The organism is Sutcliffiella sp. NC1 (genome assembly GCF_027594365.1).
In the GTDB taxonomy this organism is placed as follows: Bacteria; Bacillota; Bacilli; order Bacillales; family Bacillaceae_I; genus Sutcliffiella; species Sutcliffiella cohnii.
In genome coordinates this window covers 1,134,899-1,192,569 of the sequence record NZ_CP115153.1, presented here as the reverse complement: position 1 = coordinate 1,192,569, position 57,671 = coordinate 1,134,899, and the positions used below count along the sequence as shown (strand labels likewise).

At 35.5% G+C, this 57,671-nt stretch carries 61 protein-coding genes (2 of these 61 running past the window's edge); 16 read left to right on the top strand and 45 right to left on the bottom strand.

Annotation, left to right across the window (positions count from 1 at the left end):
- Positions 1–181: the end of a YitT family protein gene (locus tag O1A01_RS06015; RefSeq protein ID WP_270065782.1), read on the top strand. The gene continues 440 nt to the left of window position 1, outside the view; the window shows 181 of its 621 coding nt (coding positions 441–621); the start codon falls outside the window, past its left edge; it ends in the stop codon at positions 179–181.
- Positions 182–228: 47 nt separating this feature from the next.
- Here the strand turns inward: O1A01_RS06015 and fabG are convergent, their stop codons facing one another.
- The 14 genes from fabG to O1A01_RS05945 all read right to left on the bottom strand — a co-directional run bounded on the left by fabG (position 229) and on the right by O1A01_RS05945 (position 15,560).
- Complete coding sequence (fabG, locus tag O1A01_RS06010; RefSeq protein WP_066420225.1) at positions 229–969, bottom strand: 3-oxoacyl-ACP reductase FabG; 741 nt, start codon at positions 967–969, stop codon at positions 229–231.
- Entirely contained in the window at positions 966–1,874 is a 909-nt protein-coding gene (phaZ, locus tag O1A01_RS06005) for an intracellular short-chain-length polyhydroxyalkanoate depolymerase (protein ID WP_066420227.1), read from the bottom strand. Before phaZ ends, fabG begins: the two co-directional genes overlap by 4 nt.
- Positions 1,875–1,885: 11 nt before the next feature.
- Entirely contained in the window at positions 1,886–2,845 is a 960-nt protein-coding gene (locus O1A01_RS06000) for a 3-oxoacyl-ACP synthase (protein WP_066420235.1), read from the bottom strand.
- Between the two features lie 56 nt (positions 2,846–2,901).
- Complete coding sequence (locus O1A01_RS05995) at positions 2,902–3,078, bottom strand: hypothetical protein (protein WP_157076703.1); 177 nt, start codon at positions 3,076–3,078, stop codon at positions 2,902–2,904.
- Positions 3,079–3,096: 18 nt separating this feature from the next.
- The gene (locus O1A01_RS05990; protein ID WP_066420228.1) at positions 3,097–4,098 is read right to left on the bottom strand and encodes a branched-chain amino acid ABC transporter permease; all 1,002 of its coding nucleotides are present in this window, start codon (positions 4,096–4,098) and stop codon (positions 3,097–3,099) included.
- 4 nt (positions 4,099–4,102) lie between these two features.
- A complete protein-coding gene (locus O1A01_RS05985; protein WP_066420229.1) occupies positions 4,103–4,963 on the bottom strand; it encodes a branched-chain amino acid ABC transporter permease in 861 nt (286 codons plus the stop codon).
- Positions 4,964–4,978: 15 nt separating this feature from the next.
- Complete coding sequence (locus O1A01_RS05980; protein ID WP_270066381.1) at positions 4,979–5,686, bottom strand: ABC transporter ATP-binding protein; 708 nt, start codon at positions 5,684–5,686, stop codon at positions 4,979–4,981.
- Entirely contained in the window at positions 5,670–6,437 is a 768-nt protein-coding gene (locus O1A01_RS05975; protein WP_066420231.1) for an ABC transporter ATP-binding protein, read from the bottom strand. The genes O1A01_RS05980 and O1A01_RS05975 overlap by 17 nt, the downstream gene beginning before the upstream one ends.
- An 81-nt stretch (positions 6,438–6,518) precedes the next feature.
- Positions 6,519–7,715: a substrate-binding domain-containing protein gene (locus O1A01_RS05970; protein WP_066420234.1), complete on the bottom strand. Its 1,197-nt coding sequence runs from the start codon at positions 7,713–7,715 to the stop codon at positions 6,519–6,521.
- An 848-nt stretch (positions 7,716–8,563) separates the two neighbouring features.
- The gene (locus tag O1A01_RS05965) at positions 8,564–11,794 is read right to left on the bottom strand and encodes an AfsR/SARP family transcriptional regulator (protein WP_066421252.1); all 3,231 of its coding nucleotides are present in this window, start codon (positions 11,792–11,794) and stop codon (positions 8,564–8,566) included.
- Between the two features lie 106 nt (positions 11,795–11,900).
- Positions 11,901–13,073: a thiolase family protein gene (locus O1A01_RS05960; protein WP_270066380.1), complete on the bottom strand. Its 1,173-nt coding sequence runs from the start codon at positions 13,071–13,073 to the stop codon at positions 11,901–11,903.
- A 39-nt stretch (positions 13,074–13,112) separates the two neighbouring features.
- A complete protein-coding gene (lepB, locus tag O1A01_RS05955; RefSeq protein ID WP_270065781.1) occupies positions 13,113–13,658 on the bottom strand; it encodes a signal peptidase I in 546 nt (181 codons plus the stop codon).
- A gap of 78 nt (positions 13,659–13,736) precedes the next feature.
- A complete protein-coding gene (locus O1A01_RS05950) occupies positions 13,737–14,351 on the bottom strand; it encodes a TVP38/TMEM64 family protein (RefSeq protein ID WP_270065780.1) in 615 nt (204 codons plus the stop codon).
- A gap of 156 nt (positions 14,352–14,507) precedes the next feature.
- A complete protein-coding gene (locus O1A01_RS05945; protein ID WP_270065779.1) occupies positions 14,508–15,560 on the bottom strand; it encodes a hypothetical protein in 1,053 nt (350 codons plus the stop codon).
- 161 nt (positions 15,561–15,721) lie between these two features.
- Here O1A01_RS05945 and O1A01_RS05940 point away from each other — a divergent pair, with 161 nt between their 5' ends.
- Positions 15,722–16,114, top strand: coding sequence for a YhjD family protein (locus O1A01_RS05940; protein WP_066421260.1), 393 nt, complete (start codon positions 15,722–15,724; stop codon positions 16,112–16,114).
- Here the strand turns inward: O1A01_RS05940 and O1A01_RS25335 are convergent.
- The 3 genes from O1A01_RS25335 to O1A01_RS05930 form a co-directional block, all read right to left on the bottom strand.
- Complete coding sequence (locus O1A01_RS25335; RefSeq protein WP_443081798.1) at positions 16,089–16,265, bottom strand: hypothetical protein; 177 nt, start codon at positions 16,263–16,265, stop codon at positions 16,089–16,091. The two genes, O1A01_RS05940 and O1A01_RS25335, sit on opposite strands and share 26 nt — an antisense overlap.
- Before the next feature lie 95 nt (positions 16,266–16,360).
- Positions 16,361–16,807 carry a DUF421 domain-containing protein gene (locus tag O1A01_RS25330; protein ID WP_333482926.1) on the bottom strand — a complete coding sequence of 149 codons (447 nt, stop codon included), beginning with the start codon at positions 16,805–16,807 and terminating at the stop codon, positions 16,361–16,363.
- 82 nt (positions 16,808–16,889) lie between these two features.
- On the bottom strand, positions 16,890–17,414 hold the full coding sequence (locus tag O1A01_RS05930) for a competence protein ComK (RefSeq protein ID WP_066421263.1): 525 nt from the start codon (positions 17,412–17,414) through the stop codon (positions 16,890–16,892).
- A gap of 284 nt (positions 17,415–17,698) precedes the next feature.
- Here O1A01_RS05930 and O1A01_RS05925 point away from each other — a divergent pair, with 284 nt between their 5' ends.
- A complete protein-coding gene (locus tag O1A01_RS05925; protein WP_066421270.1) occupies positions 17,699–17,938 on the top strand; it encodes an IDEAL domain-containing protein in 240 nt (79 codons plus the stop codon).
- Positions 17,939–18,561: 623 nt separating this feature from the next.
- Here O1A01_RS05925 and O1A01_RS05920 read toward each other — a convergent pair.
- Positions 18,562–19,824, bottom strand: coding sequence for a M48 family metallopeptidase (locus O1A01_RS05920; RefSeq protein WP_270065778.1), 1,263 nt, complete (start codon positions 19,822–19,824; stop codon positions 18,562–18,564).
- A gap of 225 nt (positions 19,825–20,049) precedes the next feature.
- Here O1A01_RS05920 and O1A01_RS05915 point away from each other — a divergent pair, with 225 nt between their 5' ends.
- Positions 20,050–20,631: an SCO family protein gene (locus tag O1A01_RS05915; RefSeq protein ID WP_270065777.1), complete on the top strand. Its 582-nt coding sequence runs from the start codon at positions 20,050–20,052 to the stop codon at positions 20,629–20,631.
- 25 nt (positions 20,632–20,656) lie between these two features.
- Here the strand turns inward: O1A01_RS05915 and O1A01_RS05910 are convergent, their stop codons facing one another.
- Together O1A01_RS05910 and O1A01_RS05905 are read right to left on the bottom strand one after the other, a co-directional pair.
- Positions 20,657–20,968 carry an AzlD domain-containing protein gene (locus O1A01_RS05910; protein WP_066420556.1) on the bottom strand — a complete coding sequence of 104 codons (312 nt, stop codon included), beginning with the start codon at positions 20,966–20,968 and terminating at the stop codon, positions 20,657–20,659.
- Positions 20,961–21,683, bottom strand: a complete 723-nt coding sequence (locus O1A01_RS05905; protein ID WP_066420554.1) for an AzlC family ABC transporter permease — start codon at positions 21,681–21,683, stop codon at positions 20,961–20,963. Before O1A01_RS05905 ends, O1A01_RS05910 begins: the two co-directional genes overlap by 8 nt.
- Positions 21,684–21,904: 221 nt before the next feature.
- Here O1A01_RS05905 and O1A01_RS05900 point away from each other — a divergent pair, with 221 nt between their 5' ends.
- Positions 21,905–22,795, top strand: a complete 891-nt coding sequence (locus tag O1A01_RS05900; RefSeq protein WP_270065776.1) for a sensor domain-containing protein — start codon at positions 21,905–21,907, stop codon at positions 22,793–22,795.
- Complete coding sequence (locus tag O1A01_RS05895) at positions 22,759–23,595, top strand: putative bifunctional diguanylate cyclase/phosphodiesterase (protein ID WP_270065775.1); 837 nt, start codon at positions 22,759–22,761, stop codon at positions 23,593–23,595. Before O1A01_RS05900 ends, O1A01_RS05895 begins: the two co-directional genes overlap by 37 nt.
- Positions 23,596–23,637: 42 nt before the next feature.
- Here the strand turns inward: O1A01_RS05895 and O1A01_RS05890 are convergent, their stop codons facing one another.
- The 4 genes from O1A01_RS05890 to O1A01_RS05875 form a co-directional block, all read right to left on the bottom strand.
- Positions 23,638–24,417 carry an enoyl-CoA hydratase-related protein gene (locus O1A01_RS05890; protein WP_066420551.1) on the bottom strand — a complete coding sequence of 260 codons (780 nt, stop codon included), beginning with the start codon at positions 24,415–24,417 and terminating at the stop codon, positions 23,638–23,640.
- Positions 24,418–24,518: 101 nt separating this feature from the next.
- Entirely contained in the window at positions 24,519–26,072 is a 1,554-nt protein-coding gene (locus O1A01_RS05885; RefSeq protein ID WP_270065774.1) for a fatty acid--CoA ligase family protein, read from the bottom strand.
- A gap of 181 nt (positions 26,073–26,253) precedes the next feature.
- Entirely contained in the window at positions 26,254–27,240 is a 987-nt protein-coding gene (locus O1A01_RS05880) for a lipoate--protein ligase (RefSeq protein WP_066420549.1), read from the bottom strand.
- Position 27,241: 1 nt separating this feature from the next.
- Positions 27,242–27,985: an MBL fold metallo-hydrolase gene (locus O1A01_RS05875; protein ID WP_066420548.1), complete on the bottom strand. Its 744-nt coding sequence runs from the start codon at positions 27,983–27,985 to the stop codon at positions 27,242–27,244.
- A gap of 221 nt (positions 27,986–28,206) precedes the next feature.
- Between O1A01_RS05875 and yhfH the strand changes: the two genes are divergently transcribed.
- On the top strand, positions 28,207–28,341 hold the full coding sequence (yhfH, locus tag O1A01_RS05870; protein ID WP_084380692.1) for a protein YhfH: 135 nt from the start codon (positions 28,207–28,209) through the stop codon (positions 28,339–28,341).
- Between the two features lie 53 nt (positions 28,342–28,394).
- On the opposite strand, the gene O1A01_RS05865 is transcribed toward yhfH, so the two are convergent.
- From O1A01_RS05865 to O1A01_RS05840, 6 genes are all read right to left on the bottom strand, one after another.
- Complete coding sequence (locus O1A01_RS05865) at positions 28,395–29,405, bottom strand: LacI family DNA-binding transcriptional regulator (RefSeq protein WP_066420547.1); 1,011 nt, start codon at positions 29,403–29,405, stop codon at positions 28,395–28,397.
- A gap of 276 nt (positions 29,406–29,681) precedes the next feature.
- Entirely contained in the window at positions 29,682–30,461 is a 780-nt protein-coding gene (gene fabI / locus O1A01_RS05860; RefSeq protein WP_066420545.1) for an enoyl-ACP reductase FabI, read from the bottom strand.
- Between the two features lie 194 nt (positions 30,462–30,655).
- A complete protein-coding gene (gene hemY / locus O1A01_RS05855) occupies positions 30,656–32,056 on the bottom strand; it encodes a protoporphyrinogen oxidase (RefSeq protein WP_270065773.1) in 1,401 nt (466 codons plus the stop codon).
- A 116-nt stretch (positions 32,057–32,172) separates the two neighbouring features.
- The gene (gene hemH / locus O1A01_RS05850; protein ID WP_066420543.1) at positions 32,173–33,114 is read right to left on the bottom strand and encodes a ferrochelatase; all 942 of its coding nucleotides are present in this window, start codon (positions 33,112–33,114) and stop codon (positions 32,173–32,175) included.
- Positions 33,115–33,128: 14 nt separating this feature from the next.
- Positions 33,129–34,184, bottom strand: coding sequence for a uroporphyrinogen decarboxylase (gene hemE, locus O1A01_RS05845; protein ID WP_270065772.1), 1,056 nt, complete (start codon positions 34,182–34,184; stop codon positions 33,129–33,131).
- A gap of 307 nt (positions 34,185–34,491) precedes the next feature.
- On the bottom strand, positions 34,492–36,666 hold the full coding sequence (locus O1A01_RS05840; RefSeq protein WP_270066379.1) for a transglycosylase domain-containing protein: 2,175 nt from the start codon (positions 36,664–36,666) through the stop codon (positions 34,492–34,494).
- A gap of 129 nt (positions 36,667–36,795) precedes the next feature.
- Between O1A01_RS05840 and O1A01_RS05835 the strand changes: the two genes are divergently transcribed.
- Entirely contained in the window at positions 36,796–37,302 is a 507-nt protein-coding gene (locus O1A01_RS05835; protein WP_066420910.1) for an antibiotic biosynthesis monooxygenase family protein, read from the top strand.
- A gap of 198 nt (positions 37,303–37,500) precedes the next feature.
- Here the strand turns inward: O1A01_RS05835 and O1A01_RS05830 are convergent, their stop codons facing one another.
- From O1A01_RS05830 to O1A01_RS05815, 4 genes are all read right to left on the bottom strand, one after another.
- Entirely contained in the window at positions 37,501–38,145 is a 645-nt protein-coding gene (locus O1A01_RS05830) for a response regulator transcription factor (RefSeq protein ID WP_066420908.1), read from the bottom strand.
- Positions 38,142–39,215 carry a sensor histidine kinase gene (locus O1A01_RS05825; RefSeq protein WP_235858304.1) on the bottom strand — a complete coding sequence of 358 codons (1,074 nt, stop codon included), beginning with the start codon at positions 39,213–39,215 and terminating at the stop codon, positions 38,142–38,144. Before O1A01_RS05825 ends, O1A01_RS05830 begins: the two co-directional genes overlap by 4 nt.
- Positions 39,202–40,008: a cell wall-active antibiotics response protein LiaF gene (liaF, locus tag O1A01_RS05820; protein WP_066420906.1), complete on the bottom strand. Its 807-nt coding sequence runs from the start codon at positions 40,006–40,008 to the stop codon at positions 39,202–39,204. Before liaF ends, O1A01_RS05825 begins: the two co-directional genes overlap by 14 nt.
- A 127-nt stretch (positions 40,009–40,135) precedes the next feature.
- Complete coding sequence (locus O1A01_RS05815) at positions 40,136–40,798, bottom strand: phosphatase PAP2 family protein (RefSeq protein WP_270065771.1); 663 nt, start codon at positions 40,796–40,798, stop codon at positions 40,136–40,138.
- Between the two features lie 210 nt (positions 40,799–41,008).
- Here O1A01_RS05815 and O1A01_RS05810 point away from each other — a divergent pair, with 210 nt between their 5' ends.
- Positions 41,009–42,208, top strand: a complete 1,200-nt coding sequence (locus O1A01_RS05810) for a M20 metallopeptidase family protein (RefSeq protein ID WP_066420903.1) — start codon at positions 41,009–41,011, stop codon at positions 42,206–42,208.
- 125 nt (positions 42,209–42,333) lie between these two features.
- Here the strand turns inward: O1A01_RS05810 and O1A01_RS05805 are convergent, their stop codons facing one another.
- The 3 genes from O1A01_RS05805 to O1A01_RS05795 form a co-directional block, all read right to left on the bottom strand.
- Complete coding sequence (locus tag O1A01_RS05805; RefSeq protein ID WP_066420902.1) at positions 42,334–43,053, bottom strand: EcsC family protein; 720 nt, start codon at positions 43,051–43,053, stop codon at positions 42,334–42,336.
- A gap of 382 nt (positions 43,054–43,435) precedes the next feature.
- On the bottom strand, positions 43,436–44,650 hold the full coding sequence (locus O1A01_RS05800) for an ABC transporter permease (protein WP_066420900.1): 1,215 nt from the start codon (positions 44,648–44,650) through the stop codon (positions 43,436–43,438).
- On the bottom strand, positions 44,643–45,386 hold the full coding sequence (locus O1A01_RS05795; protein ID WP_066420899.1) for an ABC transporter ATP-binding protein: 744 nt from the start codon (positions 45,384–45,386) through the stop codon (positions 44,643–44,645). The genes O1A01_RS05800 and O1A01_RS05795 overlap by 8 nt, the downstream gene beginning before the upstream one ends.
- An 815-nt stretch (positions 45,387–46,201) precedes the next feature.
- On the opposite strand from O1A01_RS05795, the gene O1A01_RS05790 reads away from it, so the two are divergent.
- Positions 46,202–46,621, top strand: coding sequence for an HIT family protein (locus O1A01_RS05790; RefSeq protein WP_066420898.1), 420 nt, complete (start codon positions 46,202–46,204; stop codon positions 46,619–46,621).
- A gap of 506 nt (positions 46,622–47,127) precedes the next feature.
- Positions 47,128–47,652, top strand: a complete 525-nt coding sequence (locus tag O1A01_RS05785) for a tryptophan transporter (RefSeq protein WP_066421569.1) — start codon at positions 47,128–47,130, stop codon at positions 47,650–47,652.
- A 77-nt stretch (positions 47,653–47,729) separates the two neighbouring features.
- Here O1A01_RS05785 and O1A01_RS05780 read toward each other — a convergent pair whose 3' ends face one another.
- Positions 47,730–47,921, bottom strand: a complete 192-nt coding sequence (locus tag O1A01_RS05780) for a membrane protein YhzF (RefSeq protein WP_066421568.1) — start codon at positions 47,919–47,921, stop codon at positions 47,730–47,732.
- A gap of 224 nt (positions 47,922–48,145) precedes the next feature.
- Here O1A01_RS05780 and O1A01_RS05775 point away from each other — a divergent pair, with 224 nt between their 5' ends.
- Both O1A01_RS05775 and O1A01_RS05770 read left to right on the top strand, forming a co-directional pair.
- Positions 48,146–48,511, top strand: coding sequence for a YtxH domain-containing protein (locus tag O1A01_RS05775; protein WP_084380755.1), 366 nt, complete (start codon positions 48,146–48,148; stop codon positions 48,509–48,511).
- 75 nt (positions 48,512–48,586) lie between these two features.
- Positions 48,587–49,180 (top strand): HTH-type transcriptional regulator Hpr, encoded by a 594-nt coding sequence (locus tag O1A01_RS05770; RefSeq protein ID WP_066421563.1) that lies wholly within the window; start codon positions 48,587–48,589, stop codon positions 49,178–49,180.
- Here the strand turns inward: O1A01_RS05770 and O1A01_RS05765 are convergent.
- Positions 49,173–49,502 (bottom strand): DUF1878 family protein, encoded by a 330-nt coding sequence (locus tag O1A01_RS05765; protein ID WP_066421561.1) that lies wholly within the window; start codon positions 49,500–49,502, stop codon positions 49,173–49,175. The genes O1A01_RS05770 and O1A01_RS05765 overlap by 8 nt on opposite strands.
- A gap of 276 nt (positions 49,503–49,778) precedes the next feature.
- Between O1A01_RS05765 and O1A01_RS05760 the strand changes: the two genes are divergently transcribed.
- Positions 49,779–50,321: a DUF3267 domain-containing protein gene (locus O1A01_RS05760; protein WP_066421558.1), complete on the top strand. Its 543-nt coding sequence runs from the start codon at positions 49,779–49,781 to the stop codon at positions 50,319–50,321.
- Between the two features lie 98 nt (positions 50,322–50,419).
- Positions 50,420–50,605 carry a hypothetical protein gene (locus O1A01_RS05755; protein ID WP_066421555.1) on the top strand — a complete coding sequence of 62 codons (186 nt, stop codon included), beginning with the start codon at positions 50,420–50,422 and terminating at the stop codon, positions 50,603–50,605.
- A gap of 81 nt (positions 50,606–50,686) precedes the next feature.
- Here O1A01_RS05755 and O1A01_RS05750 read toward each other — a convergent pair whose 3' ends face one another.
- On the bottom strand, positions 50,687–50,773 hold the full coding sequence (locus tag O1A01_RS05750) for a YjcZ family sporulation protein (protein WP_066421548.1): 87 nt from the start codon (positions 50,771–50,773) through the stop codon (positions 50,687–50,689).
- Positions 50,774–50,807: 34 nt separating this feature from the next.
- Entirely contained in the window at positions 50,808–50,897 is a 90-nt protein-coding gene (locus O1A01_RS05745) for a YjcZ family sporulation protein (RefSeq protein ID WP_066421542.1), read from the bottom strand.
- A 288-nt stretch (positions 50,898–51,185) separates the two neighbouring features.
- On the opposite strand from O1A01_RS05745, the gene O1A01_RS05740 reads away from it, so the two are divergent.
- Positions 51,186–52,067: a peptidylprolyl isomerase gene (locus O1A01_RS05740; RefSeq protein WP_270065770.1), complete on the top strand. Its 882-nt coding sequence runs from the start codon at positions 51,186–51,188 to the stop codon at positions 52,065–52,067.
- A 43-nt stretch (positions 52,068–52,110) separates the two neighbouring features.
- Here O1A01_RS05740 and O1A01_RS05735 read toward each other — a convergent pair whose 3' ends face one another.
- The 4 genes from O1A01_RS05735 to O1A01_RS05720 form a co-directional block, all read right to left on the bottom strand.
- The gene (locus O1A01_RS05735; protein ID WP_066421536.1) at positions 52,111–53,406 is read right to left on the bottom strand and encodes a uracil/xanthine transporter; all 1,296 of its coding nucleotides are present in this window, start codon (positions 53,404–53,406) and stop codon (positions 52,111–52,113) included.
- A 149-nt stretch (positions 53,407–53,555) separates the two neighbouring features.
- Complete coding sequence (locus tag O1A01_RS05730; RefSeq protein WP_066421533.1) at positions 53,556–53,738, bottom strand: sporulation YhaL family protein; 183 nt, start codon at positions 53,736–53,738, stop codon at positions 53,556–53,558.
- A gap of 73 nt (positions 53,739–53,811) precedes the next feature.
- Positions 53,812–54,756: a 3'-5' exoribonuclease YhaM gene (gene yhaM, locus O1A01_RS05725; protein WP_066421530.1), complete on the bottom strand. Its 945-nt coding sequence runs from the start codon at positions 54,754–54,756 to the stop codon at positions 53,812–53,814.
- Positions 54,757–55,403: 647 nt separating this feature from the next.
- Positions 55,404–57,671: the 3' portion of an ATP-binding protein gene (locus O1A01_RS05720; protein WP_066419152.1), read on the bottom strand. 738 nt of this gene lie beyond the right edge of the window; only the last 2,268 of its 3,006 coding nucleotides appear in the window; the start codon falls outside the window, past its right edge — the gene reads right to left on this strand; its stop codon occupies positions 55,404–55,406.

Genomic DNA, 57,671 nt, shown 5'->3' with positions numbered 1-57,671 from the left:
TAAAACATTGTTCTGTATTAACACGTCCCTACTACTTCTTACATCATTCGTAGTAGATTGGCGAATCTTAATTTACGCTGTTTCCAGCCAGTTCATTAGCACAAAAATATTAGACATAGTTAACACCATTAACTTCGCAAATAAAACAGAGAAAGCAACAGAACAGAAACGAATTGCTTAGGTTACTACATACATAAAAACCCATTCCTTTTATGGAATGGGTTTTTTTCACATCATGATGCCACCATCAACATGAAGGACGGTACCGTTTACGTAGTCTGATTCGTCAGATGCTAAATATAAATAGGCATTTGCAATATCTGAAGGTTGACCAAGTCTTTGTAGTGGAATCACTTGAATTAAGCTTTGGATTACCTTATCAGGTACGGTTGCTACCATGTTTGTTTCGATAAAACCAGGTGCAACAGCATTCACATTAATTCCTTTTCTACCAAACTCCTTTGCCCACGTTTTCGTCATCCCGACAACAGCTGCCTTTGAAGCCGCATAGTTCGTTTGGCCAACATTACCGTAAACACCAGATACACTTGAAGTATTGATAATTTTTCCTTTTCCTTGTTCAATCATATGAGGAACGACAGCTTGTGTACAATGGAAAACACCGTTAACATTCACATCCATTACTTTTTGGAAGTCAGATGCATCCATTTTTAAGAGCATAGAATCTCTCGTTATGCCAGCATTGTTAATAAGAATGTCGATTTTCCCCCAGCGTTCTTTTACACTATTAACCATTGATTGTACCTCGCTTTGTTCTGCAACATTTACTTGATAATATGCTGCTTCAAAACCGCTTGCAATCAATTCATTTGCTCTCTTTTCTCCTAATTCTTTATCATAGTCAACAAGTGCTACCTTTGCACCTTCTCTTCCGAATATAGTGGCAGCTTCTAATCCTAATCCGTTTGCTGCACCGGTAATAATTGCTACTTTTCCTTCTAACCTCATTGTACTTTTTCCTCCGTCATAAACATTGTTACTTCTTTTATTAATTTTGGTAAGTCATCGATTAATGGAGAATGTCCACATTTTTCAAGTTTCACAAATGTTGCAGCATCTCCAAAGTCTTCCACTAACTCATTCGTCATCGTTTCCGTAACTACTAAATCGTTTTCTCCCCATAATATTAATGTCGGGATGTTTATTTTCGAAACTTCCCCTGTTCCTTCAACTAAACCGTTGTGCTGATGACTAATATTAAAAGTATTTAATGCATGATATATTTCAGCTAAATTGCGTTGTGTGATCATATCATCTAAGTATTCATCATATTTATTTTCGTCCGGTTGTTTTGTTGTATAAATGACGGAATTCCAAACTAACTTTAATAATTCTTTATTTTTCGTATCATAAGCTGTTTGCATAACAATCGTACGACCTGGGTCTACCTTTATTTCATCGTATGAAGTTAAACGTTTCCCGATATCTATTTGGCCATCTTCTCCTGTACCAAAAAACGGGTAACCTCTAGTAGAAGCAGAAGCTAGTAGTATTAACTGCTCACAATATTGAGGATAGTTAATAACAAATTGCATACTTACAGCTCCACCTAACGACCAACCCATAATGGTAAATCGTGATAGTTGTAGCTCATCTACAAATAGCTTTATATCTTCAGCTAGATCCTTAATAGAATAAATTTTTTCATGATAGGTAGATTCTCCAAAACCTCTCATATCTATTGCTACAAGGTGGTAATCGCTTTCCATATTTTCTAATAAGACGTCCCAATGTTTAGAAGACGTCATGTTTCCGTGAACTAATAATAACGTTCTTCCGCTTCCTACTCTTTCACGATACCCAATTGTCTCCCCATTAGGTAATTTAACAGACTTCATTACTACTTCATTCATTGTAATGCCTCCTATTCTCCCCAACGAATCGTTGTCGCTCCCCAAGCATATCCAATTCCAGCACTAACTAATACAACGACATCTCCTTCTCTTACTTTGCCTTTTTCTACAGCTAGTTGAAGTGATAGAATTTGATCGATTTGACCAATATGTCCATATTCATTTAAATAAATAGATTGTTCATTTGATAACCCTAATTCTTTTAATACGTAATCATGTGCTGACTTTTTCATATGCAAAATTCCTAAGTAGTTTACATCTTTTTCTGTTAAACTACTTTTTCTTAACGATTCTCTTATACAATATAAAAAATTTTGCATCGATTTTTGTTCAAGCCTCATTTTCATGCCTTCAGGGTCTAACACATCTAATTTATTTAAATTTTGCTGTAAAGCAGACTCTGTTATTGGATGTTTCGTTCCACCTGCAACTACTACTACATCTTCAGAAAAGGAACCGTCCGTCATAATATGGGATGCTAGCACTTGATTTTCCAAATATCCTTTTTGGAGTATAATTGCTCCACCACCCGCAGCTAAATTATTCATGAAGCGAGTTCTCGGATTTTCGTAGTCGATGTAATCAACATTTCGATATCCACCTGCGAGCAATACTGTTTTTACATTTTCATCCGCAACCATCATGTCCCGGGCAACTTTTAATCCCATAATCGTTGTACCGCAACGTAATGCCATATCAAAACAGTATGCATTTGTTGCACCTAATGCTTGTTGCATATAAATAGCAGCTGTCCATAATGGATATTCTTTATGTTCTTCTCCAATGTAAATGATCAAGTCTATTTCTTTAGCATCCATGTTTGCCTTTTCCAAAGCCTGTTCTGCCGCTAATATTCCCATTTTACACGTATGATCTTCTTCTGCTGGGATTGGTTTTTTTACGATTCCCATTTTTTCTTCGACTACTTTTATAGGTATTCCAGCTTTCTCTCCAATTTCCCTGCTTGTCATGAATTTTTTTGGAATATAAATTCCAGTACTTACAATACCAATTGATGTCAATTCTATCACCTGCTCAATATTGAATTCATATATTCATAAGCTTCTTCTAACGTTTTAAACGACGCCACTTCTTCTTTTTGAACATGGCTAACCATAATACGCCAAATATATTGATTATTTGCTGTGTCCATCACACGTGAGCATCGTAAAACGAAAGACGCTACTTCTGTGGAAGTATGCAAGATAGTTAAGCCTCCTTCTTATCCAGATATGTTTTTCTTCTCCTCTATTACTTTTTTATTTCTAACCGAACGCTTTTCCCGCCAATTCCGGAATGTACCGACAATCCCTTGAGGGAAGAACATTACAACGAGGATGTATAGGATACCGAAGAAAATTAACCATCTCTCAAAAATCCAATGTACTTTTGCTAGTCCTGTTAACCAATGATGTGCAAATTCAATTAAACCGGCACCGATGATAGCACCTACTAACGTACCGACACCACCGATAATCGTCATTAATAAAGCATCTAAAGAGACCTCAACTGCTAATACACTCGTATTAACGAACCGAAGGGTAAGTACGTATAAACTACCCGCTACACTGGCAAAAACACCGGCAACTACACTGGCAATAACTTTATAATGTAATACGTTATATCCTAATGATTCTACTCTAGGCTCGTTTTCTCTTATTGCTTGAAGTACTTTACCAAGCGGAGAATTGGTAAAGCGATTTAGTAGTAGAAAAACTAAAGCCATCGTTATGAGCGCGATAAAGTACAGTGTCATTCGGTCACGAAGCGGATCTGGAATAGAGAAAGTAAATCCGTCATTCCCATAAGTAACAGATCTCCACTTTTCAGCTAATACTAAAAACAGTCCTGAAAATGCTAGTGTTAGCATGGCATAAAAGTGACTTTTTAATCGAAGGGACAGTATTCCTAATAAATAACTCACTAGCCCTGATAGAACTGCCGCTAACACAATCGCTAAAAGCAGTACGGGAATGGTACTATCTATTTGTTTCATTAAAATTCCTGTGGAGTACGCACCGATACCGAAAAACATTGCGTGACCGAATGAAACGATACCTGTGTATCCAAGTAAAATGTCATAACTCATCGCAAAAATACCAAACAGAAAAATTTGCGTAAACATAATTAATAGAGTTCTAGAGTCTGTGACGAAAGGTATGCATAATAAAGCAACAAAAATTAAGCCGTATAACATATTTTTTCTATCCATTGTTTGTATCATTTCATCACCCCTTTGCTCCAAACAAGCCTTGTGGACGGAAGACTAACACGATGACCATTAATAACATATTTACCGCTAGAGACAGCGCTGGGACATAATAAGCCATGAACGATCCACAGACACCTACTAAGATGGCAGCAAATAGAGATCCTTTTATATTGCCCATTCCACCAATAACTACAACGATAAATGCTAGAATTCCAAATTCCATTCCCATTTCAGCATAAATAACACCTGAATATGGTCCTAGTAATATTCCTCCAAGTGCTGCCATAGCTGCACCTACCATAAATACATACATAAATACTTTTTTAATATTAATGCCTAGTGCTTGAACCATTTCTTTATTAATAACTCCCGCACGTACGATTAATCCTATTTTCGTATTTTTCAAAATGTAACGAATGAGGAAAAATACGATAAACCCAACTGCAATGATAAATAGGCGATATTTTATAATGATAATATCTCCAAATTCCCAACTACCAGCTAAATAAGAAGGCGTTCTAGCACTTAACTGGTTCGGTCCCCAAACGACTTTTAGCATCTCACTTAAAACGATTAATACTCCAAGTGTAATTAAAATTTGTTGAATATGGTTTCCATATACAGGTTGGATAATATATTTCTCTAATACTAACCCTAGTAAAAGTCCGGTTATTATTGCAGCTAATATTCCGACAACGAAGCTACCAGTTGTTACATACGTCCAAATCCCAGCATAAGCTCCCCACGCAAATAATGCACCGTGACCAAAGTTCACTACATCCATTAGTCCAAAAATTAACGTTAAGCCAGCTGCAAGTAGGAATATTAACATTCCTGTCGCTAGACCATTTACTGCTAAATTCACTAAAACTTCCATCGTTTCACCGCCTCTTTATGCAATTCCTAAATAACGTTTACGCAACACTTCGTCTTCTTTTAATTCTTCCATCTTCCCGTTATGAACGGTTTTTCCATCATCAATGATGTAAAAAGTATCTCCAATCGTACTAGCCATATAAAAGTTTTGTTCCACTAGAACAATCGTCGTTTCCTTCTTCATTTCTTCTATCGACTCCATTACCTTTTCCACTACAATTGGAGCGAGCCCTTTACTCGGTTCATCAATAAGTAATAATTTACTATTATTAACATAAGCTCTAGCAATCGAAAGCATCTGCTTTTGACCACCACTTAAATGTCCACCCGCTTTTTTCCAAAATGTTTTTAAATCCGGAAAGAGATTTAATATCCAATCTAGTCTTTTTAATGTTTCGTCATCTTGCTTTTGCATCGCAACTTTCATATTTTCTTCGACTGTTAACTCTCCGAATATACCTTGATCCTCGGGCACATATCCGATCCCTAGGTTGGCAATTTCAAACGGTGCTTTTCCTTGAATTTCTGCTTCTTGGAAAATAATTTTTCCTGATCTCGGTTGATTTAAGCCCATAATGCTTCGTAACGTTGTCGTTTTTCCTGCTCCGTTTCTTCCAAGTAAAACCGTCACTTCACCTTCCATAGCTTGCAAATGAATGTCGTGTAAAATGTGATATTGCTCGATATACGTTTGTAATTGTTCTACTTTAAGAAGCGCTTTCATCATATAAGCCTCCTAAATATGCCGTTTGTACTGTTTCGTTATTCATAATTTCTTCTGGTGTTCCGTCTGCTAACAATTTTCCATTAAATAAAACAGTAATAGATTCCGATAAATCAAGAATCATGTCCATCTTGTGTTCGATTAACACGATTGTTCGATTTCCTTGTTTTTTAATGTTTTTTATTACTTCTAAAATGGCTGGGACTTCCTCAATAGACATCCCTGCTGTCGGTTCGTCTAATAATAATATTTCGGTTTCTAACGCTAATAACATAGCAATTTCTAGTTTTCGTTTTTCACCGTGCGCTAAGTTTTTCGCAATCACATTTGCCTTTTCATCTAAAAATACCATCGATAACCATTCCAACGCTTTGTCTTGAAAAGATCGAAAAGATAGAAAATGAGAAAGCATATTGTAACGAACTCCAGCTTGAGACTGGACAGCAAGTCGAACATTTTCTAACACTGTTAAATTTGGGAACACATTTGTAATTTGGAATGATCTCCCTATCCCTTTTCTCGTACGCATCGTAGGAGATAGTTTTGTAATGTCTTCACCTTTAAAAAGTATGTTTCCTTCACTTGCTTGTAATTGGCCACTTAACAAATTGAAGAACGTTGTTTTTCCAGCTCCATTTGGTCCAATGATCGATTTAAACTCATTTTCTTTTACTGTAAAATTCACTTTATTTACTGCTATATGTCCACCAAAAGCGATCGTTAAATCACTCGTTTGTAATATTGGTTCCATCTTCCTCCTCCTTACATTTTCAGGATGAATAGCGAAGGAACTTTAGAGGAAAACATTCTCCAAAGTTCCTATTACTTTTTTCTACTTATTTCTAATAGGTGGAGCTGTTTCCTCTGGAGATAGTTCACGAATTAATACCGGAACTGGATAGTCTACTCCATCCACTTTTTCTAGACGAACCGCATATAAAGTTTGTAATGCTTGGTGATCATCAGGGCGGAATGTCATTTTTCCTTTCGGTGTATCAAAGCTCATACCTTCCATCGTTTCAATAAGTAAATCAGTATCTGTTTTCCCCTCTGTTTGCTTTAACGCTTCAACAATAGCTAACGCAGCAGTCATTCCTCCTGGAGTAAATAAATCTGGTACATCTCCATTAAATTTCTCTTTATGGTTTTCTACTAACCAATCGTTAATAGGGTTATCCGGTAACGTATGATAATAAACAGTGAATCCTTCCATTCCAACTAGTTGTTCCATTGTATATAGTGCCGGAATATCTGGTGCACCTGTTGAAATTTTAATACCTCTTTCTTGTACTCTCATATCAGCAATTTGATTCCATGGTGAGTTCGCACCAGCCCAGACAACAAATAAGTAATCAGGTTGTGCATCCAATATTTTTTGGATATTAGACGTAAAGTCTGTAGCTGTAGGATCTGCATATTCTTCTAATACAATTTCTGCTCCAAGTGCAACTGCAGCCTCTTTAAATGCAGAAACTCCGTCATGACCGAAAGAATAGTCAGGAGCAAACGTTGCAATTTTCACACCTTCACTAGCTATTGCTGCTGCACCTGCTACTGCATCTTGAGAAGAGTTACGTGCAGTACGGAAAACATACTTGTTCCAATCAGCACCCGTAACACTATCAGCCGCTGCTGGCTCTACAACCATTATTTTTTCGTATTCTTCAGCTAGAGGTAATACTGCTAACGTATCTCCAGAACTAGAAGATCCAACTAAGAAATCTACTTTATCATCCTCTAATAGTTTTGTAGCTTTTTGGATGGCTACTTCCGGTTTTGTTTCCGTATCCTCTACGATAAATTTAATTTTCTTACCCGCAACTTCCATTTTTCCATCTGTTGCATATTCAAGACCTAATTCAAAACCTTGAACAGTTTGTTTACCATAACTTTCAAGTCCACCAGTTAATGATGCTAAAACGCCGATCGTAATCGTATCGTCGTCCCCACCACTTGATGAACTACTACAAGCAGATAAAACTAGAACACTCATACAAACTAAAAGAAATGCTAATTTGACTCTCTTCATCCTCTTTTCCCCCTCAAAAAACTAGTTATTTAACTGTACCGCTATCATACATCCCACTAGTTACAAATGAGTTACATAGAAAAGCGCAGGGCGTTTGGGTAGCGGCGTACAAACTGGACCTTTCCTGCCGGAGATATAGGAAACACCGCGAACGTAAGTGAGCAGATGTTGACTTATCGTACAGAAGGAAAGGGAAGTTTGATAGCCGCTAACGCCCGGAGCTAGACAAAGAAAAGCGCAGGCGGCTCGTTCAGGTCCAATCAAACTGGAGCTTTTCCGCAGGAGATATAGGAAACACGACGAACGAGAGTGAGTCGATGTTGACTTATCGTACGGAGGAAAAGTGAAGTTTGAGCCGGACCTAGCCGCCGGAGCTAGACAAAGAAAAGCGCAGGCGGCTCGTTCAGGTCCAATCAAACTGGAGCTTTTCCGCAGGAGATATAGGAAACACTGCGAGCTATAGCTAATGTTAACTTTGTTGCTGACTTTTGACTGGGCGTTGCACCATTTTGGCTCGGTGTTGCACCAGTTTGGGCATCCCGTTGCACCAGTTTTTCGGTTTGTTGCACCATGTTGATTTTGTTGCTGACTTTTGACCGGTCGTTGCACCATTTCTTCCCGGTATTGTACCATTTCGGGCTTCCCATTGCACCATTTTTCCGGTCTGTTGCACCGTGTGTTTTCTTCATCGTACAGATAGAAAGTTTGCTAGGGTTAATGCGCCGGAGCTAGACAAAGAAAAGCGGAGGCGGCTCGCTCAGGTCCAATCAATCTAGAGCGCTGGTTCCGGAAAAAAATAAAAAGCCATAGAATCTTTTGATTTTCTACGGCCTTCTACATGAGTGTATTTAGTTCGCTTTCCCCATAATTACTTCGTACATCTTTAATGTGGACTGCATCGGTTCTATTCCTAATTCTTCTGCTAGTTTTTCTTTACATTTCGCAAAATATTTCATCGCTTGTGGTCGGTTATTATTTTGATAATAGCAATACATGATAAGGCGATATGCCTCTTCCCACGTTTCATCTTTTTCTAATATTCTTTCACACCATTCGATGGCTTGATTGTAATCATTTTTACTAACTAATAGTTGTGCTAGCTTTTCGGCCGCTCGTAAAAAGTAGACTAATAGACGCTCTCTTTCTGTTAAGCACCAATCGGCATATTTTTGATCAGGTAAGAAATCTCCTTGATACATGTGAATCGCCTGTTGTAAGTATTGTAGTGATTGCTCTTTGTCTCTTGCTTCTAAACCAAGTCGTGCCCACTCTTCAAATACGACACAATCTATCGTGTATCCGCTGTGTAGATTTAACCCGTAGGAACTTCCTGTACGTTGAATAAAAAACGGTTCTTCTCTCGGCTTACGGTTAGGCTCTAGTACTTTATTTAATGTGTTTAATGCCACTTTAAAATCTCTTGTGACCGTTTTTTCCTCTTGATCTGGCCAAAGATTTGCAAAAATTTCTTCTTTCGGTATCATCCGCTTTCTTTCTGTTACAAATAACTCTAATAGCTCTTTTGCTTTCGCTCGTTGCCAGTCTCGTTCTTCCACTTCCTTTTGACCAAGCCATACCCGAAACGATCCAAGTGTTTGTATCCGTACCGTATATCCAGGATGGTTTTTCATATGTGAAAAGCCAAGTTCATTCAACAAAGAAGTAACATATGCACTATGAATATCTCGCTTTTGAGCTTCTAATAAAATCGGTGTGAATTGCTGTAAATCTTTCGGCCCAAATAACGTTTTCTTAAATAAAATAAACTCGTAATCTCCTGTTTGAACGTTAGATAAAAATAAACTAACAGCTTCTTCAAAAGACTCCCATTCTTCCATTTCGTAATAGTAAATGGCATTCCATAACGCTACCACTGTTATGCTGTACTGATCTCCACACTGTGTTAATATTTTCTCTGCGCGCAATTTATAGGCAAGTGCTTTATCATATTTTTTATTGATTAAAGACGAAATAAATAAGCATAAATAAATTAGCCCGGACAACCAGCTATCTCTTACTTGTTCCGTCTCTTTTAATGCTTCTTCACCACAAATAATTGATTTTTCGTATGCACCTTGATAGCCATATAACACACATAAACCCATGTTCGGCTCTGCTTTTCCACGTGATACATTCAGTTCTTCCATAATCATTAAAGCCGTTTCGTAGCATTCTTTTGCTAACGAAGGTACATACATGTCCATTAGTTGAGCAGCATGACCTAACCGTATCCATCCACACGCTTCCACGAAAGGGGCTTGTAGTTTTATTCCTTGTTTAATTGCTTTATCAGCTAACCGTTTTGCTTCTTCTGGATTTCCCATAAACGACTCTACTAATGAAAGAAGTAGCTCTGTTTCACGGTGCGATTGTGGTAAGTGCCAAGCACCTTCCTCTTTTTGCTTGGATAGTAGTTTCTTTCTTGCAGCATTTAACTTTCCTGAACGGAGCATTATTCTAGCCTCGAGATTCCCTTGTATCGTCATGGAATCAAGCTGTTTTACTTTTTCGAACCATTTTTGTGCCTTTACCGCTTGACCAGAATTAATTAAGTTCTCCGCCATTAAATAGTATAATTGTTGCTCTTCTTGGGTGTTAATCTCGTCTGATCCCTTCATTAATTGAATTGCCTCAGCTAAAGCGCGTTCTGCTCTAATTGGTTGGATTGTGTCTAAATATATTTTTGTTATCCCGGCAAGAGAACGAATCATAACGAATGTGTCGTTTGCTTTGACCGCCATATTGTATGCTTCCCGATAGGACTGTTCTGCCTCCTCGTAGTAGCAACGGTAGCGATGAACCTCCCCTTCGTAAAACCACAATAAATATCTTTTATCTTTGATCCGTTTATCTATTTTCTTTAATTTTTCTAGTAAACTAGTTAGTTGGCCATATTCAATAAAACGGTTACCGTGCTGATGAATGATTGCCCCTACTTGTTCATAATCATTAATTTTTTCATAATGAGCAATTGCTTGGACGAACTCATCTTTCTGGACGTACCAACGAGCACATCGTTGTTGTAAATAATTATACTGACGAGCATCTTCCTTCAGTCTTCTTTCTAAAAACTCTTTAAAAAGCGCATGGTATCGATATTGCTCTTTCCCAATAGAGATGACAAAAACGCTCTTCTCGGATAAAGTTTTTAATAAATAATTGGAACCATTAATTCCTAAAACTTCATCACATAAGTCTCCAGTCATCACGTCAAAAATGGACGTTTGTTCTAAAAACTGCTGTACCATTGGGGTTTGTTTCATGAACACTTCATTCGCTAAATACTTAAATAAATCTTCTAGAGATTGAAGATGGTCAATTTGAAAAGAGTCTAATTCCATTTCTGTTTCAGAAAGACTTTGCGTTAATAGTCCTATTGCCATAACCCAACCTTCTGAAATTTTATAAATAAATTCGATTAACTCTTCCGAAAGGTCTAAACCAAAAATATCTTGTATTAATACTTCCACTTCTTCTTTTGAAAACACTAAATCGGTTTCATTCAGTTCGAGCATTTCATTTTTAACCTTCATTGGCGTAATAACTTCCCACGTCGGTTTCGTCCTAGTAATAAACACAATATGTAGGTTGTTTGGTATATGCTGAAGTAGCCAACTAAACCATGTTTCAATGTCTTGGTTAGATTGGACGTATTGAAAATCATCTATTACTAAAACGATTGATTCGTTTAGCTCTGACAACTCGTTAATAAAGAAAGAACTAATATTCCTAACTTCTTCTTCCCGTAAGTATCGATCCATCGTTTGTAAGTACGTTAACATTTTATCGCCGAATTCAGGTACTTTTTGTTTAATTGCATGTACAATATAACGGATAAACGGAATAACTTCATCATCATAAGTTGAGACAGTGTACCAGCAAGTTTCATATTCGAAAAAAGGGACAAATGATGAAATGACTGTACTCTTCCCATAACCAGGACCTGCGTGAACAATCGTTGCTTTATAATTAGTAATCGCTTTCATTTTTCTCGTTATTTTTGCCCTTCTTAACACTAGGTGATTTTGAAATATTGGTGGGGATATTTTCGTTAATAGAATTGGATCGAGCGAGGACATATTGGGACCTCCTATTTTTTCTGAATACTCTTTATATTATATTTTACCATAAAGTTGAGCTAGTTTTTAAAAAGAGGACAACTTTTTCACGTTGTCCTCTCCTCTCTTATACTTCTAATAAAAGCGCTGCTCCCATGCCTCCGCCAACGCATAAAGAAGCAATCCCTTTTTGAAGTCTACTTCTTCTTAACTCATGAATAAGACTCACTACTATTCTAGTACCTGTGCACCCTACTGGATGACCTAGGCTAATCCCACTTCCATTAACATTCACCTGGTGTCGATTTAATTGAAGCTCTTTCTCGACCGCTATGTACTGTGCCGCAAAAGCTTCATTAATTTCGAATAGGTCTACATCTTCTAGCTCCCACTCTATTTTCGATAATGCACTTTTAATCGCTGGAACTGGACCAATCCCCATCAACGTCGGTTCTACACCGGAAACATGAAAACTACGAATTGTAGCTAATGGTGTTATTCCTTTTTCCTTCGCAACTTCTTCTGCCATTAGGACTACAGCTGCTGCACCATCATTTAAACTAGATGCATTACCAGCCGTAACGGTACCATCATCTCGGAAGGCCGGTCGTAAACTACTTAATTTATCTATGTTTAATGAAGATTTAGGTCCTTCGTCTACAGAAATAACTTTCTCTCCCCTTCTTTCTTTTAATACAAGTGGAACGATTTCACTCTCAAATATTCCACTCTCTATTGCAGCACTAGCACGTTGATGACTTAATAACGCTAGTTCATCTTGTTCTTCTCTCGTAATCTCATATTTATCTGCTAATCTCTCTGCTGTTTCCCCCATCATAATATGATGTATCGGGTCTTCAAGCACTTCCCAAACAGAATCATATATTTGTGAATGTTGTAATCTGCTACCCCAACGTTGATTTTTTAATAAATATGGGCTAGAACTCATCGCTTCGACTCCTCCAGCAATAACAACGTCAGACATACCCGTTTGAATTTGCAAGGCTCCTGAAATAATAGCTTGTAGCCCTGATGCACATTGTCGTTGAATCGTATAACCTGTTACTTCTGGTGGTAAACCGGCTAGAAGTGCTGCTGTTCTTGCTGTATTAGGTTCATCTGTTCGTTGTATACATTGTCCTAATATCACTTCATTCACATCAGCATTACTTACATTACTATCTTTTAACACAGCTTGAATTACAGGTACTATTAAATCTGTTGGTTTTAAATTTTTGAAAGCGCCTCCAAAAGTTCCAATCGGACTGCGGCGTGCTGCCGCAATGACTACATTTCTCAACATATACCCCTCCGTTAAGCAGTATTTATAGGTTATAGACTACTCAATTCCTCCCAATGGCCAATAACGCATATTCACTTTCCCAACGATATCATCCATTTTCACAAAACCAAAGTGTCTACTGTCATAACTACCTAATCTATTATCCCCAATAACAAACAGATGACCTTTCGGTACTACTTCTTCCCCAGTTAAATCTTTTAATGTAAAGTTACCAGTGAGATTGTTACGAATCATATTATCTTTTTGTTCCTTTATAAAGTTTTCATTAATTGCTTTATCATTTATATATAATACATCGTTTAAATATTCTATTTTTTCCCCTGGTAAACCAATGACTCTTTTGACGTAAGGATCTGAGTTTTCTCCTTGCTTAAATACAACAATATCGAACCGCTTCGGCTCTTGTACATGATAAACAAACGTGTTGACTACTAATAAATTTCCTTCTTCTAATGTTGGCTTCATCGAATGTCCCTCGACTACATAATTCGAAAAGAAGCATATTCTTAATAAAATTAAGACGAAAAAAGATAAAAAGACTACTCTCCATTTGGTTATTTTGAAACGATTTTTGTTTTTCAACCGTCTTTCCTCCAAAATAGATTGTTTATTTATCCATATCGTAACATCTTCCCTAATAGTCTGACTACTTCTTTTTTCCTATTCGTCTCCAATTTTTATAGAATTTTGTAATTTTTTCTCTACAATTTTTCCTATGTACCATAATACAAACATTATAGTTAACATAATCGCAGTTTTTATCGGTTCTCTAATAAATGAAACGATATCGTACCCTATGTAGCTTATCGTAAAGATCATAACCATTTTCCCTGCAACGAGGGCTAGAAAGAATGTATGATATTTCATTTTTGATAACCCCGCAACTACGTTAATTAAAAATGATGGCGTGAAAGGAAAGCAGAAGAGTAAAAAAATAGGTCCAAAACCGTGTCTTTCAATCCAACTCATCGTACTTTTCACTTTTTCTTTTTCCAAAAACTTCTTTACCCAAGGTCGATTTCTTAATTTTTTTACAATTAAGAAGACGATACTTGCCCCTACAACTGTACCTGTCCAAGAAATAAGAAATCCGTACCACAGTCCAAATGCAGCAGCATTGGCCATTACAATTACAATTAACGGTAAAAAGGGTAAAAAGGCTTCTAACACTACTAGAAAAAAGCCTGGAAGCGGTCCAAACGATTTATATTCCTGCAATACATCTAATATATTTTCTAAGGTGAGCAATTCTTTTAATGTCTCTATTATTTCCATTATGTAACTCCTACTTTTTATAATAATCTCATTATTTATTTATTTTACACCTTTTTATAGACAGAATAAAACGGAAAAGACTAATTCGATATATAGAATTAGCCTTCTTACATTTTGGGTATCTACATTAGCTCGTATTTTTATAGAGTAATTTGTTTATGTCTGTAATTTTGTTCTTTCCTGTGTTTTAAAGTCAAGATGATACAGTTCTACTCGTTCTGTTTGTTTGCTTATACATGCGATAGCTTCATGTATGTCTGTAATCACTGTCATTCCGTAAATATGCTCCTGCTCTAAAACAATTGGATACATCGCTCCGTCCAATGAACCATAATAAATGCCATTACTGCCTTGATCCGTTACTAAAAAGTAAAAGCCTTCACTATCTTCTGTCCACAGTAAACCAGGGTTTACAGTAGCCCAGTGAAAATCTCCCTCTATTTCGTTACCGACTGAAATATCAAACTCACTCGTTAGACAAGTTAATTGTGTATACTGAAAATGATATATCCATACTCTAGATATTGGCACACCTTTATTATCCTTCTCGTACCCGACAAACCCTAATTTTTCTCCGTCTGGAGACCAAGTAGTCGAAGTAAAGAATCCATTACTATTCGTAAGTTTCCGTATTTCTTTCGTTTCTAATTCCAGTATGAATACGTCTACAACAGTTGTTGGTTGTGAAAATGCACAGGCAGAAAAAGCAATAAAACTTCCATCAGGTGACCAAACAACACTGTGATAGTTTCGGCATTCTCTTACTAGAGGTGTTAATTCATTTGTTTTGACATTTAGTAAAACAAGCTCTTCTGCCACTTTAGGATTAGTACCAATAGTAGAGAAAACTAGCATCTCTCCACAAGGAGACCAAACTGGATTTCTTACTCCACTTTCACAATGCGTTAATTGTTTCGCTTCTCCCCTATTAACATCTTTTACATATATTTGGGGCAATTTTGTTCGGTCTGATACGAAAACAAGCTTGTCCCCATCTGGCGACCAACGTGGTGATACTGTTTGATTCTCTCCATCCGTAAAAGGCATTATCCCATGAATTAAGTCTCCAATAAATATGTTAGAAACATAATCATTCTTTTCTTCCGATATCGTTGTTTGCACGTAGGCAAACTTTCTGTTTCTTTTATTCCACTGTGGATCCATCACTAATTTCTCTCCACTTTGAAATCCTCGTTTTTCTTTGCTCATACTTTGTACTCCTTTAGACATGGTAATAGACTTTTCCGAAACCCTTTATTTAAGCATACAAAGTTAATTAATATTATAAAAGCAAAAATAAATTGCATAAAGGGTTGTTTATCGTATAAAATAATATCGAACACACGTTCTTTCTCTAAGGAGGGTTTTATATGACGAGACTTTCATCAAAACAAATTAGTTTGTTTGAACAAGCTATTTATCTTCCATTAATTTTAATCGTGTTAGAAAAAGATTTAAAACATATTGAATCTAGTCCATTAAAATTAAAAGAACCTTATACGCTATTTTTAGAAGACGTCATGAAGAAAGTACAAATCCAATTACGCGACGTTAAACAGACGATGAAAAAGGAAAACTTACGTTTACAAAAATTAAAACAAGACGACTCTTTTACGCTTTACGCCTTTTTATTTGATGGGTACGAGGAACACCATAATTATTTTAACCCACGCATTCGTAATAAAGTAAATGAGTTATTAACCTATTTTTTTCTGCAAAAAGATAAAAATCAGCATGCTAATGATAAATTGGAACCGAATTAGACTGTTCCGTTTTTAATGATATATGCAATTCATTTTGACTATTTATACTAGCGTAAAATACATCATGAACGTTAGCTATTTTTTCTTGTAATAGTTTTTGGCGTAACCACGCTTCATTCAGCCCTTGGTATTCAAGGGCATCTACATACAAATTTCCTTCCAAAATAACAGGGATTTCAATTCCAGACTCCGGAACGTTCGTTAATACGTGTTCCGTACGAACATGCTCTTTTGGTGAGATGAGCTTTACCGATACTCACCATTAGATTCAATAAACGCTAATTGAACATCAGCAACATGAAATACATCTTTTTGGCGTAACATTTGCAGTACATTATCAATTGAATAATTGATCTTCTTCATGTTTTCTACTAAAAATTTCCCATTATGAACGACAAGTGTCGGTTCAAATGTTAACAGTCTTCCAATTGTACGATTTCTAATTTTCCAACGAACAATTATCTTTTGTAAAATAGCTATAGAAATAATGGCTCCAATAGTATGTACATGATTGATATTCGGATCTGCGATATCTGCACCAACGACCGAACCTAGAGTTAACACTACGAGAAAATCAAAAATTGGTAGCTCACCTATAGATCTTTTCCCCATATATATGCCTACAAGCAGCATAAGCGGCAAAATTGTAAAAATCCGAAAAACAACTTTTATTAAATCAGTAAAAAGTTCCAACGTATGAGACCTCCTTTCCTTATAGGGTTTTTCAAGGTGAAGGACTTCATTCGTTGGAACCGTAAAAACTTCCATTAATTCATTATTTTTTCTTTATACGTTGTGCTGAACTTGTATAGAAGAAGAATGGCCTCTCTGCAACATTAATCAATTGTTGCTTTTGTCTTAATTTAAATCGTAAATGAGAAGTTCTTAAAATTTGAGTTTTAAATGATTTTAATGACATTGGTATTTGTAGTGTTTTATTATTAGATAAATAGGCAATAGTATCGCCGTATTCATTAGCTTTTGAATCAATAATATGGTCAGGACAAATCCACATGCATTCCATCTTTCGTGGTGACATCGTCGGGAAAAAGAACAGTTCCTCCGCTAAGTTAATAACAATAGGTTGCTTGTGAGTAATTCCAGTTATAACTTTCGTCGATTCTTGACTGCCTTGTAAGCTTGTACCTGAATACCAACAGTTTTGATTGATAATATACTTCGGGTGCTGCTCCACTAAATACTCTCCGTCTGTTTCTATCACTCTCGAAATCCATACTTTATTTACTTTTTCCGGTACGATAGCGATAGTGTTTTGATTAATTAAATATTCTTTCTTCACACTAATCTTCCTTTCACTATTTTTTAAACAATACCAATAAAGTAAAATTTAATACAAACCAAGAAAATAATACCATATTACTACATCTTTTTGCACATTATTTTATAAAATTACAAATTATAATTATAGTTCGACAAAACAATCGATTGTGGATGCATCCATAACTGGTAAGGATTCTTGCTGACATTTGCACTCGGTTAAATATTTTCTAAAAATTTAAAATGTTATTGATTTTATTTAGCGAACTCCATATAATATAAAAAAGGCCTCGAGGTGAAAGACTCATGAAAAATGAAAAGTCTTATACGGAGTTAATGAAGTCGAAAGCCCAAGAGAAACGAGTGTCACGGGAAAGTTTTATGGTAAATATGTATGTTCAGATGGTAATTGACGAGGCAATTTTCTTATTTCAGAAGCAACGGTTTTTAGAAAAAATTGACGCTGCTATCGATGCGAATAACAAAGTATTATTTCAATCTTTAAGTGCTGAATATCAGGCGTTTGTTCATCAGTGGGAAAAATAGTAAAAAAAGAAGCCTAATTTGGCTTCTTTTTCATTTGATTAAACCTGATGTGGAGGGTGAACCGTGAGTGGAACGGAGCGGAAGACACTTGACTCCTCGAAAATGCTATCGCATTTTCTTCGTGCGATGTAATGCTGCCGAAGCCTTCCTTGTCCTGCGGGATGTAGAGGGAAGGTCGAGACCCCACAGGCGCAGCCGAGGAGGCTCGAATTCACGAAAAGCGGAAGCGCATCGATCTGGCCCGTACAAACTGGAGCAGTCCGGTAGGAGATAAAGGAAACGCTTTGGGAAACGTTAGTTGAGTTGATGTTGACTTATCGTACGGACGGACTGGGAAGTTTGATTGGGCCAATGCGCTGGAGCTAGACATCTCCCCGCGGCGACGCACAGGACGTGCTAGTGTCGACCGTGCGACAGGACGTCGCGGTACGGTCGGCCAAGCAAGTGTCTGCAGCGAAGTGAAACGGACTAACTTAAAGCCAATCTAGAAAGTGAAAACTATTATACTGTTCACGAATGAACCTACTTGTACAAAATTTCACTTGCATAGGTGTCGCCCCTGAAAATAGCATACATATAAGTTAGTTCATTCTATAATGTTCGACTAGAGAGCCAACAGATTGTTAGTTTGTTTCTTCCGTATAGTTCTGAATAAAATAGATACGATCTACCATTGGTGGATGTGTGTATCGAAAGATTTTTATTAACGTTGGTGGGTTAACCTCGCTCAGACCAGCTTTCGTTATTTCTTGAAAAGCACCAATTGCAGCATCTTGATTACCAGTTAGTTCAATCGCATAAACATCAGCTGTATGTTCCATATGCCTTGAAACATAATTCGTAACAGGGCTAGCTGCGAATAAAATAACAGAGATTAATAACAACAATATCGGCAAAGATGCGAATTCTTCCATTCTCTGTATACGCATCTGTCTTCCCCACTTTTTAAGCATAAGCTTTGTCAGCCTGTATACGAGATAAAATACACCAAGAGAAAAAACAATGTACCCCGTAACTCCCAGTGTAACGTGGTGCAATACGTAATGACCCAGTTCATGTGCCATAATAAATAATATTTCCTCTTCATGCAGCCGTTGTAACAGGGTATCCCACAACACTATTCTAGAATTACCACCTACACCAGTTACATAAGCATTGATGGAGTTCGTTTTTTCGGACATGTTTACTTCCCAAACTCGATCAGCACTAACATCCACTTCACTTGCAAGGGCTAAAATTTTCTCCTCAAGCTGTTTATCTTTCATTGGATAAAAATCGTTATATAAAGGGTCAATCAACACAGGTTGAATGTACATGAAGAAAAAGACGAACGGAATAAATAAAATCCACGTAATAATCCACCAATATTTTTGAAATCGGCTCATTAAAAAATAAACAACGATAATGACAATCCAAAGTAATACTAAACCTTCCCAAAAACTAATTAGCTGATCTTGAATCCAATCTGGTAAAGGTTGAATCGATATTTGGTATTGCCTAGCAAAATAATAACGGAAAAGCTTTAATGGCAAGATAGCTAGTGTTGTCCAAAATGAGAACCAAAAAATAAATATACCTGCTTGCAATATGCGAAATCTTGTAATTTTTTCAGCCCATTGTTGAAACGTTTTACTGAAGCCTAAAAATAAAATGGCTCCATAGACAAACCATTCGTAAGGATACGATAAAAAATAAAAGAAGTTACGTATTTTCGAATATTCGTTAGCTAACATTATCTCCTTTTCAGTCATAAATGTATGTGGATCTGCCCTCGTACCGATTAACTCTTGCGGAAGAGAACTATCTGCTATGTACCATAAATAAACGTATAGCATTATCGCATACACAATGAACGGAATGATTCCCCACTTCATCAACTTCTTCATTAGCATTTCTCCTATTGTCATAGTAGTAACCGTGGCATTCAAACAATGTTCATTCTTTTCTACATAAACCTATATAACTCCTTTTTTTCATCGCTTATGATAAAGGTGAAACTTTGTTACCGTCCGTTAACTACACTTAACATCCTTGATTCTATTGCAGGAAAGGAGAGATTGCGGTAGGTTACACCGATAGCTTACAAAATGTTAAAAAGAGGTGTTATGCATATGAAAAAATGGTATTGGGTTTGTGCTCTTATTCTTATTTTAAGTATTAGTAGTGGAATTTATTACTTTTCTGTTTATCGAGTCCTTGCGATGGAATTACCCGAAAATATTATGCTAGAAACACATGATGGAGAAATCGTTTCTTTAAATGAAACTGGTAAAGTAAGAATACTAGAGTTCATATATACAAAATGCCCTGATATTTGTCCTGCAACTACCATCCATATGAATAATTTGAAAGAAGATTTACGTGCCCTTGGGATCACTGCTGATGATGTTGAATTTTTAACGATAACAATTGATTCAAAGCGAGATACAAAAGAGGTGCTTGCTTCATATGTTGAGACATTTAATATTGATACAAATGACGGATGGAAAGTATTACGTGGGAATGAAGAAGATATTCGTAGCTTAACGAACGAGTTAGAGTTTTATTATCAAGATCCAGGAAACGGAATGTTTACTCATACCTCTACAACTTATTTGCTAAATCAACAAAATCAAGTAGTTGAAATGTTCGGAATGGGAAATAAAGGATTCAAACCAGAAAAAGTATTACAAAGCATTAAAAAATTACTATAAAAAAATTTGGAGCTAGTAGCAGTTCTTACCCTGCTACTAGTAATGCATATAAGCTAACGATAGCAATAGAAGAGAGCACAACAATTATAATATTAGCTCCAAAATATGCAACAATAAACGCAGCAAAAACTCCGACAATTCCGTACCAAATATCTGGATTGATAGTAAAAACTCCAGGAATAATAAGGGCGCCTAAAATGGCAAAAGGAACGTTTTTTAGCACACCTTGTAAAAAAGGTGGTAGCTCTTTTCCTTGGAACATAATAAAGGGCAATAATCGTGGGAGATACGTAACAACCGCCATTCCTATAATCATCATAACAATCATACTATTCACGACTTATTTCCCTCCTTTTTTGTTCCACCCATTCAATACCGACAGCGCTAATTAACGTTGCTACAATAATTGCCCAACCTTGTGCCATTTGAAGAACATGGACAAATAAAGCATTAAAAAGGGCAGCAGTAGCCGCTAGATAAATAACTTTACGACTTTTTTTCATTGATGGTACGAGTAACCCGACAAACATAGCATACAGCGCAATTGACATACTATCTTGTAAAGTAGTAGGTAAGCTTCCACCGACGATATGTCCAATTCCAGAAAAAACAACCCAGCTTGAATATGAAATAATTATGAGACCTAACATGTAACTAGTATGTAGTCTACCTTCATTTGTAGCTGCAACTGAAAAGGTTTCGTCCGTTATCCCAAAAGAATAAAGGGCTTTTTTCCACTTTTTATCGTTTTCTACTTTTTCATTTAACGTTGTACTCATTAAAAAGTGACGAATATTTACGATAAAAGTAGTCATGACAATTTCAAATACTCCCGTTCCAAGAGCAATCATATTGAGGGCCATGTATTGAGCAGCCCCTGCAAAAACAAAAATACTCATCATCAACGTTTCCATTAAGTTTAAATCGACCGATTTTGCAAGCAATCCAAATGTAAGAGCAACAGGCATATAGCCAATTGCAATCGTTACACCTGCTTGTAACCCTCTCCGAAAAGGTGTTGGATTGCTAACAAGCACCGATGAAGTTGCCATGCTTTTTCCCCTCCTCTAATAGTTTAATTGTTTATTAATATACTAATCATTCAACTGAAAGTAAATAGGAAACTTTAACGCAATGCTATTAAAAAGCACTAAAGCTAATCAGTTGTCACTCTTTTTTAACACACATACTATCAAAATATTAGAATTTATATAAACTATTGAAAAAAACATGGTAAAATATAGCTACTTTTAACTTACTTGGAGGCCTCCAAATGATAGAACAACAAGAATACGATAGAATCTTAAAATATATGAAAGATATTGAATTCGCCTTAGATGTTTCTTCTATTGTTGCAATTGCTGATCGAACTGGAAAAATAACTTATGCAAATGATAAATTTTGTGAAATATCACAGTATCCCCGTTCTGAATTAATAGGGAAGGATCATAATATCGTTAACTCTAATTACCATCCGAAAGAGTTTTTCAAAGAAATGTGGAAAACAATTGGCTCGGGTAAGGTGTGGAAAGGCGAAATTAAAAATAAAACAAAAAACGGTAACTATTATTGGGTTGATACGACTATTGTTCCTTTTTTAGACGAAAATGGAAAAGTATATCAATATGTATCGATTCGAAATGATATTACAAAGCAAAAAGAAATGAGTGAACGAATAGAATATGCTGCCTACCATGATTCCATAACTGGACTACCGAACAAACGATATTTAGATGAACAACTCGAAAAAGAAATTGAAAAACATTATACAGAAAAATCACACTTCGCACTAATGTTTTTAGACTTGGATAATTTTAAATTAGTCAACGATACATTAGGTCATCATGAAGGAGATTTATTTCTGAAAGAGCTTGCTAATCAACTCATTTCTGCAAATATACGAGACTCATTTATCGCAAGAAGGAGTGGCGATGAATTTATTATCATTGTTAGGAATGTAAAAGAACAAAAAGAAATAGTCCAAGTAGCGAAAAAAGTACTTTCCATTTTTAATACTGGATTTGCTAAAAATAAAACATATAAAAATATAACAGGTAGCATTGGAGTAAGCGTCTTCCCTTGTAACGCAAACAATTCTCAAAACTTATGCAAAAAGCAGATATTGCGATGTATCATGCAAAATCAAAAGGAAAGAATTGTTTAACATTCTATGAAAAAGATATGGATTTACAAACGAAAAAATTCTTCTCGATTAGCGAAAACATGAGACAAGATTTATATACGGACAAGTTCTCCCTTCATTATCAACCGCAATTTGACGCCCTTACAAAAGAACTCGTCGGTATTGAGGCACTTCTTCGATGGGAAGATAAAGATGGTAATAACATACCACCAAGCGTCTTTATCCCTATTGCCGAAGAATCCGATTTAATTGTTGATTTAGGTATATGGGTTTTAAGAAAGGCAACTTTTCAAAACGTAGAATGGCAACATAAAGGTTATCCGAAAGTCCCGATATCTGTGAATGTTTCCGTTAAGCAAATAAATAATCAAGATTTTATTGTGAAACTAAAGGAAATTTTGTATGAAAGTGGGCTCGAGCCAAAATATTTAAATCTTGAAATTACAGAAACATTTATGTACGAAAAAGAGAATGCAATGAATTTTATTAATGAGATTAAAAATTTAGGCATAAGTATCGCCATTGACGATTTTGGAACAGGTTACTCGTCCCTCCAATATTTAATTGACATGCCAATGGATGTTTTAAAGATTGACCGTGCGTTCGTTAAAGAAATTGAAAGTAATCCAACTAAGATGGGTTTATTGAAAGGTATTTTATCCATCGCCCAAACTTTAAATATTAAAACGGTTGCTGAAGGGGTAGAACTAGAAAAGCAATATGATTTATTAAAGGAAAATGGCTGTAATATTATACAAGGTTATTACTTTTCTAAACCGAAATCAAAAGATGAAATTGAAAGCCTTATATTTTCTAAATAGAAAAAACGGTAATGGGAAAGTCCCATTACCGTTTTTTCTCTATTATTTACCTTTAAATACTGGAGGTCGTTTTTCTTGAAACGCTTGTAATGCTTCCACTCGGTCCTCTGTTGGAATAATCACTTCGTATGCTTTTCGTTCTATTTGTAGACCTGTTTGCAAATCTACATTCATCCCTTGTTTAATCGCAAATTTAGCTTGTTGCACGGCGAGTGGGCCATTTCGGGTAAACTCTTCTGCTAAGGATTTAGCTTCTTCTAGCAATTCTGCTCGTTCATTTACTAATCTAGTAATTAATCCCCAGTTGCTTGCTTCTTCAGCTGTAAACCTTCTGGCCGTAAGTATTAATTCTAGTGCCTTTGATTCCCCAACAATTCGTGGTAATCTTTGCGTTCCACCAGCACCAGGAATAATTGCTAAACTTGTTTCCGTTAATCCCATTTTCGCATCCTTCACAGCTACTCGGAAGTCACAGGCTAATAACAATTCCATACCTCCGCCAAAAGCAAATCCATTAATGGCAGCAATAGTCGGTTGTGGAAGATTAGCAATCGAACTAAACACTTCTCCAATTTTATATACATTTCTTCTTACTTGCTGTTCTGATAATGTGCGCCTTTCCTTCAAATCAGCGCCAACACTATAAGCTTTCTCCCCTGCAGCTGTAATAATAACGACTCTAACTTCTGGATTAGATCGTAATGTTTCAGCTACTTCCCCTAAGTTTACTAACATATCATAGTTAAATGCATTCATCGCATCTGGCCTATTTAATGTAACAGTTGCTATATAATTTTCGATATGAACGTTAATATAAGACATGTTGATCGCCCCCTTCAATTGATAGCGCTTGCACTAACCTACTTATTTCTCCAAAGAAAGGCGATAATCCTTCTTTATTTTAATTTGTAGCTCTACCTTTGTTACACACCTAATTTTTCTTTTAATGCTCTTCTTAATATTTTTCCTGTCGTATTTTTAGGTAATTCCTCTAAAAATTCAATTGAACTCGGGACTTTATATTTCGCTAACGATTGCTGGCAATACCCGATAAGTTCTTGCTCTGTCACATCATTTTTTGAAACGACGAAGCACTTAACCGCTTCTCCAAAATTAGCATCAGGTACACCTACAACAGCCACTTCAACGACATCCGGATGATTATATAATACTTCTTCTACTTCACGAGGATAAACATTATATCCTCCTACGATAATCATGTCCTTTTTACGATCCACAATATAGAAATAGCCATCTTCGTCTGTTTTTGCCATATCACCTGTATACAGCCATCCATCACGAATTGCATGAGCTGTTTCTTCCGGCATATTGTAATACCCTTTCATCACATTCGGACCTCTTACAATTAGTTCTCCAACTTGTCCGTTCGGCACTTCCTCACCTAGCTCATTAACTACTTTATTTTCAACATTCACTATACTCGTTCCTATAGACCCTGCCTTTCTAGGTCGATCTAGCGGGTTGAAGCAAGTAACAGGTGATGCTTCAGACAAGCCATAGCCTTCGGAAATAATAACGTTAAACTTTTTCTCGAAATTTTTGAGAAGTGCTACTGGCATAGATGCTCCACCTGAAATACATAATCTTAAAGATTGGAAGTCTTCTACTTTGCCACCTTCGTACTGAAGTAGGAAATTGTACATAGTAGGAACACCCGCGAATACAGTTGCTTCGTGTTTTTTTACAACATCAAAAATCGATTGAGGACTAAACCTCGGAACAATAATAACTGTTGCACCATTCATTAAAGGTGCATTAAGTGCTACTGTTAAACAGAAGACGTGAAACATAGGTAAAGTTGCTACGACCCGATCACTTTCATTCATCTTCAAGAAATCAGCAACATCTTTCGCATTACGATAAAGATTACGATGAGTTAGCATTGCACCTTTCGGTTTACCAGTCGTACCGGAAGTATAAAGAATAACCGCAATGTCATCATCCTTTAATTCGGGGCCGCTATAGTCATATGTACCTTGCATTAGCACGGATGTAAACGCTTTTAATTTCGGAAAAACTGAAAATTGTTCTACTGGCAAATCTTTTGCCTTTTCTTTTCCATCAGGTGTTTCACAAACGATATAACTTTCTACTTTCGGTAGCCTTACATGTAGCTTCTCAAATAGAGGTACTAATAAGTCAAGCATAATAACTGCTTTTACGTCTCCATCATTTAAGATGTAACAAATTTCTTCAGGAGTATAAATTGGATTTACCGGAATAACAGTTGCACCTAAACGAGCTGCACCGTACATGCCAATAATATAGTATGGTGAATTGCCTAGTAAAAGAGCGATATGGTCCCCTTTTTTAATGCCCATGTTCTCTAAGCCAGACGCAAAGGCATTGATCGCTGCATTTAATTCTCCATACGATTTAGATTCCCCTTCAAACATATACGCAACCTTTGTCGGTTTATCCTGTGCCGTTTGTCTCAATTGTGAAGATATATTCATTTCGACTCCTCCCCTTCGTCTTAATTGAATGAATAATCATTCATTTTATTTCACTACTATTATAGGACAATAAGTGCTACTTTGTCATTATTTAAATTATTTAAAAAGGTGGATTTGTCTTAAATTTTCCAATATAGAGAAAAGGGAAAGAGGTTCCTAAATGATGAACCTCTTTAATAAATTAGTATATAAGATTTAACACTTCTTCCTTCGTTACATTTCCGAAATAATGTTTTACATCAATTGTTGAGAAAGCATCGTCTAATGCAGACTTTTCATATTTTACTCCAACTAGTTTCTCTTCTATTTCGGCTACGTCCCCAACTCCAAAGAAGTCACCGAAGATTTTACATTCTTGGATTAATCCTTTTTTCACTTCTAGACGAATATCGATTTGACCGATAGGGAAACGGTGAGAGTGTTGAACATTAAATGCTGGTGATTTCCCGTAATTCCAATCCCAGTTTTGATAACGTGCTTTGGAGATTTCGTTTATTTTTACCCAATCCTCTTCTGTTAGCTTATATTCCGGTATATCATCACTTTTAAAAATTGCCTTTAATAGTAGTTCTCTAAACTGTTCAATTGTTATATCATCAGTTAAAAACTCTTTAATATTTGCGACACGGCTACGAACAGACTTGATACCTTTAGATTCGATTTTATCCTTTTTAACTTTTAATGCCGAAACGATATTTTCCATTTCTGAATCAAATAATAACGTACCGTGGCTGAACATACGACCTTTCGTCGAAAATTGAGCATTACCAGAAATTTTTCTCCCTTCAGCTAGAAGATCATTTCTTCCACTTAATTCTGCGTTCACACCTAAACTTTGTAACGCCTCCACAACCGGGGCAGTGAATTTTCTAAAATTGTGAAAGCTTTCCCCGTCGTCCTTCGTTATAAAGCTAAAATTCAAGTTACCTAGGTCATGGTAAACAGCCCCACCACCAGATAATCGACGAACAACATGAATACCATTTCCTTCTACATACTCTGTATTAATTTCTTCTATCGTATTTTGGTTTTTACCAATAATGATGGAAGGCTCATTAATGTAAAAAAGTAAATATGTATTATCGATGTTTAAGTTTTTTAACGCGTATTCCTCAATTGCTAAGTTAATTCTAGGATCTGTAATCCCCTGATTATCAATAAATAACATGTTATATCTTTCCTTTCTGCCAAGTAAACCCAGTAGTTGCTAGTTTTACATTTCCTTTATAAATTGAAGTTGCTTCTTCTAGTAATTGGTCATGTTTACCGAAGTGTGGTAAATGCGTTAACAATAGTTGTTGCACATTTGCATTCTGTGCAATTTTTGCAACATCGTGACTATTCATATGACCACCACTTTTTCCATCTTGGTTAGCATACAAATTGCATTCTGCAATTAAAAAGTCAGCCCCTGTACTGAATGGGATAAAAGAATCTTGATAGCTGGAATCAGCCGTATAAACAATCGTACTATCCTCAGAAGAAATTTTCATTGCATAACAGGATACAGGGTGGCTTGTTTTTAAAAACTGAACGGAAAATGGTCCAATAGTTAATGTTTCTTCTGGATTGTACGCAATACCAGTTGTAACCTTTTGGTGAGTAAGTTTTGAAAAAGCTTGTTCGTCTTCCCTATGCCCATATATCGGTAAGGTTGGTAGTTCATTACCTAAAAATGTTTGAATTAAGCGAGCGTATTGTAATACACCAATATCAGCAATATGATCTTGATGATAGTGGGAAATTAGAACTGCATGAAGCTCATTTGGTTTTAAATAATTTTGTAATTGAGATAAGACTCCACTACCACAATCTACTAATAGATTGAATCCGTCTTTTTGAAGTAAATATCCTGATGTTGCACTATTAACTGCTGGATAACCACCCCAATAACCTAGTACAGTTAACTTCAATTTATGCACACTCCTAATGTTATATTTTACGCTTCTATTATCTTGAATGGGTTGCTATAACAAGCATATTTCTACAGTAATAGTTTATCATATCAATATTATTTATCCTATTTCCACGATTATTTTTAATATTCATTTTTAAATTGTTTTAAAACAGTTGTTGACAGTACAAGTTCTGTTATAGTACAATTACAACAAATATAAGGCAAAGGGTGACCTTCATGTTAATAAAAATGACAGAATTCTTAAAAAACTTACCTGCGAAGAAATGTGTAGAATGTCAGAAGGAAATTGAAGAACAGCATGAATGTTATGGTAATCAATGCAACAGTTGCTTAGAAAGTCAATTAAGGTAAGACTTATTAAACGCAAAAAGCCAACCTTTCTATGATGAAAGGTTGGCCTTTTTCTATATCGTAACCCCTTGTTTAACCGTTGAATCTCGTACGATTAACTGCAAATCAAATTCATAAACCTCTTGCTGGTTGTAACGTTTTGTACGCAACTTTTCCATTAGAATAGATACTGTTTTTTCAGCCATAAGATCGACTGGCTGATGAACTGTTGTAATGGTAGGATCAAGTAAATTAGATATTGCTTGATTATCGAAACCAACTACAGCTAAATCTTCTGGAATGTTATATCCAATACATTTTGCTTCAGAAATGATTCCTGCTGCAACTTCATCTCCCCCAGTAAAAATTGCAGTAGGTCTATCTTTCCATTTAACAATCTCATTTACAATTCTTCTCCCATCCTCAATTGTGAACGCATTGTTAAATGTAAAGTGCTCATTAAACTTAACTCCATGCTCAAGTAGTGCTTGTCTGAATCCTTCTTCTCTTCCTTTCGAAACATTACTTCTGTATCCCCCGGTACAGTAAGCAATACGATGATGACCTTGTTCTAATAAATGTTTTGTCGCTATGTATCCGCCATATTTTTGGTTTAATTTAACGGTCGGTACATTTGCACAATCGTCAAATTCGTTACATAAAACAATTGGCCCATAGTGTAAATATGGTTCAATTAGTTTCCAGTCGTTTTGAATGGAAGTTAGGATAATACCGTCTACTTGTCTTGTTTTTAGTAGATCTAAATATTCGAGCTCTTTTTGCTCCGAATATTTAGTTTGACAAACGATTACTTGATACCCATGCTTAGCTGCTTCCATTTCCATGAACTCAACTAGTTGACTAAAAAACGGATTCATTACTCTCGGTATTAATAATGCAATAATACTTGTTTTTTGATTACGTAAACTACGTGCAGAAGAATTCGGCACATATCGTAACTCACTCATTGCATCTAGTACCTGTTTTCTTTTCTTATCTGAAACATAGGGGTGATTATTAATGACACGTGAAACTGTTGTACGTGATAGTCCAGCAAGCTTTGCTACATCTTCAATCGTCGCCACGAATCCCCCACCTACCAAAAAAGTTAATATTTCAATAGAATAATTGAAATCGTTTTCATAAATATTAGTATAGTAGATTATGAAAAGGTTTTCAATATATTTTTTGAAAAATACTCCATTACAAAGTTATTTTAATTTAATATGGTAACGTTTTACTCTCGTGATTAATGAGTATTATATCCATTTTCATACATAAAAATATTATATTGTTATAAGGGAAATAAACATACAAAATAAAAAAGACACATAGCAGAAAGAACTATGTGTCCCATGGTATTAACCCATTATATTATATCCAGAATCAACGTAAATAACTTCTCCCGTTACACCACGAGAAAGGTTACTTAAAAACGCAACGGACATATCTCCAACTTCTTCTTGCGTCACATTACGCTTTAACGGAGCTGTCTCTTCAATTTTATGAAGTATTTTGTTAAATGATGGTACACCTTTTGCCGCAAGTGTACGAATAGCCCCTGCAGAAATTGCGTTAATACGAATGTTATCCTTACCTAGGTCGACTGTCAAATATTTTACAGACGCTTCTAATGATGCTTTTGCAATCGCCATCACATTGTAGCCTTCCACTACTCGTTCAGCTCCAAGATACGACATCGTAATAATAGAGCCTCCTTCTGTCATAAAAGGCTTTGCTTCTCTAGCAACTGCAATTAAAGAATAAGCACTAGTGTCTTGTGCGAAGGCATAGCCATCACGAGACGTATCAATAAATTGTCCTTTTAAGTCGTCTGCATTTGCAAAAGCAACGGAATGAACGACACCATGAATAGTTCCAACTTCTTGTCCAATAGTAGTAAATGCTTTTTTAATACTTTCGTCATTATTTACATCACATTCGACTACCATTTTAGCTTCATATCCATTATCCGCAAGCATTTTATTAATTCTGCCTAATGAACGTTCTTTACGATAGGTGAAAATAAGATTTGCTCCTACTTTATACAAGGATCTTGCTACTCCCCACGCAATGCTACGTTCATTTGCTACACCCATCACTACGATATTTTTACCTTTAAGTTTTAATAAATCTTCCATTTTATCCTCCTGAAAACTAGTTTCGTCAGTTTATAATATCTACTTTTAGTACCTGTTACTAATATTATATCATATGTGTGATGTTGATATCTATTGTTGAGGAATAAAATTATGAATTATAGCTAGAGTATTTCCGTTAATAAAAAAATAAGGCCAAAAAGCTAGCTCTACCAACTTTTTCGACCTTCTCTTTTTTACGTGGTTGCTAAATGGGAGAGAACTAATTTTACAGCCTCTTCTCCTTGGTCTATACAGTCTGGGACTCCTAGACCTTCATATGAGCTTCCTGCTAAAATTACACCAGGCATTACTTTACCTAATGAATCTTTTACCTCTTTGATTCGATCTTTATGACCGACATTGTATTGTGGCATCGCTTTTTTCCATCTCGTAATTAGCGCAAAGTCTGGTTCTTGAGTAATGTTCATTATTTTCTTTAAATCATCCATCACGACACGTTTTATAATCGTATCGCTTTGCTCGACTATTGCTTCTTCTCCAACACGACCTACGTAGCATCGAAGTAACACTTTCCCTTTTGGCGCTGTGTGTGGCCATTTTCTATGTGTCCATGTACATGCTGTTATGGAAAAGTCGCTATTACGTGAGACAACAAACCCCGTCCCTGACATTTTCTCTTGAATAGCTGATTCGTCAAAGCCGAGAGCTACTGTTGCAACTGAAGTGGACGGCATTTTTTCTAAATTGTGCATGGAGGGGAGCGATTCAAACATACTTGCTGTTACAGAGTGAGGAGTTGTAACTATTACACTATCACATTTTATTGCATCTCCATTACTCAACTTTAAACAATAGCCTTTTTCTGTTTTATCTATATTTAATACTTTAATAGTGCGTAGTATTTGTACATCATGTAATTTTTCCTCTAAAGTATCGATCATCTTTTGTAAGCCTGTAGTTAATGTCTGAAACATTCCTACTTTATTCTTTGGGGCTGGTGGCATTGTTTGCTTCATTCCTAATATAAGACTACGATGTTTTTGTTCTACCTTTTGAAATTGAGGAAAGGTCGCTTGTAAACTTAATTGGTCGATATCTCCAGCGTATATTCCAGATAGAAGGGGCTCTATTAAGTTTTCTACCACCTCTCCTCCAAAACGTCGGCGAAAAAAGCTCCCAACAGATTGATCACCTTTTTCTTTACTTGTTGGTAAGATTAGATCGCCAGCTGCCCTTACTTTTCCTAAAGGTGAAAATAAGCCTGTTGTGACAAACGGAGACATTTTTGTTGGTATTCCCATAACTGCTCCATCGGGAATTGGGTATAGTTTTCCTTTTAATAGAATAAAAGAAGTACCTGATGTATTCCTAACTTTTTTCTTTTCTAATCCTAATTCTTTTATAAGTCTTGAAGCACTTTCCTTCCTTGTAAGAAAAGAATCCGGACCTTTCTCAATAATATAACCATCTTTTGAAACGGTTTGAACCTTTCCACCTAAACGACTTGTAGATTCGACTAGAGTTATACTAATAGGTAGCTTGTTTGCTTCTATTTCTTTTTGTAAGTAATAAGCTGCGGAAAGACCCGTTATTCCCCCACCAACGATGACTACCTTCTTTTTTTCCTCACTCATCCTATATCGCCTTCTTCTCAAAATTAAAATTAACATTGAAAAAAGAAGAGCTAGTTTTTTATTCATCATAAAAACTAGCACCAACATTCCCTTTTCAATTAATTAGGAGTATTTAATTATCTTGTATGTTTCTTTAACAGTTCTAATACAGTTGTTCCCATAGCATCGATGAATAGTGGTTGCGTATTAGGCATTTCAGGACGATAATATTTTGCTCCTAATTCATCTGTCACTACTTTACATTCATAATCATTGTCATATAGTACTTCTAAATGGTCAGAAACAAAGCCTACAGGTGCATATACGAAAGAAGTATATCCTTTTTCCTTATACAATTCACGAGTAATATCCTGTACATCAGGACCTAACCAAGGTTCAGGAGTATTTCCTTCGCTCTGCCAAGCAATATAATAATTATTAATGCCTGCCTCTTTTGCGATTAAATCTGCAGTTTCTTGTAACTGATCTTGGTAAGGGTCACCCATTTTAAGTATTTTTTCAGGTAAGCTATGTGCTGAAACAATTAATACAGCTTTTTCTCTTTCAGCAGTATCCATGTTACTAAAAATTTCTTTAATCTTCTCAGACCAATATTGAATAAATTTAGGTTCCGTATACCAACTTTCAACCGAATGAATAATTGGGCCACCAAGCTTTTCCGCTTCTTCTTTTGCACGACCATTATACGATTTAATGCTAAAAGTAGAGAAATGAGGAGCTAAAACGATACTTACTGCTTCTTCTATTCCGTCCTCATGCATTTGTTTAACCGCGTCTTCAACAAATGGTTCAATATGCTTTAATCCTAAGTACATTTTAAATTCGATGTCATCTTGAACTTCATTTAAATGTGCACATAAACTATTTGCTTGTTCTTTCGTAATATGTGCTAACGGAGAAATGCCCCCAATAGCGTCATATCTATCCCTTAAGTCTTGTATCATTTCATCTGACGGTGTTCTCCCGTGACGAATATGAGTATAGTATGGAACTAGATCTTCTTCTTTATATGGGGTTCCGTATGCCATCACTAATAATCCCATTTTTTTCTTTGCCATTATTTGTACACCTCTTATTTTTGTTTAGCTACTACTGAACTAGAATAGTCATGAATAAAGGCTGTTAGTCTTTTCAATACTGCCGGATCTACTTCTGGGAATACTCCATGTCCAAGATTAAAAATATGTCCTGGTTGTTGCAATCCTTGGTCAATGATCTCTTTCGCACGCTCTTCAATAACTTCCCAAGGGGCCTTTAGTATCGTTGGGTCTAAGTTACCTTGAACAGCTTTCGTAATTCCTCTCTCTCTTGCTTCTTGGATTGGTAGACGCCAATCTAATCCAACAACATCAATTGGGAGGTCATGCCAATCATTTACTAAATGGCTAGCACCTACTCCATGCATAATTAATGGAACATTTTCTTCGCGAAGTTCACTAAAGATGCGATGCATAACTGGCTTTATAAAAGTTCGGTAATCTGCAACATTTAATGCTCCGATCCAAGAATCAAATACTTGAACGGCACTTGCCCCTGATTTAATTTGGGCTTTTAAATAACGAATAGTCATATCCGCTAGTTTGTCCATTAATGTAAACCATGCCTTTGGTTCTGAATACATGAATGCCTTCGTATTCGTATAGTTGCGAGAAGGGCCCCCTTCAATCATATAGGATGCTAACGTAAATGGAGCGCCTGCAAATCCAATTAAAGGAACATCTAATTGTTCTTCTGTTAAAAGTTTAATTGTATTTAGCACGTATGAAACGTCTTCTTCTGGTGTAATTTCACCTAATTTTTCTACGTCTGCAATGGAACGAATTGGATTATCAATAACAGGACCGATACCTGCTTTGATTTCAACATCTACACCAATCGCTGGAAGCGGACTCATAATATCTTTGTAAAGAATTGCTGCGTCTACATTATATTGATCAACTGGAAGTTTTGTAACGTATGCACAAAGCTCTGGTTGATGTGTAATTTCAAATAAGGAATATTTCTCTTTTATTGCTCTATATTCTGGCTGAGAACGCCCTGCCTGTCTCATGTACCAAACTGGTGTATAATCTGTTTTTTCTCCTCGACATGCTTTTAAAAATGTGTCATTTATATTACGCTTACTCACTTTATTAACCCCTTTCCTATTCAACCATCAATACGATTTACTTTCGATCAACTCGCCTTTTTACACTATACCGATAATTTTTGAGAATGTATAGCGAACTGACCGTTTGTTCAAAAATTTGACGAAAAGAACCAAAAGCGGAGGCGGCTCGTTTAGGCCCAATCAAACTGGAGTTTTTCCGCAGGAGATAAAGGAAACACAGCGAACGTTAGTGAGCTGATGTTGACTTATCGTACGGAGGAAAAGTGAAGTTTGAGCCGGGCCGTACAAACTGGAGCCACCTCCGCACTTTTTCCCTCTCACGGTCTTATCTAAAAGTAGGTGTAACTTCGTTTGATGGTTCTCCTTGTTCTTCTGTTTGTGGGTTGAATGGTACTATATAGTAAGAAGGTACATTAAATACATTAACATGATGTATTTCGAATGTATTTTCTCCTATTACTTCCCCCACTTTCGTATGTTCTCCATCTAATACTGAATAGATATGGTAATGAATTCTTTCATCCTGCCCTTTCTCCCAATTTAAGGTGACGGTAAAGAAGTGGAATGGATGGAATGAAAGTTTGCTATCTACCTCTTCAATAGATACTAGTCGTATCGGTTCCTCTAAATCTTTTACTCCTTGTGGCATTTTGAATTGAGTATTGTCCAGTTTTGCTTCTCTTAAAATATCTTTAAAAAGTCTAGTAGGATATGAGCTACCACCTGTTAAATATTGTTCCTCTGTTGTTCTGTCGTAGCCCATCCATATTGAACCGACGACTTCAGGAGTGTAACCAACAAACCAAGTATCCCGAATCGCTCCTTCTTTTACTGGTGAATTCGTTGTTCCTGTTTTTCCGGCCAGCTCTCCATTCCACGAACCAGCTCTCCCACTACCTTCCTCTACTGCTGCTATCAGCATGCGCGTCATATACCAAGCAGTTTGCGCAGAAAATACTTGTTTTTGCACTTTTTTCGCTTCTCCGATTGTTTCACCATTCTTGTTTTTTATTTGTTTTATAACATAGGGCTCCATTAGCATCCCACTATGATTAAACGACCGATATGCTTTCGTTAATTGAAGAGGTGTGACACCTTCTTCTAATCCTCCTAACGCGATAGATAAACCGTCATCCTTTATAGAAAGATCCATTTTCTCAAGATAACTTTTCCCAGTTTCCACTCCCATTTCATTTAATGTCCATACAGCAGGTGCATTTAACGAATCTTTTAAGGCGTCATACATCGTTACATTTCCAACATACTGATTGTGATGGTTTCTTGGCTCGTAACTACCGTATGTTAAAAGTTCATCTTTTAAAGTCGAATATGGTAGGAACTTCTCCTCTTCAATAGCAGGTCCATATACGACCAATGGTTTGAAAGTCGAACCAGGTTGTCGTTTTACATTAACTCGATTTAATCCACGTGATACGTAATTTCTACCACCAATCGTTGCTAACAAACCACCATCTTTACTATCCATTAATATAAAAGCACCTTCTACATCGTCTGTTGTTCCAGGAAAATAATCGTTATTTTGAAAGTGTTTATACGCAATTTGCTGCAATTGTTTATTAAGTGGGACTGTAATTTCATATCCACCACGAATTAATTCCTCACTTGAGAGACCATATTTCTCCTCCGCTTCCTCATATACCATATCAATATAAGTAAGATAAGGCTCTAGTTCAACTGGTTCCTTCACATCAACTACTAACGGTTTACGTTGTAATGTTACTGCCTCATCCGCATTAAGATAGCCATGCTCATGTAATAAGTTGATCACTACATTTCTTCTGTTTTTTGCTTCCGTAGGATTGTTAATTGGAGAATAACCATTCGGTGCTTTAGGAAGTGCAGCTAACATTGCACCTTGCTCTACCGATAAGTTAGAAACGGTTTCGTTAAAGTAAAAATTAGACGCCGCCTCAATACCGTATACCCCATGTCCAAAATAAATTTGATTCAAGTACATTTCTAAAATTTCTTCTTTTGTATAACGCTTTTCTAAATTAATGGCTATAACTGCTTCCTTCGTTTTCCGAAGCCAAGATTTTTCATTTGTTAAAAAAATATTTTTAGCAAGCTGTTGGGTAATAGTACTACCACCTTCAACTTTACTTCTCGCAATAATATCCCGATATATCGCTCGAGTAATTGCTTTTAAATCAATCCCACGATGCTCATAAAAACGGTGGTCCTCAACAGCTATAAACGCCTGTTGCACATGTTCGGGAATATCATCCATCTTTACTAGTTCTCTATTCTCTACAAAAAGCTTTGTAATAAATTCTCCGTTCTCATCTACTAAAGTTGTTGCCGAATTCATTACTAATTTTTTTTCATCAATAACATAATTGCCAGCATAAATGATTAGCATGTATCCTATTAATCCTATTATTAAGGATGAAATAATAACAAATGGTACAACAAGAACACTAAATAGATGGTCAGATAGCAGTTTTTTCAAGTTTGGAATGCCTTTATATTTTGTCATCCGTTCCACTGCAATCCCCCCTTAAAAAGTAAATTTGATAAGTTTTATGATAATAGACTTTCGACAAAATTTGAATTATTTTTATTTTGCTTCTAGCACCATTATAATAAACATAAAGGAGTGAGAAAGATGAATTTTTATATCACTTACGGTACTAGTAGTTATTTGGAATCGTTAAAATCATCCATTCACGAGGGAAGTTTGTTAGCACTTCAGAACGAAGACACTGCAATATTAATGCATGAAACAAATGGAAAATCATATTTTAAAGAAGGTAAAGATTACGAAATACTAGATTCTTCGGGGGCAATTGTTGATGGCAAATTCGCAGTGTTAAATAATATTCCCGTAACGGATGAAGGGAGACCCGTTTTTGAGTACCGTTTTAAAAACAGAGCACGCTTAATTGAACAGGAACCTGGATTTGTTGCAATTAGAGTATTACGTCCACTCCATTCAGAAACGTATATTATATTAACATTATGGGAAAACGAAAGCTCTTTTAAAAACTGGCAACAATCACAAGCCTATAATAAGGCACATGAAAAAAGAGAAAAAAGAGAAGATAAGCAGTCTATTTTTGCGAGACCTTCCTACGTTTCAACCTATTATCAAATGGAAATCGAAGAAGAATAAAAAAGAATCCCTTTTCGGTTTTATCCGTAAGGGATTTTATTGGTAGGAAAGTAAAGTGTTAGACAATTATTAACTTTGGACCTCATCGAGCTGCCTTCGCTTTTGATCGTCTAGCTCCGGCGCTTAGGCCCTATCAAACCTATCAAACTTCCCAGTCCGTCCGTACGGGCCTGATCGAAGCGCATTCGCTTTTGAGACTCATTCTTTCGACTTTAAAATACCGTTACGGTTTGCGTAAATGGCAGCTTGTGTTCGATCAGCAACATTCAATTTACTTAAAATATTGCTTACATGTGTTTTGACCGTTTTTACTCCGATAAACAATTCTTCACCAATTTCTTGGTTAGTCAAGCCTTCTCCTAAACATTTTAATACTTCTATCTCTCTTTCTGTTAGATTATCATGTGGTTGTTTTAAAGGGGTACGGAATTTATTCATCATTTTACTAGCTACTTTTGGCTCAATAACAGGTTCATTCGATACTGCTTTTTGAATTGCTTTAATGATATCATCTGCATTTGCTGTTTTTAATAAATAACTAAATGCACCTGCTTCAATTGCTGGAAACACTTGTTCATCATCATAAAAACTAGTGATAATTATTATTTTACAAGATGAATGGAACTTCATTATTTCTTTTGTTGCATCAATCCCAGTGCCATTTTCCATTAATAAATCCATGAGTATAACATCTGGTTTTTCTTTATGAGCTAATTCAATTGCTTCTTTGCCACTAGCACCTTCACCAACGATTTCAATGGAAGGCTCCGTATATAGATAGGCTAATAATCCTTTTCTTACCATATCATGGTCATCTACTACTGCAACTCGAATTTTCTTCATTGAGGTTCCTCCTCTCTGATTGGGATATGAATTTCAATATGTGTTCCTTCGCCTGGTTTACTCCGAATCGAAAATTGTCCCCCAAGCTCTTCACACCTTTCTCTCATTGTATCTAAGCCGTAAGAGGACAGTTTATTCATATTTAATTCAAATCCTTTTCCATTGTCACTAATAAATATGTATACATAATTATCTTTTTGATGCATCTGAAGCTTCACGACCGTGGCATCTGCATGACGTAAAATATTAGATAACGCTTCTTGAATAATTCGAAACAAATGATCTTCATAAACAGCAGTTATCGATGGTAATTCTTCCATACTAGATTCAAACGTAATCGGTGTTTTCGCTTGTAATTCTTCCATTAACTTTTTAATCCCGTCACATAAAGAGTCATTTTTTAAAGAAACTGGACGCAAATGTAGTAGTAACGCTCGCATTTCCGCTTGTGCTTGTGAAGCAATATTCCCGATTTCCCCTAGTTGTTTTTTTGCAATTTCTGGTTTCGTATCAAACATTCGAATAGCAGCGCTTGACATAATACTGAGGGCGAATAATTGCTGACTTACAGAGTCATGTAGTTCTCTTGCTAACCTTTGTCTTTCCTCTATTGTTGCAGCAGAATGGGCTTTTTGTGCAAAATCATTCTTTTCTTCTGCTAATTTCTGCAACGACTTAACTTGATTTTGGAATTTCTCCGCAATTTGATTTATTCCATCTGCTAATTGACCTAACTCATCCTGATTATCAATTTTAATTCGTTCAGAAAATTTCCCTCTTGATAGGATTGTTATAAAGGTAGATATATCGTCTAGCCTCTTTTTTACATAGTTACTATTTTTATATCCAATATAAATACTAGTAAAGAGTCCAATCGAAAAGCTTACGAGTGTAATATATAAAGTTATATCTACTTTAAGTGTTATCCCCTTTGGATAAACCAATAGTAAAACTTGTAATAGAATAAATAAAAGTAACGAAGTGATAAAGGCAACAATGACATGCGAACGTAATAACCAAAATCGAACACTATGAATCTTCTGGTACGCCCCTAGATTAAACTTTGTCAATTCGAACATCCCCTACTTTTACATCTAAAACGATATATACCTTTCTTGTTGCCATCTCATAATTAGATGATTCATATACCATTCTGCAATTTTTCCCTCTTGTCTCTTCTCCAAACAAGTTAATTTGTCCAGCTTTTACAACAGCGTCTATTTTTACTGGTAAATCTTCAGGGATCAGCATCTTTATATCTGCAACCATTCCTTTAATATGAATCGGTGTTTCTTTGTCAGGGATATACGCTTTCGTAAAGTCAAAGTAATAATCCCCCACAACATTTCGTAACTTTAACGGCTCTACAGACCAGTTTTGTTTATTCATTTTCATTTCACCAACAGTGAAAACTTTCTTAGAATCTCTGTTTCTTTCTTTATGACTTCCTATAACATCATCGTCATTAGAAAAAGATATACCATCTTCATCATCTGCATTATATGTCCAATCTATTTCCACATGAAAAGGACGTTTTTTTAAAAACATTTGGATACCTATATAAACAATTAATAATGGCCAAAGCTTCCAAATCATAGAAAATTGAAAAACAATAATGTTTAGTCGGTCTAAACAAAGTAAACTACCTAGAGCTAATAGAAAAAGGCTTAAAAACAATACTTCTGATCCTTTTGTTAGTTTATCTATTAATAATTTCAATCCAAGCAAAACGATAAACAGAGGATAAAATGCGACAAAAAACTCTTTTATTTCCAAGGAAATGACACCTAAATTAATGGAAAGTAGTACTATGCCAAGCAAAACTAACAGCGCTGCAATAAATTTTTGATTTAAAGTTTTCATATTTCACCTCTATGTGTCGTTGTCATATCTTTAAAACAATTGTATATGACAACGCACCACATTCCTACTACCTTACGATTGTACTTTTATCCGTCTCAAGACGGAATTATAGTACCGAAAGTTAATATTACTTCCTTTTTGTAAATTTCACTTGTAGCGAATGATAAATTGTAGTTGCAGCAAGTAAACTTAGAGTACCCGCCGCATATCCAGCAATAACATCGGAAGGATAATGATAGTTTAATATCAGTCTACTGAATCCTAATAAAAAGATAAAAAGAGCACCAATAGTGACAATTACAGAACTACTTATTTTACCTTTTGTATATTGAACAATTAAATAAGTAAGTAATCCGTAGAAAAAAAGTCCAACCATCGCATGTCCACTCGGAAAACTTAAACTTTCAGCTCCGGGACCTGTCATTGGTCTTTCTCTTCCAGTCGTATCTTTAATAAATTTATTTAATTCGTTTACTACAATAACCCCAACTGTTAAAACTGCCATACCTAAATAATCTTTCTTTTTCCACCAAATTAGGAGTAAACTAATAATCAATATCGGGATAACACCTTGTTTATCACCTAATATTGTGAAAAGCTCAAAAAAACCTCTCACACCTTCTGTTGCGATGATACTTACTATTCCTTGAATCCAAACGTCATAAAAAAATGTTTTTTCGCCAATGACGAAAAATAAGGACCAAACAAATACACCTATTAGGCCTATAATTGCGATTGGTTTCATCCATCTCCACTCAGAAGTACTCTTTACTTCTCTTTCAGTTTGCATAATTTCACCCCTCCTAATCTTCCATAGTCATTCACATTACGTTTCTATCATAAAATGAAATGAATTATTTTTTTAGTCATTTTTTCACGTTCTTTTTATTAATGATATATATTTAAGAAAAGTTTGACTATTATTTTTTCAACTTTTTATATAAACTAGTATTATCTCATATATTTCTAGACACGAAACAACATAAAGGAGAGGAATGGAATGCTAGAAAACTTATTATCACTACTTGATCGATATTATGATGAAATGGTAGAAATCAGACGACATTTACATCAACATCCTGAATTATCTTTTAAAGAATATAAAACTGCGAATTATATAGCAGCTTATTATGAAAAACTTGGTGTTACAGATGTTAGAACAGATGTAGGCGGAAATGGTGTTGTCGCAAAAGTTCATGGTGCTAAACCTGGTAAAACTGTTGCTTTGCGTGCAGACTTTGACGCGTTACCAATTCAAGACGAAAAAGAAGTCCCTTACAAATCAACCGTTGAAGGTGTGATGCATGCTTGTGGTCATGACGGTCATACAGCAACACTTCTCGTACTAGCAAAAGCTATACACGAATTACGAAATGAGCTATCGGGTACAGTTGTTTTTATTCATCAGCATGCTGAAGAATATGCACCTGGTGGAGCAATTGCTATGATTGAGGATGGTTGTTTAGATGGAGTAGACGTAATTTTCGGTACACATCTTTGGGCATCAGTTCCTGTAGGTACAATTGAATATCGTGTTGGACCAATTATGGCTGCGGCGGACCGATTTGAAATAAAAGTTCAAGGTTCTGGTGGGCATGGTGCTCAACCTCATCGAACGAAAGATGCTGTTGTTACAGCCTCTCAGTTAGTCTTGAATTTACAACAAATCGTAAGCCGTTACGTTAATCCCGTTGAACCTTCTGTTATTTCCGTAGGTAAATTCGTTGCAGAAAATGCATTTAATGTTATAGCTGATACAGCATCCCTCGAAGGTACTGTTCGAACGTTCAGCGAAGATGTACGTGATCAAATAGAGCGTGATATTGACAAGGCTGCCTATGCAACATGTGCATTGAATGATTCAACGTATACGTATAAGTTCCACCGAGGATACCCTGCTGTGATAAACCATAAAGAAGAAACAGAATATTTAGTTAGTGTTGCCTCAAATTTAGAGGAAGTGAAACATGTAGTTGAAACGGAGCCTCAAATGGGCGGAGAGGATTTTTCCTATTATTTACGACACGTAAAAGGGTCATTTTTCTTCACTGGGGCTAAACCAAAAGGAGTAGAGGAGGCGTATCCTCATCACCACCCTAAATTCGATATAAACGAAAAGGCAATGCTTGTCGCTGCCAAAACACTTGCAGCAGCTACTATAAATGTTCATGCAGAAGCTAAAACTGCTACAAATGTGTAATTGAAATATAAGTAACTAGCGTAATCCGCTCCATACTTATTTTCCTCCAGCATTAGCAAAAAACTCGCAAAGGTAAGGAAGGCCCGAAAAGTTAGAGCTATTCTCTAACTTTTCGGGTCAACAACCTAATTGCGAGTTTTATTCATTATTCTCATTCGATAACAGTTCATTGCCGTTTTACCTAATTGGTCTAATAAATTAAAGTTAGCATATGCCCCGACTACAGCTCCGAAACCCGGTACCATTTGAAATAATTTTACTAAATCAAGAAAATCTCGATATTCTTGTTGAAGAGTTCGCCAATCTAGTTCTTTTCTGTCTTCCACTTCATTCTCCCAATTTTCAATGATTGTTAATACTTCTTTACGATGTTCCTCACTTGAGAAAGCTAATTGAAAAATATAGAGGAGAAACAATCTTTCTTCGTACTTTTTTGGATCAAAGCCATATAGTGAGCATGCTTCAAATAAAAATTTAATCTTTATAGATAATAAGAGTGGAAAATCTGCTAAGCCTAACAGTATTCCACCAGCACCAGTTCCTGCTCCTTCAGCTGCTGCCGTTCGTTTAAATTTATCTAATTTTTCTAGTACAAGCTTTTCCTTTTCTTCTAGTGTAAGACTTTCTATATCGTCCCGCTTTTTTGTTGTTATATTACTTCCCGCTAGCGTTGCTTGGACCATCTTTTTAATACTTTCCGTTATGAAGTGATGGACTTTTTCTGGGATGAAACTATTTACTTTATTTTGAGTATTTTTGGATAGTCTTTTAAACATATTTGGTTTGCTGGATAGTTCTAATTTCCACTTTTCCATATCTCGCAATACTTTTTGTTCATAGTTCATTCTTAAACCTCCAAATACTTTGTACTATACATACGTAGATTTAGTAAAAAAGTTTCAAAAAAACACTCAAGCAGGCATCGGGCACGACTTGAGTGTTTCTCTTGTTTTATTGTTAGTCCGCTCCTCTTCGCTACGGACATAAGTCTCCCCCGGGCGTGGCTTGAGCCTCCTCCTCGCTTACGCTCGTGCGGGGTCTCAAGGCTCACGCTACTCCCGCTGGAGTCAAATGTCCTTCGCTCCGATCCACTCACGGTTCTAAAGTCTGTTAAACCAACTTATAGGGTAGGTCAAGACCGACATATCCTATTTTCATGCCCTATGGTACAATATTTCATTTTCATCGGTGTCTACCTAAGATGGGAATGTACTTTTGAGAATTTCGTTATATAGATTGTACTCTTTTTTTGGCTGAGTATTGAACGTAAAGGTACGAGAATGCAATTCCACCTATTAATACGATTATAAAATGGGTGAATGTTGCAGTAATAGCAACAATTAACGATAGGATAAAGGTTTGTACTATTAAAACGGATAAGAGCAAACTTAAAAATGATTTATACTGCTGCTCTTTACTTAATGGATATAAATTTAACCATAATTTATTGTAGTGATATCTCCACATTGGAACTAATTGAAATGCTGTCAAATATAAAACAAACAATGGCACTATATACGTTCCATATCCAACTGGTAGAAAATTGAGTAATACAACTCCTATTACAAGTAATCTTAAGAACAACCCAAAATAATCGCCTGACCTTAAAAATGTACGTGTATACAAATAAAGATAACTATTATCTTGTTTATAGCTAATAATGGATAAAATACTATCTAACCATTTACGTCTCTTTACCTTTTCTTTTAAGCCTGGAACATCTACAAACAGATTAGCTACACGATAAAAAAGTTGAGCTCGTTTCGTTTCTTCATTTATAAGATATTCCCATTTCCAAGTCATATTCTTAATTGTTTGCTGGAAATACACTAACATTAACAACATAATAATCATAACAGCAATGATGTACGCTAAATTGGCTCCGGTAAATAGTAAATAAATTAAAGTGAAATTAATAATAAGCCGAATGCCATGATCATAATAACGGACACGTTTATCTGTGTAAAATCCCATAATCCAACTCATCCACAAATTCCAACTTTTCACCCCGATAAGCATTATTAAAATGACTAATACAGGTTGACTAGCCGCACCTGTTACTTTTAAATATAGCGGGACAGAAACGCCGAAAACAATTAATAAGAAATAACTTTCTAATGCGATTGAAAAGAGAAACGATTTCTTAATGTAAGGTTTTAACTTTTCTTCTAATGGAAGTAAAAATACTATATCGGGCTCCTTTAAAAACGTACGGATGCCCCCTCTCGTTAAAAGTAACGCTAATATTATCCCCATTAAAACGGCATATGGAAAAGTTGTCGGTACTACTTGTAGCCAATTTTGATAAGTAAGGGCAAGTCCACTTAAAAGAAAAATCATGACAATGACTAAATGGTCATTAAACATATATTTTAAATAACTACGTGATTCCTTTAAATATTGAAGAAACCTTTTTTTCCAAAACTGTTCTGTATTAAACATTGCTATCTTCCTTTGTTAATTGGATATATAAATCATCAAGAGAAGCTGCCGGCATATTAAACTGCTCTCGTATTTCAGCTAAAGTACCTTTTGCTCTTATTTCGCCATTATGTAAAATTACAAAGGAATCACAATATTTTTCTGCTGTTGCTAAAATATGAGTTGACATTAAAATTCCTGCCCCACTATTTTTAGCTTTTTCCATTAATTCAAGTAAAGAATTAATAGCTAATGGATCTAATCCAACAAAAGGCTCATCGACAATATAAAGTCTCGGTTCAACTAAAAACGCAGACAAAATCATTACTTTTTGTTTCATTCCTTTTGAAAAATGAGCAGGAAACCATTTTAATCTTTTTTCCATTCTAAATTCCTTTAATAACGGATGTAACCTCTCTTCAAACGTTTGCTTCGATAGCCCGTAAGCCATCGCCGTTAATTCTAAATGTTCGTATAGTGTTAACTCATCATACAATATTGGTGTTTCCGGAATAAATGTAAACTGCGAACGAAATTTTGTTACATTATCCTTAATAGAATTACCATCAATCGTAATGGTTCCTTTTTTCGGCTCCATTGTACCAATAATATGTTTTATCGTAGTACTTTTGCCCGCCCCGTTTAAACCGATTAGCCCTACAAGCTCTTTTTCCTTTACGGAAAATGATATATCTTTTAAAACGGCTTGGTTCGTATAACCACCCGTTAACTCATTTATTTCTAACAAATTTGTCATGTTTTTTTTTTCACTCCTTCAGAACTATCCGTGGATATTACTTTTAGCCACGGACAAATCATACCTTATACAAGATTACTACACAAATGATTCAAATTCCTGCGAATTGTCTTTTATTTTTCATCAGACTACAAAAAAAGTAAACATGTAACAAATTTCAACTTTTTTCTCAAAATTTATAAACCGAATGAATAGTTTATCCTTTTTCGTACACAATAATGAAGGAAGAGGGGGCAGCATTAAGCCGGTAACTTAACTGAAAATGGGGTGCTTGTCAAAGACAGGACCGTATTTATCGGAAGCTTCTCTAGACCGTTGCAGGACTTAACCATCTAAGTAACACCTAATGAATGGAATGAGGTGTTTGTGGGCGATACTTTTCGTTTCCATTAAAACATTAACATCATCTATTTATAAATGAGGTGTTTGTCAAAGACAATTTAGTCTAGTTCCAAGTTACTTTCGTTGTGTTAACTAAAGTAATAAGGGGATGGTAACATTGAATAAAGGAAGTAATCACTAGCATTTTTAAGTCAAATGAGGTGTTTATCAAACACAAGTTGTTTGTTCTTTAAAATGAAGTAGATTGCTTCTCTAATTCGAAGAGAAGCAGAAGTTTTGGATAATCGCCCTCTCTTCTAGCAGAGGCAACGTATGTTGCTTCTGCTTTTTCACTTTTAAAATACGTAGAGGCAACTGCTACATAATAAATATGGTTGCGAAGGAAAGCTGGAATTATTGCAAATAAAACACTTTCATACAACTTTATGATTGAATATGGTAAAATACAACAAAACAATGTGAGGTGAAAAGTTATGTCTGATTGTATCTTTTGTAAAATTATTAATGGCGACATCCCTGCAGCTAAAGTGTATGAAGATGAACACGTACTGGCTTTTCTAGATATTAGTCAAGTAACGAAAGGACACACACTCGTAATACCTAAAGTACATAAAGAAAACATTTATGAATTAACACCAGAACTTGCAGGGAAAGTTTTAGAAGTCGTACCTAAAATCGCAAATTCAATAAAAGCACAATTTGATCCTGTTGGCTTAAATTTACTTAATAACAACGGCGAAGCAGCTGGTCAATCTGTTTTCCACTATCATATGCACATCATTCCCCGTTACGGTAAAGGGGACGGATTTGGCGCAGTTTGGAAATCTAACCAAAGTGACTATACACCTGAAAAACTACAAGAAATTGCAAGTAGTATTAAAAACGGTATTTAAACCATTAGTAAGAGGCTGGGACAAAACTAAAATAATCATGATGAAAAACGAACAATCGGCAAACTAGCGGAGGAAATATACGTAGACTCCAGCGGGAGGAAAGGCATAGGTGAGACCCCGCAGTGCTTTAGCACGAGGAGGCTCACCAGCACGAAAAGTGAAGGCGGCTCGATCTGGCCCGACAAGCATAAGACAGGCGCTGCAGATGGGCGCTCTTTGCCCAACGGAAGTGAATGTCTTATGTCTCGAGGGCCAAGCCGCCGTTACTAGACACGCCCGCGGAAAGCGAAGTATATTTCCGGAGCACTTTACCCGCAATTTTTTGTTCTTTTTTTCGTGGATACAATAGTTATGTCTCAACCTATTTTTTGAATTGTTAGAAAAATCCCCCCTTCCCTTTCCATCATTAAAGTAGTATAATGACAATATGTTATTCGCACTAGACAACGAGTGTACTAGTGGGATAGCAACAATAAATGAATAGAATAGTCGAGGAGAGATGAGAAATGAAAACAAAGACTCTAGTAGCATTAGCTTTATTAGCTGCCATTGGGACAGTTTTACATGCAGTAGTCCCTAACTTTATATTCGGTATGAAACCCGATCTATCACTAATTATGATGTTTATCGGAATTTTGCTTTTTCCTGAACGTAAAAACGTCTTACTAATAGGTGTTGTAACTGGTTTTATTTCCGCCCTAACAACAGGATTTCCTGGCGGACAAATTCCTAACATTATTGATAAGCCGTTAACAGCATTTGCATTTTATTTTCTATATTTAGCTTTAAAAAATTTCGATAAGCCATTAGTTCGCGCTGGTATTTTAACAGCAGTTGGGACAATTATTTCTGGTACTGTTTTTCTAACTAGTGCCTTACTAATTGTAGGTCTTCCTGGAGGAGCATCCTTTACATTCTTTTTCTTAACGGTTGTACTACCTGCATGTGCAATGAATACAGTGTTAATGGTTGTCATTTATCCAATTATTACTTCAATAGCCAAACGCTCAAACCTTTCTGTAGCGTTATAATACAAATATAAAAAACTAAGGTATTTTGCCTTAGTTTTTTGTTTTTACCCTTATATAAACTTTCCTCAATGTAATAATTAGAAAATCCAAAGGATAAGAATAGATAAAAGAAATAATATTCCTCCCGCTCCCCCTAATACGAGTGCTCTTTCTTGTAACACTTTTCTAGAAGGATAAACCCCCCCTCGTTTCGATGCTAGGAAGAAATTTACTCCCCCTAATAAAAAAATGATACTCAGTATAAAAAGAATCGTTTTAATAACCCCCATGCACTCGTCCTCCTTATACTTCATATGTATGCTTAAATGTCTATCTATATGTTGAGTATGTCCTTCTTTTTTCGGCCAGGATATATTTAACCGCTTTTTTTGTCATTTTTAGAAAAAATATTAAAAAAAATGAAGAATGGAAAAAGGATTATTGATTTATTTGTGGAATTATATAATAATCCTCTATAAATCCATTATATTTCAATAACAAAACTGAGGTGAAAATGATGAATGGCAAATCATTCATGTATGGTATAATTGTAGGAGGGGTGATAGGCTCCATCACAACATTACTTACAACTCCATCTTCCGGTAAGAAGATCCGAGATAACTTAACTGTTGCACAACAAAATGCAAAGGAATCTTACCAAGACATAGCGGGAGAAGGAAAGGTGTTAGCGAACGATTTTAAGAAAGCGATTACAGAAAGTTCAAATGTCATTACAAGTGTGGCCACGGACTTAAAAAAATCGGTTCAGCATTGGCAAAATGACGCTGCACATCATAGAAAGAATATTGAAGATAAGATGGAAAACATCCAAAAAGAACTGGAAGAACTTGAAAAAACAGTTAAACAAAATAATTTGTAAATTTTAACCTTTATTAATTATTATTTTATTGTCATAATAGGAACTAGTATATTAGTAAAAAGTAGGTGAGCAAAGATGAATACTAAAAATAAAGAGTACTCTTTAATTGAAGCTATGCTTTTTAGTCAACGCGTGGCTCAAGTTAGTAAAGCATTGTGGAAGTCAGTTGAAAAGGATTGGCAACAATGGATCAAGCCTTATGACTTAAATATTAATGAACATCATATTATATGGATTGCTTATCACTTAAAAGGTGCTAGTATATCTGAAATTGCTAAATTTGGAGTAATGCATGTTTCTACTGCATTTAATTTCTCAAAAAAACTGGAAGAGCGCGAACTCCTCCGATTCTCTAAAAAAGAAAATGATAAACGAAATACGTATATTGAATTAACATCTAAAGGCGAAGAAATGCTTTTAGATATGATGGAAAATTATAAGCCTTTTAATCATTCTACTTATAACGGTGCCTTACCATTAAAAGAATTGTATGGGAAATTCCCTGATTTCTTAGATATAATGTGTGTTGTGAAAAATGTTTACGGTGATGATTTCATGGACATTTTTGAACGATCATTTAACAATATCGAACAAGGATTTGAAGATGTTGATGGAAAAATTGTAAAGAAGAAAACAGAAGAAAAAGCGGAATTGTCTAACACTATATAAGATTTAATAGCTCCTTCGTTAAATCTCTATAAATATTCTGTTTATAAAGAGCGAATATAGTTTCCTCTTTAGGAAATTTTGCTGGTATTAAAGCATTCCATTTAGTGAGAAGCGGTGAAAATGTTACAAATCCATCCGCTTTTTGCTTTTCTAATTCTATGTTCAATTTTTCACATATTTCAAATAGTACTTCTACTTCCTCTTTACTAATCCCTCGTTTTATTACTAGTATGTCAAATGGATATAATTCTACATCAATATGCTTCATTAATAATTGCAGATGGTATTCAATTTTTGCCAATCTATCCTCTAATACTTCCATTTTTCTCGCTCCTAAATTTCCACATTCATAACACCTCTATTCTATCTGTTCTTCTTACATTTGCCAAATATTATTTAATGTTTATGTTTTTCAAGAAAAGAAAAAAGCTAGATTTATACTAGTCTAGTATTCTTTGAATTATCTCCATATCCATTTTTTCGAGAACAAATAAAACATGACAAAAAAAAGTGATTTTCGCTATTGATTTTTCCAATAAAACGTCGTAAAGTATTCTAATGATTTCTAGTTTTTATTTACTTTGGAAGGTGAATCTACATGAACTGTTGGAAGTCCATAAATATTAATAGACAATATGGAGTCCACCGCATCACAGGTGTTTCTTTAATTATTACATTACTAGCCTTTATTATGATCTTTTTATCTTTTAATCTAATATTCTCTCAGCAAGATGTTTCATCAAAATATTTTAGCTTGTTTTTGTTAGCGTTAATTTGCATACCAACTACACATAAATTATTTCATGCTTTACCAGTAGTACTATCGAAGAAAAAAGTATGCTTCTCATGGCGCTTACAATATTGCCTTCCGTTTTTAACGATTAAATCGGAACAACCTTTTTCAAAATTTCAATCATACGTTATATTTTTAATGCCTGTTATTGCGATAACAGCTATTCTTACAGTATTAACATTTATGTTACCAGCATATTTTCATTATATTTCTATTTTGCTCGCTTTTAACATTGGATTATCTGTTCCGGACTTTTTATATCTTAAACAAATAAACTCTGCACCAAGGGCTTGTCAAATTGAAGAAATTGAAAATGGTTACGATATATTAATAATGAACGAAGATTAGGTCTCTTCCATATTTTTTTGAAATGTCAAGCTATCTTTTCTTTTGTTTTTTTGTTATTGTTAAACTATAATAGCACGCCATTAAAGGAGGAGACCTGTATGGCTATCTTATTCATCCCGGTGGCTGTATTCATACTCTATTACATAAATAAACTGACGAACTCTTTATGTGAGCAAAAAGAAATTCCTGAAGAGCGACAAGAAGGTGTGTACCGGACTATTAACGTACTTATTACTATCTTATTAATCTCTTCTTATGTAGATATATTACTTTCGTCACAATAAGTTTATTAGGAGCATGAACACAATCAAATTTAATTTAATGAAAAAACAGAGATGAGAGCAAGCCTCTCATCTCTTTTTTTATTAATATAACCAAGCTGCACCTACGATTACTAACAAGATGAACAATACAACGATTAGCGCGAAACCGCCACCTGCATAACCTGACATTCCTTTTTCCTCCTTTATTTAATCTGACAAGTAATTAGTATAGCCATGCTGCACCTACAATTACTAACAAGATGAACAATACGACAATTAACGCAAATCCTCCACCTGCATATGGAGCACTCATTTTAGTAACACCTCCTTTTGAGAAGTTACAACCTGCATTTGCAACGTTCTTAACGAAGGCGTAGGCGATTTTAGCCGGCCTTACTTCATTACATGAAACCCTGGGAAGGATTACTGTAACAATGCCTTTTGTTTCATGTTTCTCTATATAAATATGTATTTGTCATATTTTTGATTGGACGTTTACCCATTTTTTTTAAATCCTTCATCATCTGTCCACAAGTTTTTTTTCTTATTCTCCATGTGATATAGTATGACTTGTAAATTTATTTAGTTGAGGTGTAGAAAATTGAGAAATTGGTACTTTTCCATACTTGCTGGATTATTATTAATTGGATTAGTTGCTTGTAACAATAATTCAATTAACGATAGCGAAGAAATTGCAGAAAAAACTGTTGTCGCTACTTCAACGGATGGTGACATTACAAAAGAAGAACTATATGAAGCAATGAAAATTAGGTTTGGTGAGGAAATTTTAAGAGAACTTGTATACGGTAAGGTGTTAAGCAACCAGATTGAAATAACCGATGAAGAAGTTCAGGAGCGTTTAGACGAATTAAAAGAGCAGTTAGGTCCCCAATATGAACTTGCCTTAAGAAATAGTGGATTTAAATCGGATGATCAATTTATCCCTACATTAACAGTTTCGATGCTTCAAGAAAAAATTGGGATGGAGGCAGTAACGGTTACAGATGAAGAAATAAAAGAATATTACGATCAGCTAAAACTTCCCATTCGAGCTAGTCACATTTTAGTGGAAGACGAACAGTTAGCACAAGAAATTAAAGCAAAATTAAACGAAGGAGAAGATTTTTCCGAACTAGCAAAAGAATATTCTACAGATGCTACCGCTGAAAACGGTGGTGATTTGGATTGGTTTGGACCAGGAAGAATGTTAACAGAGTTTGAAGATGCTGCGTACAATCTTGAAATTGGAGAAATTAGCGATATTGTAGAAACAATGTACGGTTACCATATTATTTTGCTTACTGATAAAGAAGAAAAGCAGCCATTCGATGAAGTTTATGAACAAATAAAAAACGAAGTACGACAAAATAAAGTGATGGCAGATCCTACAATCGTGGAGACTGCAGTACAAGAAGCACTAAAGGACGCCAATGTAAAAGTATTAGATGGACAATTAAAAAACACATTCACAACAGAAGATTAAAATTAATTTAGAGAAGAGGTTGTCCATTAGGACAACCTCTTCTTCATACTTCTCGTTGCCCTATTTTCTCCCAGTTAATACATGATTCCATTAAAATGGATAATACAACTCCCATAATTAAACCATTTGATAAAAAAGGTTGTAAAAGAATAGGTACACTACTTAATATTTCTGGAGATATGTTTAGTAAACATACACCTAATAGTACAGGTCCAGCTACTCGAAAAACAGTAAAAGAATTAAGTACAGTCCCATTTAAACTATTGTAAGCAGTTCCGAATAATTGTAAATAAGCAACAAATAAAACTGCGTTCCCAATTGTTACTGGCATCGTTGATAAAAAGTCACCGAACGGTGGAATTAAACCAATTAGCACTAACATTCCTCCACCAATAAAGAACGGATCTTTATGAAAAATTCTCGTACTTTGTAAAAAACCAATGGAAGATGTAAACGGTGTATATGGCACAAGACCAAAAACAGGTGACACGAATGCAAATAAGCCCGTTAGAAAAAACGATTTCCGATATTGACTATTATCTGCTTCTTCCTTAAATAAACTAGCGGCTGCTCTAATTGATGCGATTGTATTACTTAAATTTAGTACTCCAGCAAAAAATGCTACTGCCACAATCCCATACTGCAAATTAGGCTGTCCGAGCGGAAACAGCGAAATAGCAAAACCTGTTGATACAGGCTGTTCAATAAATTGAGGAAACAATAAGACATATAGTACCCATCCAACTACAATACCAATTAAAATCGAAAAATTACCGATAACTGCATTTCCTTTTATTTTTAATAAACTTACTAAAATAACGATACTAACAGAAAGTAAGCTCACTGGTACATTTAAAGACCCATCATCGGATACTTTAAGCATCCCTTGGAAAAAAATAAAGATGAGCTGAAACGTTAATAAAAATAAATATACAGAAGTAACCATAGGTGAAAATATTTTTTGAACATATTCAATTAAATTGAACACCGCAATAAAAACCGTAACAACACCTGCTAACAATATTCCTGTCGCGATCCCTCCACCAATTTGTTCGAAGCTCATACCTAGTGCTGAGGCAGAGATACCTAAGTTAAGCATAACACCCCAAAGCAAACCAGAATGACCTTCCATCAGGGGATACCTATGACCAATCCACCCTTGTAGAATACATGCTACACCAGTTAAAATAAGTGAACTACGTAGCATCATAGCAATTGTTTCGGTAGGAAGTTGGAAAATCGAGCCAAGTGAAATTGGTACAACTACCGTATTAGCAAAAATAAAAAAAAGCCATTGTACCGATGAAAAAATGGTCAATGAGTTAAAAATTCTATGCATTACATACACTTCTCTTTCTTAATACGAGTGAACATTTGATAATATTCTCTTTTTACTCATTGTAACAAACTTACTGAAAACAACAATAAAAAATTTTATTTGCCATAGAAAAAAGCTAAGGTTTTATCCTTAGCTTGCTTTCACGTCATTTAACTTCCATTTGAATATACATGAGTCCGTTTTTCTTTCTCTTTCTCTAGACGCTCCATGTATAATTTGCCCTCTTGCTCAATAATCACATCTTCTTTTTCTCTTTCATCCTTTGCAGTACGTACTGTCATATAACCGCTAAAACAAATTCCTACAATCAGTAAAAAAATAAACCAACTCATCTTTTTCCTCCCTTTCGTTAGCCAAGCTATACTTACTAGCATGTATATGAAAGAAATTCAAAACTATTACTATCTATTTATGAAAAGTAGGTTTATAGAAGGAGCGATTGTCCATTGCGAAAATTCGTTCTGTATACTCTCCTGGCTTTGTTCGCGCTAAAGCACGGTCTAGCATATTCATTTTCGCATCAATATTATCAATATAATGAAGAATTTCTGCTTCTTTAATAATTGGTTGTTTCGGACTTCCCCATTCTAATTTTCCGTGATGGGACAGGACTAAATGTTGAAGTACTATTAGCTCCTCTCCATCAATTCCTAATTCTTCTGCTGCTTTTTCGATTTCATTTACCATAATAGAAATATGACCTATTAAATTACCTTTTATCGTATATGTAGTAGAAATTGGACCAGATAGCTCCATTACTTTCCCTAAGTCATGTAAAATTACGCCAGCATATAATAAGTCTTTATCTAACGACGGATAAAGTGTAGCGATTGATTTCGCTAGTTCAAGCATGGAGACGACATGGTAAGCTAAACCGGAAACAAACTCATGATGATTTTTTGTCGCTGCTGGATATGTTAAAAATGGTTCTTGATATTTTTTCATTAAGTGACGTGTTATACGTTGAATATTAGGGTTATTCATTTCAAAAATTGCTTCTGTAATTTTATCCATCATCGTTTCTTCTGAGAGGGGAGCTGTTTCTAATAGATCACTTATTGTTACAGGGTCATGTGCTTCTTTTTCACGAATTTTTCTAATTTTTAATTGGTTTTTTCCACGATAATGATGGATATCTCCGAGCACTCTTACTATGCTTTGGGCTATATAGCGTTCTTCATCCCCTTGTGATACATCCCAAAGTTTTGCCTCGATATCGCCTGATTTATCTTGTAGGATTAAAGTTAAAAATGGTTTTCCGTTGCTTGCAATTCCTTTTGTGGCTGATTTTACTAATAGGTATAAATCGATTTGTTCTCCAACTTCAAAATGTAAAACACCTTTTTTCATAAAGGATGCTCCTCTCCTTTGGGATATTTGGTTCTTATTATATCTACCTTAAAAATAGGCATGTTTGGAAATTTAGCATTCCATTATAGACAACATTGATTGTAGGAATACGTTATAAGTTAGTCCGTTACACTTCGCTACAGACACTTGCTTTCCGCGGGGAGATGTCTAGCTTCGACGGCTAGGTCCGGCTCAAACTTCCCTTTTCCTCCGTACGATAAGTCAACATCAGCTCACTTTCGTTCGCTGTGTTTCCTTTATCTCCTGCGGAAAAAGTCCAGTTTGATTGGACCTGAGCGAGCCGTCTACGCTTTTCGCGGAGTCGAGCCTCCTCGGCTTCGCCTGTGGGGTCTCGACCTTCCCTCTACCTCCCGCTGGAGTCAAGTGTCTTCCGCTACGTTCCACTCACGGTTATAAATCTAGAAAGGTAAAAAATTGTAGCTTTTCAAAGTCGAACCACCCATTTTCATGCGCCATGGTGCAAAATTTCACTTGCATCTACCATGAAAATTGAATCGTGGTTTGATGGTCCCTTGCACTCCGATTCTTACCTTTATAAAAACTGCAACCTTCGCCTATTTCCAAGCGCTTTTGTATACGTTTTCGTGCGTTTTATTTCTTCCATAGCATATCATTTGCATGTATTTTCAGCAAATTGGACTAAGGTTGTTAAAGGAAAAAACATTATCTTCTTTATCGGTAGCCATTAGCTCTTTTATATTTTCGTGGCAAGTGAAAAATAAAATTTGATGTCCTTCATTTGAGATTTCCTTTAACAGGTTTATCGCTTGTTTTGTTCGTGCTATGTCAAAGTTCACGAACGTGTCATCTAAAATAAATGGAAATGCGTGTTCTTTGCTCCAAATGGATGCAACAGCAAATCGAAGAGATAAATATAATTGTTCAATCGTTGCTTGGCTTAGCTCCTTAGGATAGTATCTTACCCCATCTTTATGTTCTACCATTAATGTTTGCTCCTCTTTCGGATCTAATATATTTACATAGTTTCCATCAGTAAGCATGTTAAAATAACGAGTAGCGACGTTTAATACATTGGGAAGCTTTACATCCCGATAATAAAGCAATGTTTTTTCTAAAAGTTGATGTGCTGTTTGAATGAAGGCCCATCTTTTAGCTTGATTAGTAAGTTTGGCTTTCGCAATCTCATATTGTTGTAACACTTCAGAATACGTCGAACCATTTTCTAACACTTTTATACTTTCTTCTAGTTGAGATTGTTTTTTATATAACTCTCTTTCGTTAGTTCTTAGCTGTTCTAGCAATTGCGAAATTTCTTTTTTACGCTCGACCCAATCTGATTCTTTATACCAATCTTCTTCATTAAAATGATAGTTTACAAAATATTGGTGAAGCTGCCCTTGTAAGTCTAGAAGTTTTTTCTCGTAGTCGGTTCCTAGTTGATAATTTTTTTCTTTTATACGAAAAGCCTCTTCATCGTTCACCTCTGCGAATGTATACAGTTGCTGTTTTTTTTCAAGCAACGAACGCTGTTCCATTTCTAGAAGCTCCCATTCGTTCTCTAGCTCCATCTTACTTTCTAACAGTTGTGTTTCCTTTACTATATTTTCTTCCAATTCTTTTTGTTTCGTTGCCAAAAGATAAAAGATATCGGAATCCGTTTCAACTTTAACGTTTAAACTTTTTTCAAGTGCCTTTCTATTATCGTTCCACCTATACAGTTCGACCTCTAGCGCTTTTTTTCTTTCTCGTAATTGTTCAAACTTTTCTACAGTTGATTTTAGTAAAGATGCTTTATCGAACGCTTCTTCCATATACACGACAGGAAAGGATTTAAAATAGCACTTTTCGAGCCAAATTTGCCATTCCTGTTGAACAACGTATTGTTGCTCCTCCCATTGTTCATACTGCTCAATGATACGATCATAATTTTTTTCATTTTGTTGGAATTGCAATTTCTCTTTCATTAATATTTGAAGAATGTGTTCATCCTCTAATAGCTTCTTTTCCATATGAGTAACTTCTTCACGATTAAATTTAACTTCGTCTACTTGTGCTTTTAAGCTTACGACACTTTCTCGTAGCTTCTCTCTTTCTTCCAACAAAACCGAAGCAGAATCACCTTTAAACTGCCAAAAGAATAAAAAGACTGCAACCAAAAGACTAATTCCGGTAACAACATATTGTTGTTGTATGAAAGTCCAAACAGCTAGCAACATTAACAAACTTATGACTGAATATTTCATTGCCGTTTGTTTTTTCTTATTTTCTTCATTTCTATTTTTTTGCATCTTTATTTGTGTATCAATATTTCCAATCATTTTTTCATGTAGTTCTATTTCTTGCTCCAGCTTACTGTTTTGACTATTCATTATTCTTTCTTTATACCGATTTCTTTCCTCTTCGGTCAGCATTTTACCTTTTAATTCTTTAATAGTTTGTTCGGATTGTTCCACATCTTCTTTTACTTTTATAAATTGTTCATCTAGCCTTGTTTTTTGTTCCTCCATTCTTAACTGCTTTTGGACTAAATCCCTCATAAAGGCTTTATTAGGAAGGCTTGCATCCCATGAAATTATTTCTGTATGTTTCCTTTCCTCCCAGTTCAAATCCATTTTAAGGCGGCTAATTGTTTGTGTTAGTTCTTCTAAAGAAATCTGTACTTTTTCATATTCATTTTTAGCTTGTTCATATTCCCCTTTACCAGCAAGAAATGTTTCTATTTCTCTTTTATGCGTTTTAACCTTATCGTCAATCTTTAGCGTTCGAATATTCCCTTCTATTTCTTCTAACCTTTTATTTAATTTATCTTTTTTTGTATGCAATGAGGCTAATTGTATATTTAACTGTTCTAGACGCACCCTACCATCAGCAGGGAATGGCTTATATGGTGGTAAGGAGGAAATAATTGTTTTTAGTTTATTTTTCTCAAGGAG

Excerpts from the sequence above, each read along its gene's own strand:
- fabG (WP_066420225.1), bottom strand. The coding sequence starts at position 969 with ATGAGGTTAGAAGGAAAAGTAGCAATTATTACCGGTGCAGCAAACGGA.
- phaZ (WP_066420227.1), bottom strand. The coding sequence starts at position 1,874 with ATGAATGAAGTAGTAATGAAGTCTGTTAAATTACCTAATGGGGAGACA.
- O1A01_RS06000 (WP_066420235.1), bottom strand. The coding sequence starts at position 2,845 with ATGACAAGCAGGGAAATTGGAGAGAAAGCTGGAATACCTATAAAAGTA.
- O1A01_RS05990 (WP_066420228.1), bottom strand. The coding sequence starts at position 4,098 with ATGATACAAACAATGGATAGAAAAAATATGTTATACGGCTTAATTTTT.
- O1A01_RS05985 (WP_066420229.1), bottom strand. The coding sequence starts at position 4,963 with ATGGAAGTTTTAGTGAATTTAGCAGTAAATGGTCTAGCGACAGGAATG.
- O1A01_RS05980 (WP_270066381.1), bottom strand. The coding sequence starts at position 5,686 with ATGAAAGCGCTTCTTAAAGTAGAACAATTACAAACGTATATCGAGCAA.
- O1A01_RS05975 (WP_066420231.1), bottom strand. The coding sequence starts at position 6,437 with ATGGAACCAATATTACAAACGAGTGATTTAACGATCGCTTTTGGTGGA.
- O1A01_RS05970 (WP_066420234.1), bottom strand. The coding sequence starts at position 7,715 with ATGAAGAGAGTCAAATTAGCATTTCTTTTAGTTTGTATGAGTGTTCTA.
- O1A01_RS05965 (WP_066421252.1), bottom strand. The coding sequence starts at position 11,794 with ATGTCCTCGCTCGATCCAATTCTATTAACGAAAATATCCCCACCAATA.
- O1A01_RS05950 (WP_270065780.1), bottom strand. The coding sequence starts at position 14,351 with ATGGAAATAATAGAGACATTAAAAGAATTGCTCACCTTAGAAAATATA.
- O1A01_RS05945 (WP_270065779.1), bottom strand. The coding sequence starts at position 15,560 with ATGAGCAAAGAAAAACGAGGATTTCAAAGTGGAGAGAAATTAGTGATG.
- O1A01_RS05940 (WP_066421260.1), top strand. The coding sequence starts at position 15,722 with ATGACGAGACTTTCATCAAAACAAATTAGTTTGTTTGAACAAGCTATT.
- O1A01_RS05925 (WP_066421270.1), top strand. The coding sequence starts at position 17,699 with ATGAAAAATGAAAAGTCTTATACGGAGTTAATGAAGTCGAAAGCCCAA.
- O1A01_RS05920 (WP_270065778.1), bottom strand. The coding sequence starts at position 19,824 with ATGAAGAAGTTGATGAAGTGGGGAATCATTCCGTTCATTGTGTATGCG.
- O1A01_RS05915 (WP_270065777.1), top strand. The coding sequence starts at position 20,050 with ATGAAAAAATGGTATTGGGTTTGTGCTCTTATTCTTATTTTAAGTATT.
- O1A01_RS05905 (WP_066420554.1), bottom strand. The coding sequence starts at position 21,683 with ATGGCAACTTCATCGGTGCTTGTTAGCAATCCAACACCTTTTCGGAGA.
- O1A01_RS05900 (WP_270065776.1), top strand. The coding sequence starts at position 21,905 with ATGATAGAACAACAAGAATACGATAGAATCTTAAAATATATGAAAGAT.
- O1A01_RS05895 (WP_270065775.1), top strand. The coding sequence starts at position 22,759 with ATGTATCATGCAAAATCAAAAGGAAAGAATTGTTTAACATTCTATGAA.
- O1A01_RS05890 (WP_066420551.1), bottom strand. The coding sequence starts at position 24,417 with ATGTCTTATATTAACGTTCATATCGAAAATTATATAGCAACTGTTACA.
- O1A01_RS05885 (WP_270065774.1), bottom strand. The coding sequence starts at position 26,072 with ATGAATATATCTTCACAATTGAGACAAACGGCACAGGATAAACCGACA.
- O1A01_RS05880 (WP_066420549.1), bottom strand. The coding sequence starts at position 27,240 with ATGTTATTTATTGATAATCAGGGGATTACAGATCCTAGAATTAACTTA.
- yhfH (WP_084380692.1), top strand. The coding sequence starts at position 28,207 with ATGTTAATAAAAATGACAGAATTCTTAAAAAACTTACCTGCGAAGAAA.
- fabI (WP_066420545.1), bottom strand. The coding sequence starts at position 30,461 with ATGGAAGATTTATTAAAACTTAAAGGTAAAAATATCGTAGTGATGGGT.
- hemY (WP_270065773.1), bottom strand. The coding sequence starts at position 32,056 with ATGAGTGAGGAAAAAAAGAAGGTAGTCATCGTTGGTGGGGGAATAACG.
- hemH (WP_066420543.1), bottom strand. The coding sequence starts at position 33,114 with ATGGCAAAGAAAAAAATGGGATTATTAGTGATGGCATACGGAACCCCA.
- O1A01_RS05840 (WP_270066379.1), bottom strand. The coding sequence starts at position 36,666 with ATGACAAAATATAAAGGCATTCCAAACTTGAAAAAACTGCTATCTGAC.
- O1A01_RS05835 (WP_066420910.1), top strand. The coding sequence starts at position 36,796 with ATGAATTTTTATATCACTTACGGTACTAGTAGTTATTTGGAATCGTTA.
- O1A01_RS05830 (WP_066420908.1), bottom strand. The coding sequence starts at position 38,145 with ATGAAGAAAATTCGAGTTGCAGTAGTAGATGACCATGATATGGTAAGA.
- liaF (WP_066420906.1), bottom strand. The coding sequence starts at position 40,008 with ATGAAAACTTTAAATCAAAAATTTATTGCAGCGCTGTTAGTTTTGCTT.
- O1A01_RS05815 (WP_270065771.1), bottom strand. The coding sequence starts at position 40,798 with ATGCAAACTGAAAGAGAAGTAAAGAGTACTTCTGAGTGGAGATGGATG.
- O1A01_RS05810 (WP_066420903.1), top strand. The coding sequence starts at position 41,009 with ATGCTAGAAAACTTATTATCACTACTTGATCGATATTATGATGAAATG.
- O1A01_RS05805 (WP_066420902.1), bottom strand. The coding sequence starts at position 43,053 with ATGAACTATGAACAAAAAGTATTGCGAGATATGGAAAAGTGGAAATTA.
- O1A01_RS05800 (WP_066420900.1), bottom strand. The coding sequence starts at position 44,650 with ATGTTTAATACAGAACAGTTTTGGAAAAAAAGGTTTCTTCAATATTTA.
- O1A01_RS05795 (WP_066420899.1), bottom strand. The coding sequence starts at position 45,386 with ATGACAAATTTGTTAGAAATAAATGAGTTAACGGGTGGTTATACGAAC.
- O1A01_RS05790 (WP_066420898.1), top strand. The coding sequence starts at position 46,202 with ATGTCTGATTGTATCTTTTGTAAAATTATTAATGGCGACATCCCTGCA.
- O1A01_RS05785 (WP_066421569.1), top strand. The coding sequence starts at position 47,128 with ATGAAAACAAAGACTCTAGTAGCATTAGCTTTATTAGCTGCCATTGGG.
- O1A01_RS05780 (WP_066421568.1), bottom strand. The coding sequence starts at position 47,921 with ATGGGGGTTATTAAAACGATTCTTTTTATACTGAGTATCATTTTTTTA.
- O1A01_RS05775 (WP_084380755.1), top strand. The coding sequence starts at position 48,146 with ATGATGAATGGCAAATCATTCATGTATGGTATAATTGTAGGAGGGGTG.
- O1A01_RS05770 (WP_066421563.1), top strand. The coding sequence starts at position 48,587 with ATGAATACTAAAAATAAAGAGTACTCTTTAATTGAAGCTATGCTTTTT.
- O1A01_RS05765 (WP_066421561.1), bottom strand. The coding sequence starts at position 49,502 with ATGGAAGTATTAGAGGATAGATTGGCAAAAATTGAATACCATCTGCAA.
- O1A01_RS05760 (WP_066421558.1), top strand. The coding sequence starts at position 49,779 with ATGAACTGTTGGAAGTCCATAAATATTAATAGACAATATGGAGTCCAC.
- O1A01_RS05755 (WP_066421555.1), top strand. The coding sequence starts at position 50,420 with ATGGCTATCTTATTCATCCCGGTGGCTGTATTCATACTCTATTACATA.
- O1A01_RS05750 (WP_066421548.1), bottom strand. The coding sequence starts at position 50,773 with ATGTCAGGTTATGCAGGTGGCGGTTTCGCGCTAATCGTTGTATTGTTC.
- O1A01_RS05745 (WP_066421542.1), bottom strand. The coding sequence starts at position 50,897 with ATGAGTGCTCCATATGCAGGTGGAGGATTTGCGTTAATTGTCGTATTG.
- O1A01_RS05735 (WP_066421536.1), bottom strand. The coding sequence starts at position 53,406 with ATGCATAGAATTTTTAACTCATTGACCATTTTTTCATCGGTACAATGG.
- O1A01_RS05730 (WP_066421533.1), bottom strand. The coding sequence starts at position 53,738 with ATGAGTTGGTTTATTTTTTTACTGATTGTAGGAATTTGTTTTAGCGGT.
- yhaM (WP_066421530.1), bottom strand. The coding sequence starts at position 54,756 with ATGAAAAAAGGTGTTTTACATTTTGAAGTTGGAGAACAAATCGATTTA.